Origin of the sequence: Streptomyces sp. M-16 (genome assembly GCF_052114405.1) — a bacterium.
Lineage (GTDB): Bacteria > Actinomycetota > Actinomycetes > Streptomycetales > Streptomycetaceae > Streptomyces.
Genome location: NZ_JBFRER010000062.1, coordinates 1 through 41,353, shown reverse-complemented (window position 1 = coordinate 41,353; position 41,353 = coordinate 1). Strand labels below are relative to the sequence as shown.

The 41,353-nt window shown below is 74.9% G+C and carries 36 protein-coding genes; 19 read left to right on the top strand and 17 right to left on the bottom strand.

Annotation, left to right across the window (positions count from 1 at the left end; genetic code table 11):
* Window positions 1–55: 55 nt before the first annotated feature.
* From AB4039_RS25685 to AB4039_RS25675, 3 genes are read right to left on the bottom strand one after another with little or no spacing between them, the layout of a single operon-like run.
* The gene (locus AB4039_RS25685; protein ID WP_442271929.1) at window positions 56–3,619 is read right to left on the bottom strand and encodes an nSTAND1 domain-containing NTPase; all 3,564 of its coding nucleotides are present in this window, start codon (window positions 3,617–3,619) and stop codon (window positions 56–58) included.
* Between the two features lie 11 nt (window positions 3,620–3,630).
* A complete protein-coding gene (locus tag AB4039_RS25680) occupies window positions 3,631–5,937 on the bottom strand; it encodes an ABC transporter permease (protein ID WP_442271928.1) in 2,307 nt (768 codons plus the stop codon).
* Entirely contained in the window at window positions 5,934–6,644 is a 711-nt protein-coding gene (locus AB4039_RS25675; RefSeq protein ID WP_266836696.1) for an ABC transporter ATP-binding protein, read from the bottom strand. The genes AB4039_RS25680 and AB4039_RS25675 overlap by 4 nt, the downstream gene beginning before the upstream one ends.
* A 268-nt stretch (window positions 6,645–6,912) precedes the next feature.
* Between AB4039_RS25675 and AB4039_RS25670 the strand changes: the two genes are divergently transcribed.
* Together AB4039_RS25670 and AB4039_RS25665 are read left to right on the top strand one after the other, a co-directional pair.
* Window positions 6,913–7,779 carry a sensor histidine kinase gene (locus AB4039_RS25670; protein WP_442271927.1) on the top strand — a complete coding sequence of 289 codons (867 nt, stop codon included), beginning with the start codon at window positions 6,913–6,915 and terminating at the stop codon, window positions 7,777–7,779.
* Window positions 7,776–8,486: a response regulator transcription factor gene (locus AB4039_RS25665; protein WP_266836693.1), complete on the top strand. Its 711-nt coding sequence runs from the start codon at window positions 7,776–7,778 to the stop codon at window positions 8,484–8,486. Before AB4039_RS25670 ends, AB4039_RS25665 begins: the two co-directional genes overlap by 4 nt.
* Window positions 8,487–8,492: 6 nt before the next feature.
* Here AB4039_RS25665 and AB4039_RS25660 read toward each other — a convergent pair whose 3' ends face one another.
* The 3 genes from AB4039_RS25660 to AB4039_RS25650 form a co-directional block, all read right to left on the bottom strand.
* A complete protein-coding gene (locus AB4039_RS25660) occupies window positions 8,493–10,019 on the bottom strand; it encodes a hypothetical protein (protein ID WP_266836691.1) in 1,527 nt (508 codons plus the stop codon).
* Window positions 10,016–10,960 carry a LysR family transcriptional regulator gene (locus AB4039_RS25655; protein WP_442271926.1) on the bottom strand — a complete coding sequence of 315 codons (945 nt, stop codon included), beginning with the start codon at window positions 10,958–10,960 and terminating at the stop codon, window positions 10,016–10,018. The genes AB4039_RS25660 and AB4039_RS25655 overlap by 4 nt, the downstream gene beginning before the upstream one ends.
* 85 nt (window positions 10,961–11,045) lie before the next feature.
* Window positions 11,046–11,798, bottom strand: coding sequence for a GntR family transcriptional regulator (locus AB4039_RS25650; RefSeq protein ID WP_266836689.1), 753 nt, complete (start codon window positions 11,796–11,798; stop codon window positions 11,046–11,048).
* A gap of 231 nt (window positions 11,799–12,029) precedes the next feature.
* Between AB4039_RS25650 and AB4039_RS25645 the strand changes: the two genes are divergently transcribed.
* Genes AB4039_RS25645 through AB4039_RS25625 form a run of 5 tightly spaced genes read left to right on the top strand, consistent with a single transcriptional unit; the run spans window position 12,030 to window position 16,816 of the window.
* Window positions 12,030–13,205: an extracellular solute-binding protein gene (locus AB4039_RS25645; protein ID WP_266836687.1), complete on the top strand. Its 1,176-nt coding sequence runs from the start codon at window positions 12,030–12,032 to the stop codon at window positions 13,203–13,205.
* Complete coding sequence (locus AB4039_RS25640; RefSeq protein ID WP_266836685.1) at window positions 13,205–14,113, top strand: ABC transporter permease subunit; 909 nt, start codon at window positions 13,205–13,207, stop codon at window positions 14,111–14,113. The genes AB4039_RS25645 and AB4039_RS25640 overlap by 1 nt, the downstream gene beginning before the upstream one ends.
* Window positions 14,101–15,015 carry an ABC transporter permease gene (locus AB4039_RS25635; protein WP_442271925.1) on the top strand — a complete coding sequence of 305 codons (915 nt, stop codon included), beginning with the start codon at window positions 14,101–14,103 and terminating at the stop codon, window positions 15,013–15,015. Before AB4039_RS25640 ends, AB4039_RS25635 begins: the two co-directional genes overlap by 13 nt.
* Window positions 15,016–15,020: 5 nt before the next feature.
* A complete protein-coding gene (locus AB4039_RS25630) occupies window positions 15,021–16,115 on the top strand; it encodes an ABC transporter ATP-binding protein (RefSeq protein WP_356212567.1) in 1,095 nt (364 codons plus the stop codon).
* On the top strand, window positions 16,112–16,816 hold the full coding sequence (locus AB4039_RS25625) for an HAD family hydrolase (protein WP_266836679.1): 705 nt from the start codon (window positions 16,112–16,114) through the stop codon (window positions 16,814–16,816). The genes AB4039_RS25630 and AB4039_RS25625 overlap by 4 nt, the downstream gene beginning before the upstream one ends.
* On the opposite strand, the gene AB4039_RS25620 is transcribed toward AB4039_RS25625, so the two are convergent.
* A complete protein-coding gene (locus tag AB4039_RS25620; RefSeq protein WP_266836677.1) occupies window positions 16,774–17,253 on the bottom strand; it encodes a hypothetical protein in 480 nt (159 codons plus the stop codon). The genes AB4039_RS25625 and AB4039_RS25620 overlap by 43 nt on opposite strands.
* Before the next feature lie 94 nt (window positions 17,254–17,347).
* Between AB4039_RS25620 and AB4039_RS25615 the strand changes: the two genes are divergently transcribed.
* Window positions 17,348–18,205, top strand: a complete 858-nt coding sequence (locus AB4039_RS25615) for a UTRA domain-containing protein (RefSeq protein ID WP_442271924.1) — start codon at window positions 17,348–17,350, stop codon at window positions 18,203–18,205.
* On the opposite strand, the gene AB4039_RS25610 is transcribed toward AB4039_RS25615, so the two are convergent.
* Window positions 18,153–18,887, bottom strand: coding sequence for a phosphonate degradation HD-domain oxygenase (locus AB4039_RS25610; protein ID WP_442271923.1), 735 nt, complete (start codon window positions 18,885–18,887; stop codon window positions 18,153–18,155). The two genes, AB4039_RS25615 and AB4039_RS25610, sit on opposite strands and share 53 nt — an antisense overlap.
* Window positions 18,884–19,987 (bottom strand): 2-trimethylaminoethylphosphonate dioxygenase, encoded by a 1,104-nt coding sequence (gene tmpA, locus AB4039_RS25605; protein ID WP_442271922.1) that lies wholly within the window; start codon window positions 19,985–19,987, stop codon window positions 18,884–18,886. Before tmpA ends, AB4039_RS25610 begins: the two co-directional genes overlap by 4 nt.
* Before the next feature lie 151 nt (window positions 19,988–20,138).
* On the opposite strand from tmpA, the gene AB4039_RS25600 reads away from it, so the two are divergent.
* Window positions 20,139–21,218: a DUF2330 domain-containing protein gene (locus tag AB4039_RS25600; RefSeq protein ID WP_442271921.1), complete on the top strand. Its 1,080-nt coding sequence runs from the start codon at window positions 20,139–20,141 to the stop codon at window positions 21,216–21,218.
* Between the two features lie 41 nt (window positions 21,219–21,259).
* Here the strand turns inward: AB4039_RS25600 and AB4039_RS25595 are convergent, their stop codons facing one another.
* The 3 genes from AB4039_RS25595 to AB4039_RS25585 are packed head-to-tail and all read right to left on the bottom strand — an operon-like array spanning window position 21,260 to window position 24,047.
* Window positions 21,260–22,309 (bottom strand): zinc-dependent alcohol dehydrogenase family protein, encoded by a 1,050-nt coding sequence (locus AB4039_RS25595; RefSeq protein ID WP_442271920.1) that lies wholly within the window; start codon window positions 22,307–22,309, stop codon window positions 21,260–21,262.
* A 50-nt stretch (window positions 22,310–22,359) separates the two neighbouring features.
* Entirely contained in the window at window positions 22,360–23,151 is a 792-nt protein-coding gene (locus AB4039_RS25590) for an alpha-L-glutamate ligase (protein ID WP_266836665.1), read from the bottom strand.
* Window positions 23,148–24,047, bottom strand: coding sequence for a hypothetical protein (locus AB4039_RS25585; protein ID WP_266836663.1), 900 nt, complete (start codon window positions 24,045–24,047; stop codon window positions 23,148–23,150). The genes AB4039_RS25590 and AB4039_RS25585 overlap by 4 nt, the downstream gene beginning before the upstream one ends.
* 232 nt (window positions 24,048–24,279) lie before the next feature.
* Between AB4039_RS25585 and AB4039_RS25580 the strand changes: the two genes are divergently transcribed.
* The 7 genes from AB4039_RS25580 to AB4039_RS25550 are packed head-to-tail and all read left to right on the top strand — an operon-like array spanning window position 24,280 to window position 30,883.
* Window positions 24,280–25,809, top strand: coding sequence for a sensor histidine kinase (locus AB4039_RS25580; protein WP_266836661.1), 1,530 nt, complete (start codon window positions 24,280–24,282; stop codon window positions 25,807–25,809).
* A complete protein-coding gene (locus tag AB4039_RS25575) occupies window positions 25,806–26,207 on the top strand; it encodes a roadblock/LC7 domain-containing protein (protein WP_266836659.1) in 402 nt (133 codons plus the stop codon). The genes AB4039_RS25580 and AB4039_RS25575 overlap by 4 nt, the downstream gene beginning before the upstream one ends.
* On the top strand, window positions 26,204–26,560 hold the full coding sequence (locus tag AB4039_RS25570) for a DUF742 domain-containing protein (protein ID WP_266836657.1): 357 nt from the start codon (window positions 26,204–26,206) through the stop codon (window positions 26,558–26,560). Before AB4039_RS25575 ends, AB4039_RS25570 begins: the two co-directional genes overlap by 4 nt.
* On the top strand, window positions 26,541–27,185 hold the full coding sequence (locus AB4039_RS25565; protein WP_266836655.1) for an ATP/GTP-binding protein: 645 nt from the start codon (window positions 26,541–26,543) through the stop codon (window positions 27,183–27,185). Before AB4039_RS25570 ends, AB4039_RS25565 begins: the two co-directional genes overlap by 20 nt.
* Complete coding sequence (locus AB4039_RS25560; protein WP_266836653.1) at window positions 27,182–28,411, top strand: cytochrome P450; 1,230 nt, start codon at window positions 27,182–27,184, stop codon at window positions 28,409–28,411. Before AB4039_RS25565 ends, AB4039_RS25560 begins: the two co-directional genes overlap by 4 nt.
* Entirely contained in the window at window positions 28,408–29,655 is a 1,248-nt protein-coding gene (locus AB4039_RS25555; protein ID WP_266836652.1) for a cytochrome P450 family protein, read from the top strand. Before AB4039_RS25560 ends, AB4039_RS25555 begins: the two co-directional genes overlap by 4 nt.
* Window positions 29,656–29,713: 58 nt before the next feature.
* The gene (locus AB4039_RS25550; protein ID WP_442271919.1) at window positions 29,714–30,883 is read left to right on the top strand and encodes an alpha/beta hydrolase family protein; all 1,170 of its coding nucleotides are present in this window, start codon (window positions 29,714–29,716) and stop codon (window positions 30,881–30,883) included.
* Window positions 30,884–31,020: 137 nt separating this feature from the next.
* Here AB4039_RS25550 and AB4039_RS25545 read toward each other — a convergent pair whose 3' ends face one another.
* The 3 genes from AB4039_RS25545 to AB4039_RS25535 all read right to left on the bottom strand — a co-directional run bounded on the left by AB4039_RS25545 (window position 31,021) and on the right by AB4039_RS25535 (window position 33,413).
* Window positions 31,021–31,746, bottom strand: coding sequence for a zf-HC2 domain-containing protein (locus AB4039_RS25545; protein ID WP_266836648.1), 726 nt, complete (start codon window positions 31,744–31,746; stop codon window positions 31,021–31,023).
* Window positions 31,743–32,345, bottom strand: coding sequence for a sigma-70 family RNA polymerase sigma factor (locus tag AB4039_RS25540; RefSeq protein ID WP_266836645.1), 603 nt, complete (start codon window positions 32,343–32,345; stop codon window positions 31,743–31,745). Before AB4039_RS25540 ends, AB4039_RS25545 begins: the two co-directional genes overlap by 4 nt.
* A gap of 84 nt (window positions 32,346–32,429) precedes the next feature.
* Complete coding sequence (locus AB4039_RS25535; RefSeq protein ID WP_442271918.1) at window positions 32,430–33,413, bottom strand: DUF1996 domain-containing protein; 984 nt, start codon at window positions 33,411–33,413, stop codon at window positions 32,430–32,432.
* Between the two features lie 240 nt (window positions 33,414–33,653).
* On the opposite strand from AB4039_RS25535, the gene AB4039_RS25530 reads away from it, so the two are divergent.
* The 3 genes from AB4039_RS25530 (at window position 33,654) to AB4039_RS25520 (ending at window position 39,577) form a co-directional block, all read left to right on the top strand.
* Entirely contained in the window at window positions 33,654–34,400 is a 747-nt protein-coding gene (locus AB4039_RS25530; RefSeq protein ID WP_442271917.1) for a DUF1838 family protein, read from the top strand.
* Between the two features lie 357 nt (window positions 34,401–34,757).
* The gene (locus tag AB4039_RS25525; RefSeq protein WP_442271916.1) at window positions 34,758–36,569 is read left to right on the top strand and encodes a S8 family serine peptidase; all 1,812 of its coding nucleotides are present in this window, start codon (window positions 34,758–34,760) and stop codon (window positions 36,567–36,569) included.
* A gap of 263 nt (window positions 36,570–36,832) precedes the next feature.
* Window positions 36,833–39,577, top strand: a complete 2,745-nt coding sequence (locus AB4039_RS25520) for an AAA family ATPase (RefSeq protein ID WP_442271915.1) — start codon at window positions 36,833–36,835, stop codon at window positions 39,575–39,577.
* Between the two features lie 49 nt (window positions 39,578–39,626).
* Here the strand turns inward: AB4039_RS25520 and AB4039_RS25515 are convergent, their stop codons facing one another.
* Window positions 39,627–40,499 (bottom strand): glycoside hydrolase family 19 protein, encoded by an 873-nt coding sequence (locus AB4039_RS25515; protein ID WP_442271930.1) that lies wholly within the window; start codon window positions 40,497–40,499, stop codon window positions 39,627–39,629.
* 238 nt (window positions 40,500–40,737) lie between these two features.
* Complete coding sequence (locus tag AB4039_RS25510) at window positions 40,738–41,148, bottom strand: rodlin (RefSeq protein ID WP_442271914.1); 411 nt, start codon at window positions 41,146–41,148, stop codon at window positions 40,738–40,740.
* Window positions 41,149–41,353: the final 205 nt, after the last annotated feature.

Sequence of the window (41,353 nt, the reverse complement as noted above, 5' to 3'; positions counted from 1 at the left end):
CCACTTCGACCACGGGCCCGCAGGCCCCCAGCCGGATCGCGCACCCTCCCACGGGTCAGGGCGGGGGCGGGAGGCGGTGGGCGCGGCGTTCCTCCGGGGTCGGGGGATGGAGCACGCGGGCCGCCGACAGGCGCAGCAGGGGGGCGGGGTCCGGGTCCGCCGGGGTCCACAGCCGGACGGTCCGGTCGCGGGAGGCCGTCGCGAGGCGGGTGCCGTCGGGGGACCAGCACAGGCCGTTGATCCAGTCGGCGTGCAGCCCCACCACGACGGCTGGGGCCGTCACCGATGCGGGGTCCCACAGCCGGACCGTGCGGTCCCGGGAAACGGAGGCCAGCCGGGTCCCGTCCGGGGACCAGGCGATCTCCTGGACCCGGTCCTCGTGACCCGTCAGGACGACGTGCCCCGCGGAGGACCCCGCCGGGTTCCACAGCCGCACCGTGCGGTCCCGGGAGCCGGTGGCCAGCCGGCGTCCGTCCGGGGACCAGGCGACCTTCCACACCTGGTCGGCGTGGCCCTCCAACGTCCCGACCCGCTCGCCGGTGTCCGGGTCCCAGAGGATCACCCTGCGGTCCGTCCCGCAGGTCGCCAGCCGGGTCCCGTCCGGCGACCAGTCGGCCCCGGTCACCCAGTCCCGGTGTCCGCGCAGCACCCGCAGCGCGGTCCCGCCCGCCGCGTCCCACACCCGTACGAGGCCGTCGCGCGCGGCCGTCGCCAGCCGGGTCCCGTCAGGGGACCAGCGGACCGCCGACACCTCGTCGCCGTGCCCGTCCAGTTCCAGCGCCGACGGGCCGCCGTCGCGCGGCCACAGCGCCACCGTGCCGTCCCGGCGGCCCACCGCGAGCCGGGTGCCGTCGGGCGACCAGGCCAGGTCCCCGCACTGCCCGAGGGACAGCACCTCGGGCGGTCCGAACTCCGGGGTCCGCCAGACCCGTACGGTCCCGTCCTCGGAGGCGCTGGCCAGCCGGCTGCCGTCCGGCGACCAGGCCGTCCGCCACACCGACTCGGCGTGCCCGCGCAGTACCGTCGGCGGCGCGCCCGTGTCCCACACGGCGAGGGTCCGGTCCCGCGAGGCCGTGGCCAGGCGCCGGCCGTCCGGGGCCCAGGAGAGCGCGTAGAGGGCGTCCCGGTGCCCGGTGAGCCAGAGCGCCGCGTCCTCGGGGCCCTCGCCCGGGCGCAGGTCCCAGACGCGGACGTTGCGGTGCTGGTCACCGGCGGCGAGCCGGGTTCCGTCGGGGGAGAAGGCCAGGCAGTTGATCCCGTCCATGCTCTCGAACGTGCGGACCGCCGCCCCCGTCGCCGCGTCCCGGAGCACCACCGTCCGGTCCGTCGACCCGGAGGCCAGGAGGGCGCCGTCCGGGGACCAGCACAACGCCGTGACCCGGTTCCGGTGCGCGGGCCCGGCCGGGACCGGGCCGCCGGGGCCCGCCGACGGCCACACCCGTACGACCCCGTCCTCACCGGCGGCCGCGAGCCGACTGCCGTCGGGGGACCAGGCCACGCTCCACACCGTGCCCGGCGGCGCCTGCAGGGTGCCGGCGGGGGTAAGCGCGGCCGGGTCCCACAGCCGGAGCACCCCGTCGCCGGCCGCCGACACCAGCCGGCGGCCGTCCGGGGAGAAGGCGAGCGCCCCGTGCCCGCCGCCGTCCCCACCGGACCGCCCGGGCCCGCCGCCGTCCCCGTCCGCCCCGTGCCGTACGGTCGCCGACCGGCGCCAGGACGCCGTCTCCCACGAGGTCAGCCGCGCGTCGCGGGTGGCGCACACCAGCAGGGCCCCGTCGGGCGACCAGACCACCGCACGGGGCCACCGGCCCGGCACGTCGAGCACCGCCGAAGGCTCCTCGGCCAGGGCTCCCGTCACGGTCTCCGCCCCGGCCTGCGCCCCGATGCCCGCCTCCCACACGCGCAGCCGTCCGTCACCCGAACAGGCCGCGAGCCGCCACCCGTCGGGCGACCAGGCCGCGCCCGTCACCGCCGCCCTGAAATCCCCGCGCACCGCGCGCAGCAGCGATCCGTCCAGCGCGGTCCGCAGCGCCTGGAGGGCGGCCCGGGTCGGCGCCCACTCGGTGACCGCCGCGCGGGCGATCCCGATCGCGGTCTCCGGCTCCCGGCTCTCCAGGACCCGGGCCGCCACCGCGTCCGCGGTGCCGGCCCGCGCCGCGCCGTCCGCACGGGCGCTGCGGTCGACGTACTCCACGACGAGCGCCGACACCTCCAGCCCGGACGGGGCGCCGGCCTGCCCGGCCAGCCAGGACCGTGCGTCCGCCAGCCGGGCCCCGGTCAGCAGGAACGCCTCGCCCCGCCCCGCGAACTCCCATTCCTGCGCCCAGCGTTCCCACGCGCCCCGCTGCCGCAGCCGCTCGACGTGGGCCTCGACGGCCGCGTGGAGCGGCGGCCACCGGCGCAGCAGTGCCTCGTGGGCCAGGTCGAGGACCCCCGCGTCGGAGGTCAGCAGCCGGCCCGCGACGAAGGCGTCGGCGATCTCCCCCTCGGCGGGCGTCAGTTCGGCGCGCGCGACCCGCCTGCGCACCGCCTCCCCGCCCCGTACGGTGACCAGCCGCAGCAGTGTCCCCACCACCGGATCGTCGCCGTGCGGACCGCCGGGGCCCAGCAGTTCCGCGCGGATCCGGTCGGCCTGCCCGACGAGCGCGCCCGCGACCCCGCCGACCTCCCGGTACAGGGCGTGGCCGATCACGGACCCGGGCCCGCCCGCGCGCCGGTACAGCTCCTGGAGGGTGTAGGCGAGCAACGGCAGCGCGTCGCCTCCCCCGCAGTCGTCGACGATCCGGGGGACCAGCCCCGCCTCGAACTCCACCCCGGCGGCGGCCCCCGGGCGGGCCACCACCTCGTGCAGCGCCTCCCGGGGCAGGGCGCCGATCACCATCGGATCCCGTACCAGGGGTGCCAGTCCGCCCTCCAGGAACCCGGTCAGGAAGTCCGAGCGCAACGTGCCCACCAGCCACAGCCGCGGATCCCGGTCCAGGACCTCCCGTACCGCCTCCGCGAAGGCCGCGCGCTCCCCGGCGCCCGACAGCGTCAGCAGTTCCTCCAGCTGGTCCACCACCAGCACCCTCGGCCGCCCGTCCCGTGGCCCGCCGTCCACGGCCGCGCGCAGCGCGCCGACCGGATCGGTGCCGGGGGTGATGGCCGGGTACGCGGTCCAGCGCGCGCGGCGCCCCGTCAGCGCGGGCAGCAGCCCGGCCCGGACCAGCGAGGACTTGCCGGAGCCGGAGGGCCCGACCACCGTCACGCACCGGTGCGCCCGCGCCGGGACCGCCGGGTGCAGCCGGGCGACCAGCTCGGCGGTCTCCCGCTCCCGGCCGAAGAAGACGGCCGCGTCCTCTTCCCCGAAGGCCTCCAGCCCGGGGTACGGGGGCTGTCCGGCCGTCCACCGGGCGGCCGGTGCGGCCGGCCGGCGTTCCAGCCAGCGCAGCCACAACTGCCCGCCGACCAGGGCCAGCAGGCCGATCCCGACGAGGGGTATCGACCACTGGCGCAGCAGCCGCAGCGGGAGCGGGACCGCCCCCTCCACGTTGGTCGCGTAGTTCGTCGCGATCCCCAACAGGGCCCCCACCAGCATCAGCAGTACGTCGAGCACCAGTGCGAGAGGTCGTCGTTGCATGGGTCGAGAACCTACTCGGTGTGCAGGACCGCCGCGATCGTCGCCCGTGCGGCCGAGCGTGCCGGAACCAGCGCGCCCAGCACGGCGATCACCACACCCGCCAGCAGCAGGACGGCCAGTTGCGGTGCGTGCCAGACGTCCTTCATCGCCTCCGGGAAGGACACCACCGCGACGTGGTCCACGACCAGCCGGTGCGCCACCATGCCCAGCGGGATCCCGAGCAGCCCGCCGGCCGCGCCCAGCCCGGCGACCGAGGTCACCGTCATCACCACCACCTGCCGGGGCGTCATCCCGATCGATTTGAGCATGCCGAGGTCCCGGCGGCGCTCACGGGTGTTCAGCAGCACGGTGTTGAAGACCCCGAGGGAGGCGACGAGGGTCAGCAACACCGTGAACACCGTGGAGAAGGTCACCACGGTCGTCGTGCCCGCGTTGGAGGTGTCCGGGACGGTGGCGCGCAGCCCCGGGTCGATCGCCTCGACGGCCTTCGCATGGGCCCGTGCGTCGGTCCCCGGGGCCAGCCGCACCGTGTACTCGGTGGCGCGCAGGTCCGGTGCGAGCTTCAGGAGGGTCGGCCAGGAGGCTTCCAGGGCCTGCGCGTTGCCCTCGACCAGCTCTCCCACGACGACCACCGGGGCCTGCCGGCCGTGCAGTTCCAGCGTGGTCCGGTCACCGATCGCCAGCCCGCGCTGCGTCAGGAACGCCGGACCGGCGACGACCTCGCCCTCCGCCTCCGGCGCCCGGCCCCGCACGATCCGGTACGGGTCCCGGGACGCGTCCCCGCGGTAGAAGTCGGCGAAGACCGTCTGTGCCTGCCCCGCCAGGTGCGCCTGGGAGAGCGCGCGGGCCCGTACCCCGGCCGTGCCGGGCAGCGCCCGCAGCCGGTCCTCGATCTGCGGGTCGGTGAGCGCCGGCGGGGTACGGCCGTTGCCCGGACCGCCCGCCGACACCTGGATCCGCGTGCCCCCGTCCCGGCCCGCGTCCGCGTAGGCCAGCATCGTGCCGGTCAGTCCGGTCGCCAGGGTCACCGTGGTGACGCCGAGCACGATCGCGGAGAGGGTCAGCAGGGTGCGCGCGGGCCGGGCGAAGGACTGCCCCAGCCCGAGGCTGACGGACCGCGGCAGCCGGCTGCCGCCGAGCAGCCGCTGCAAGCGCCGCCCGCGGCCGGTACGCGCAGCGCCGGCCGCGCTGATCGCCCGTGCGGCGGGCAGCCGGTGCGCCCGCAGGGCGGGGGCCAGGGCGGTCAGCAGGACGAGGGCGGGCATGCCCGCCAGACAGACGACGGACACCCACGTGCCGTACGCGCCGACGGAGGCCCGGCCGGTCTCGATGCCGGCGAACGCCACCTTCAGGATCGGCCCCGCCAGGGCGTTGCCGGCGAGGGTGCCGAGGACGCAGCCGACGACGGCCGGCAGGCAGACCATCGTCAGGTAGACGCCGACGACCTGGTTCGGGGTGAAGCCCACGGCCTTGAGCACGCCGATGTGCCGGTAGCCGGAGACGACGGCCCCGCTGACGACGTTCCCGACGATCAGGCAGGACACCAGGAGGCCGAGCACGCCGAAGAAGGTGATGAAGGGGAGGTAGGAGTCGGCCAGCGCCGAGAAGGCCGCCTTCAGGGTGAAGTAGTCCTGCGCGCCGGTCAGCGATCCGCCCGGGAGGTCCGCGGTGGCTTCGGCCAGGGCGGCGTCCAGCCGGCTCGCGCTCGACGCGTCGGTGAACCGGTACAGCATCTGCGCGGAGGTGGGGTGCATCGCGGCCATCTGTCCGGGCGTGACCCAGGCGCTCGCCGACTTGCTCATGCCGGCGGCGAAACCGACGACCGTCAGCTTCGGCCCCCCGGGGGAGTCGAGGGTGGTGCCGAGCAGTTCCGGGCCGGGGGAGCCCTGGGAGGGCCAGTTGACGACGATCTCCCCGGGCGCGTTGGCCCAGTGCCCTTCGAGGAGTTCGAGCCGGTCCACCGGGCCCGCCGGATCGGCCCGGCCCACGACGGAGAGCGTGCCGCCCGCCGTCCAGAGCCAGCCGTCGGGAACGTTGACGACGGCCTGCCCGAAGGGGCCCGCCGAGGCCTCCACCCCGGGTCGGTCCGCGGTCCGCGCGAGCTGCTCCGGCGAGACCCTGCCGGTGTCGAAGGACGCCACCACGTGCGCACCGCGCTGGCGGGCGTGCGCCTTCTCGAAGGGGCCCGACGCGGCGTCGAGCAGGGCGAGGGCGAGCAGCACGGTGGTGGTGGAGCACAGGACGACCAGCCCGATGACGAAGGTCTGCACCCGGCGGCGCCGGACGGCCGCGCGGGCCGCCCGCCACACGGCGTTCACGCGGTCACCGCCAGCGTGCTCTCGCGGGCCACGCGGCCGTCGGCGACCTCGACCAGGCGGCTCGCGCAGCGGGTGGCCAGGTGGGGGTCGTGGGTGACGATCAGCAGGGTCTGGCCGATCTGGTTGAGGTCGATCAGCAGGTCCATCACCTGTTCGCCGGAGCGGCTGTCGAGGGCGCCGGTCGGCTCGTCGGCGAGCAGCAGCGCGGGCCGGTTCATCAGGGCCCGGGCGACGGCGACCCGCTGGCGCTCGCCGCCGCTGAGGGTGGCGGGGTAGTGGTCGCGCCGGTCGGCGATCCCGAGCTCGTCGAGGAGTTCCAGGGCCCGGCGGCGGGCCTGACGGGCGGAGACGCCGGTCAACTGGGCGGCCAGCGCCACGTTGTCGAGGGCGGGCAGGTCGTCGATGAGGTTGAAGAACTGGAAGATCATGCCCACGCCGCGGCGGCGGAACAGGGCCAGACCGGTCTCCGACAGGGACCCCAGGTCCTGGCCGTGCACCTCGACGGTGCCCGCCGTCGGCCGGTCCAGGCCGGCCACCATGTTGAGCAGGGTCGACTTGCCGCAGCCCGAGGGCCCCATCACGGCGACCGCCTCCCCCTTGCGGATCTCCAGGGAGAGGCCGTCCAGGGCCTTCGCGTCGCCGTACTCCTTGTGCACGCGGTCCAGCCGGACGACGACCCCGGGGGCACTGTCATGATCTTTTGTCATGCCCCGAACTTAGAAGGCCCGCCCCGCACCGGGCGTCACCCACCGGATGTAACCCGTGGGGMGGGTCATCCCACAGATGTACGCGGGCGCGCCGCCGCCCCGCCCGGGTGCGGGGACGGCACCGGCCGACGGGTCGGCGCAGCGGCGTGACAGGGCCCGTGCCGACGGGAACTGGCGTCGGGTCAGGGGAGTTCGCGGTTAGAGTACGGGGCGGTCCGCGGGGGACGGGTCGGGTGTGCGGGGCGGATGAGGGTGTGGGGCGGGCGCGGTGGGCTGGCTGACGGGGGGCGCACTGGCGTCGGCGGGCGCGGCGGCCGTGGTGGCGCTCTGCCTGGGGGTCGCGCTGGCGCGGACCCGGCGCGAGCACCGGGCGGCCCGGGGGGAGCACGGCTGGCTGCTGGAGCGGGAGCGCGAGAGCGCCGCCCGCGGGGCGGTCGACGCGGAACGGGCCAGGATCGCCGCCGAACTCCACGACATCGTCAGTCACAACGTGAGCCTGATGATCGTGCAGGCCGGGGCGGCCCGCGAAGTGCTCGCGACCATGCCGCAGGAGGCCGCGGCCGCGATGAGCGCGGTGGAGAACGCCGGCCGGAACACCATGACCGAGCTGCGCCACCTCCTGGGCCTGCTCGCGCCCGCCCAGGACGGTGAGGACGAGCCCTACGGGGGCGTCGCCGAGCTGACCCCGCAGCCGAGCCTGAGCCGGCTGAGCCCGCTCATCGACAAGATCGCTTTCGCCGGGCTGCCGGTGGACGTACGGATCTCCGGCGAGCCGCGGCCCCTCCCGGCGGGGATCGACGTGACGGCGTACCGGATCATCCAGGAAGCGCTGACCAACGCGCTCAAACACGGGGACGGGGTGAAGGCCGAGGTGACGGTGCGGTACGCGGACAGTGCCTTGCGGGTTGAGGTGCTCAGCGGGGGCCCGAGCGTGCTGACCGCCGATGCGGGCGCGGACGACGGCGGGGCCCGCACGGGCGGGCGGCGCGGCGGCCGGCCGCAGGCCGAGGGGACCGGTCGGGGGCTCCTGGGCCTTCGGGAACGCGTCGCCGTCTACGGGGGCGACCTCGATGCCCGCCGCCGCCTCGGCGGCGGGTTCCGGGTCCGCGCGCGCCTTCCCCTGGACCGGCCGTGACGGCGGCCGCACCCGGGCCCCGGGTGCTGATCGCCGACGACCAGGAACTCGTGCGCACCGGCTTCCGGCTGATCCTGACGGCCCGGGGCGTCGAGGTGGCCGGGGTGGCCGCGGACGGGGTCGAGGCGGTGTCGATGGCGCGGAGCCTGCGCCCCGACGTGGTCCTGCTCGACATCCGGATGCCGCGCATGGACGGTCTGGAGGCCGCCCGCCGGATCATGGCCGAACTCCCCGGCTGTCGCGTCATCATGCTGACCACCTTCGACCTCGACCAGTACGTCTACGCCGCCCTCGCGGCCGGGGCCAGCGGGTTCCTGCTCAAGGACGTCACCCCCGAACACCTGGCGGCCGCCGTACGGCTGGTGGGGACCGGCGACGCCCTGCTCGCGCCGTCCATCACCCGCCGCCTGGTCGAGCGGTGCGCCCCGGCCCCCGGGGCGTCCGCGAACGCCGCGGCCGGGATCCCGGCGCCGCACCGGGACCTGGCCGCGCTGACCCCGCGCGAGCGGGAGGTGCTGACGCTGATGGGCCACGGGCGGTCCAACGCCGAGCTGGCGGGGGAGCTGACGCTCAGCGAGGCCACCGTGAAGACCCACGTGGCGCGGATCTTCGCCAAACTCGGCCTGCGGGACCGGGCCCAGGCCGTGGTCCTCGCCTACGAGACGGGGCTGGTCACCCCGGGATCGGCCGACGGCCCCCCGGGCTAGGCGGTCTCAGGGCATCGACTCCCGCATCACCGCGAGCGGGAGGGCCGGGTGGGCCGCCGCGGCCTCCACCACCTGCCGGTCCGGGTCGTCCAGCAAGCGGGGCAACTCCCCTGCGGGAAGCGCCGGATGGGCGGCGACGTGCCGACGGGCCTTGACGTCGGGCAGGCAGCCAAGCAGCGCGGGCCCCGTGGCGTTCGGATGCCGCGCCACGGCCCGCAGCACCCCCGGCACCGGCGGATCGTGGCGGACCAGCTCCTCCAGCAGGGCGCCCGGGGCGTCCGGGTTGGCGGCCACCTGCGCCAGGACGGGCACGCCGTGCCGCGCCGCCATCGCGCGCAGCCGGTCCTCGCCCAGGCCCGGGTGGGAGGCGACGGCCTTGACCACCTTCGCGTCCGGATCGGCGGCGAGGGCGTCGCGGACCGCGGGCGGCAGATCGCGCCGCCGCGCCACGAGCGCCCGTACGCCCACCTCGGCCGAGGCCGCCAGCTCGTCGACCTCGGCCGCCGTGGCGGCGGTGATCCGCGGCAGCGCCTCCCGGCCGGCCCGCGCCCGGCCGACCGGCCCGGCCAGGAGGTCGAGTGGCAGGCGGGGGTGGCGGATCAGGCGGGCCAGCACCTCCGGGTCCCGGACGCCGGCGAGTTCGCGGATCACCGCCTCACCCGTCCCGGGATTGCCGGCCAGGGCCCACAGGACCCCGGGCACCGGGTCGCGGGCGAGCTCGGCGTACACCGCGTCCGGCAGACCGGCCCGAGCGGCCACGGGCTCCCGCAGCAGCATCGAGGGGTCACCGGCGAACCGGGCCACGTCGCCGGCCGGGGTCGAGGGGTTCGCCAGGGCGGCCTGCCGCGTCTCCTGGACGGTGGACCGGTGGGAGCCGTCGCAGGCGGCGCCCCCGCGGAGGTAAGGGGCGTACCAGCGCAGCTCAGGGTCCGTCCCGCAGACGGCGCACTCGGCGGCCTCGGGCAGCCCCTCCCCGGTGAGCAGTGCGGAGAGCAGGGCCGGGGGCACCACCTCGTTGAGGGCGGTCATCAGGCGCACCTCGGCGTGCGGATGCGCGGCCAGCAGGGCCGCCGTGGCCGGGTCCGGGGTCCCGTGCGCCGCCAAGGAGGTCACCACGTCGAGCCGGTGGTCGGCGGCCAGCCGGGCGGCCACCTCCGGGGGCAGGCCGGGGCAGGCGGCCAGTTTCTCCCGCCGGCCGGGTTCCGGGTCCGTGACGAGGAGAGCTGGCCAGTGCGGCAGGCCCAGGCCCTCGTCGAGCAGGGCGAGGGCGGCGTCCGGCAGGGCCCGGGGATCGATGTCGTCGGCGCGCAGCAGCCCCCGGCGGACCGGGCCGACGGCCAGGACCCCCTCGTGGGCGGCCAGGGTCAGGGCCTGCTCACGGCTCAGGTCGGCGCGGTCGGCCAGTACGGACGCCACCCGGGCGCCCTCTTCGACGTCCTCCCCGACGGCGAAGGCGACCAGCCGGGCGACGAACGCGGGCGGCAGCGCCGGATTGGCGGCGAGCCCCTGTAGGACGTGTACGACGTGCCTCACGGACCCACCTCCACGCCCGGGCCGGAGGCACCCACCGGTGCGGAGCCCGCGGCCGCCGCTTCGCGCAGGGCGTCCCGCAGCGCGGCGGCGAGCGGGTCGAGGGGGGTGCGCCGCGGGGTCGCCACGCCGATGTGGCGGGCCGGGCGCGGTGAGGCGAGGGCCACCTTGGTCGATCCGGCGGCCGGGGCCAGCGCGATGCGGGGGATCAGGGAGACCCCGACGCCCGCCTCGACCAGGGTCTGGGCGAAGAAGTAGTCGGTGGTCGACGCGGCGATGCGGGGCTCGAACCCGGCGCGGTCCGCGTACCGGCGCAGGAAGGCCTCCGTCTTCAGGCAGCCGAGCACCCACCGGTCGCCGGCCAGTTCCGCGGGCTCCAGCACCTCCCGCTCCGCCAGCCGGTGGCCGGGCGGCAGGACCGCGTACAGCGGGTCCTCCATCAGGGGCAGCCAGGCCGGACCGGCCGGCCCGGCGCCGCCGGCCGGCAGGGGCCCGTCGAAGTGGTAGGCCAGCGAGAGGTCCGCCGCCCCGGACCGCACCATCGCCAGCGAGACCTCCGGTTCGGCCTCCACCACGGTCAGTTCGACCTCGGGACGCACGGCCACGAAGGCGTCGAGCGCCCGCGGCAGCAGGTGCCGGCCGCCGCTGGTGAAGGTGGCCACCGTCAGGCTGGCCCGGTCGGCGGTCAGCCGGTCGATCCGCGACCGGACGAGGTCCAGCTCGGCGGTGACCGTCTCGGCCGTCTCCACCAGCAGCCGGCCGGCCTCGGTGAGCGTCACTCCGCGCGTGCTGCGCCGCGCCACCGGGTGGCCGATGCCGCGCTCCAGGGCGGCGATGTGCTGGGAGACGGCCGAAGGGGTCAGCCGCAGCGCGGTCGCCGCGCGGTTGAAGCTCCCGTGCTCGGCCACGGCGCGCAGGATGCGCAGCCGGTGCACGTCGATCAAGGTTTTCCCTCATGCAGGTTCGGCAACGGACCGGTTTCGGTGGGGACACTACAGCGGCGGAGTCGACCGCATGATCGGGATTCCCTCAGCGTTCGCCGCCCCCCGGATGCCGCTCCAGTGGTGTGGCTACTGCCGAGTTGCTCACACTGAAGGTGACGCTGCCGGCCCGGTACCGGTCGTCGGACCATTCGATCGGGCGCCCCGTGCGGGTGGCCGAAGTGTGTCGCTGGCGCAGCAGCGGACCTCCCCGCCGGATCTCCAGCAGCCGGGCGTCCTCGCTGCCGGCCGGGAGCGCGTCGATGAGGTGTTCCCCGTAGTGGGCCACGATCCCGGAGTCCGCGGCGAGGCTGTCCATCACCGAGCGGCAGTCCTGCGGCAACGCCTCCACGGCCGCCGCGACCCAGTCGGCGTAGGCGGTCCGTTCCACCATCGTCGGCTCGCCGTCGAGCGTGCGCAGCCGCAGCACGGCCAGGATCTCCGTACCCGCGGGCAGGGCGAGCCGCTCCGCCTCCTCGGCGGTTGCGGGCCGCCGGGTGCGGGAGACGAAGCGGCTGCGCACCTCGTGGCCGACCCCCTCGGCCCATTGTGCGAAACTGTTCAACTCGCCGAAACTGTGCCGTCGTTCGTGACGCAGGACGATCCTGCGCGCCCCCTGGCTGGAGCCGATGAGCCCCTCGGCGGCGAGGGTGGCGACGGCCTGGCGGACGGTTCCGCGCGAGACCGACCAGCGGGTGGCGAGGTCGCTCTCCGAGGGCAGCCGGCCCCCCACCGGGTGGGCGCCGGACAGGATCGCCCGGCGCAGCTCGTCGGCGATCTCCAGATACCGGGCCGTTCCCATGCCGTTCCCCCTCGTTGCGGTGCTCTGCGACCTCACGGTCTTGATCATCATCGATGAGCATCCGGGCGGATCTGTCACGACTCCTTTCGGTCATTCTCGTCTCTTCGTCGAGCCGTGCTCCACGGTCCAGCCGCCGTTCACCGTCCGTACAGCGAGCACGGGCGAACTGGAGCCAACTTGTTCAGACAAGTGATCTGACAAGTGCAGCCCCCTTCGTCTCCGGGAGAGACCGTGCTCAGTTCCACCGCCCGTCGTGGCGCGGCCGTACTGCTCAGCGCCGCCGTCCTGACCACGCTCAGCGCGTGCGGCGCAGCGCCCGACCCGCAGCAGCCCGGCGGCGCCGCCTCCGGCGACGCCAAGGGCAAGACCCAGCCGGGCGCCGCGACCTCGGCGGCCGACCTCGGAGGCATGGAGGCACTCGTGGCCGCCGCCGAGAAGGAGGGTCAGCTCAACGTGATCGCCCTGCCGCCGGACTGGGCGAACTACGGCGAGATGGTCAAGGCCTTCCAGGCGAAGTACCCGAAGATCAAGGTCGGCAGCGAGAACCCGGACGCCACCAGCGCCGACGAGATCGCCGCGGTCAAGTCCCGCAAGGGCCAGAAGCGCGCCCCCGACGTCCTCGACCTCGGCATCGCCTTCGCCCGCAGCGGCGCCGCCGAGAACCTGTTCGCGTCCTACAAGGTCACCGCCTGGGACAAGATCCCCGGCTCCCAGAAGGACGCCGACGCCCGCTGGTACAACGACTACGGCGGCTACGTCTCCATCGGCTGCGACGCCGCGCGCATCCCCAACTGCCCGCAGACCTTCGCCGATCTCCTCAAGCCCGAGTACAAGGGCAAGGTCGCCCTCAACGGCAACCCGACCAAGTCCGGCTCCGCCTTCGGCGGCGTCTACGCGGCCGCCCTCGCCAACAAGGGCTCCTTCGCCGACATCCAGCCCGGCATCGACTTCTTCGGACAGCTGCGCAAGAGCGGCAACTTCATCCCCGTCGAGTCCACCCCGGCCACCGTCGAGAAGGGCGAGACCCCCATCTCGATCGACTGGGACTACCTGAACGCCGGCTACGCCGAGCAGTTCAAGGGCAAGGGCGTCGACTGGAAGGTCTCGGTCCCCTCCGACGGCGTCTACGCCCAGTACTACTCGCAGGCAGTCAACAAGGACGCCCCCAACCCGGCGGCCGCCCGCCTGTGGATGGAGTTCCTCTACAGCGCCGAGGGCCAGAACATCTGGCTCAAGGGCCACGCCCGCCCCGTGCTGCTCCCCGTGATGGCCGCCGACGGCACCGCCGACAAGGACGCCGTCACCAAGCTCCCGCAGGTCCAGGGCACCCCGTCCTTCCCGGCCTCCACCGAGCTCGACAAGGCCAAGGCCACCCTCGCCGAGAAGTGGGACAAGGCCCTCAGCTGATGTCCGCACCCACCTCCACCTCCCCCACGCAGGGGACCGCCGGCGGCACCGCCCTCAGCCGCCGGCGGCGCGGCCCGCGCACCTGGCTCGCCGCCCTCCCCCTCATCGCCTTCACCGGGCTCTGCTTCGGCCTGCCGCTCGGCGCCATCGCCTTCGGCGCCGTCACCCGCACCGACCCGGTCACCGGCGCCACCCGCGTCACCGGCGAGCACCTCGCCCGTTCCCTCCAGGGCCCCTACCTCGGCTCCCTCATCGGCAGCGTCCAGCTCTCCGCCCTGACCGCACTGCTCGGCGGCGTCCTCGGCGTCCTGATCGCCCAGGCCCTGGTCACCTCCCGCTCCACCGCCCTGCGCTCCGCGGCCCTGACCGCCTCGGGCGTCCTCGCCAACTTCGGCGGGGTGCCGCTCGCCTTCGCGTTCATCGCGACCGCCGGGATCTCCGGAGTCGTCACCCAGCTGGCGGACCTCACCGACCTCGGCTGGGACCTGTACTCCTTCACCGGCCTCGCCGTGGTCTACCTGTACTTCCTCACTCCCCTGATGGTCCTGGTGATCGTGCCCGCCCTGGACGGGCTCCGCCCGCAGTGGCGCGAGGCCGCCCAGAACAACGGGGCCACCGGACGGCAGTTCTGGCGCCACGTCGGCCTGCCCGTGCTGGCACCGTCCCTGCTCGGCGGGTTCGTCCTGCTCTTCGGCACCGCCTTCGCCGCGCACGCCACGGCCGCCGCCCTCGTCGGCGGCTCCGTACCGCTGGTCACGCTGAAGATCGCCGACGCCCTCTCCGGCAACGTGCTCACCGGCCAGGAGAACGTGGCGCTCGCCCTCGGCCTCGACATGATCCTGATCGCCGGCCTGGTCATGGCGGTCTACCTGCCCCTCCAGCGACGGAGCGCCCGATGGCTGCGATGACCCCGACCGCCCCCCGGACGGACCGTGCCGAAGCGGCCACCGGGGCCACCCCGGCGCGGGCCCGCCGCCCGCGTCCCCGCATCTGGCGCGGAGCCGTCCTCGCCCTCGCGGGCGCCTACTTCCTGCTCCCGCTCGCCGCCTCCTTCGTGTTCACCGTGCACGTGCCCGGCCAGGGCCTCACCTTCGAGGCCTACACCGAACTGCTGGGCGCCGAGGGCTTCATGCGGAGCCTGCTCCTCTCGCTCGGCCTGGCCGCCGCTACCATCACGCTGTCCCTGCTACTGGCGGTGCCGGCCCTGGTCGCCGTACGCATCGGCTCGCCGAGGCTGCGGCCCGTGGTGGAGGTGATGTGCATGCTGCCCCTGGTCGTACCGCCCATCGCCCTGGTCACCGGCATCACCACGGTGCTCCGCTGGGGACCCGAGCACCTCTCGCGGACCCCGCTCTACCAGACCTTCCTCGCCGTCCAGAACCCGGACTTCCCCGTCGTCCTGGTCCTCGCCTACACGGTGCTGGCACTGCCCTTCGTCTACCGCTCGCTCGACGCGGGACTGCGCGCCGTCGACGTCCCCACCCTGGTCGAGGCCGCCCGCAGCTGCGGCGCGAGCTGGCCGCACGTGGTCCTGCGCGTGCTGCTGCCCAACCTGCGGGCCTCACTCGCCGGAGCGGCCTTCCTCACCCTGGCCCTGGTCCTCGGCGAGTTCACCATCGCCTCGCTCCTCGGCTTCCAGCCCTTCGCCGTGTGGATCGTCTCCATCTCCGGTGCCCAGGCCCGGATGTCGGTGGCCGTCTCCATCCTCAGCCTCCTCATCACCTGGCTGCTGCTGCTCGTCCTCTCGCGGGCCGGCACGAACCCCTCCCCGGTCTCCGCCGCCCCCGCCACCTCCCGCAAGGAGTCCTGACCCCCATGTCCACGACCCTCACCGCGCCGCGGAAGCCGGCCGGCCCCGCCGCCCCGGCGGGTGCCCGCGTCGAATTCCGCGGCCTGCGCCGGGCGTTCGGCTCCACCGTCGCACTCGACGGCCTCGACCTCACCGTCGAACCCGGCGAACTCCTCGCCCTGCTCGGCCCCTCGGGCTGCGGCAAGACCACCGCGCTGCGCGTCCTCGCGGGCTTCGAGACGCCGGACGCCGGTGAGGTCCTCGTCGACGGCGAGGACATCACCCGGGTCCCGGCCAACCGCCGTGACGCCGGCATGGTCTTCCAGTCGTACAGTCTCTTCCCCAACCTCAGCGCCCGCGACAACGTGGCCTTCGGCCTGCGCGTGCGCAAGGTGCCCGCCGCGCAGCGCCGCGAGCGCGCCGCCGAACTCCTCGACCTGGTGGGCCTGCCCGACCACGGCGACCGCTACCCGCACCAGATGTCCGGCGGCCAGCAGCAGCGCGTCGCCCTCGCCCGCGCCCTCGCCCTGCGCCCCCGCGTGCTCCTCCTGGACGAGCCGCTCTCCGCCCTGGACGCCAAGGTACGGGCCAACCTGCGCGAGGAGATCCGCCGCCTGCAGCTCGACCTCGGCATCACCACCGTGTTCGTCACCCACGACCAGGAGGAGGCCCTGTCCATGGCCGACCGGGTCGCCGTGCTGAACGCGGGCCGGCTGGAGCAGTGCGCCGCCCCCGCCGAGCTGTACGAACGCCCCGCGACCCCCTTCGTCGCCGAGTTCGTCGGCACCATGAACCGGCTCCCCGGACGCCTCACCGACACCGGACTCGTGGAGGTCGCCGGCATCCGGCTGCCCGTCGACGGTCCCGTCCCGGCCACCGCGGACGTGGAGGTGCTGGTCCGCCCCGAGAACCTCACCGTGACCGCCGACCCGGAGGGCGGCGCCACCGTCGCGTCCGCCTCCTTCTTCGGCGCCGTCACCCGCCTCCACCTCGACCTCGCCGACGGCACCCGGGTCAAGGCCGACCTGCCGTCGCGCGACGCCGGGGACCTGGCCCCGGGCGCGCGGGCCGTCGTGGGGCCGGCCGAACGGCCCGTGCTCGTCGTGGCGAGGACCGCGTGAACACACCCGCCGCCGTGCTCTTCGACATGGACGGCACCCTCGTCGACACCGAGGTGCTGTGGTGGGAGGCGACCGAGGAGACCGCGGAGCGGCTCGGACACCGCCTCGGCCCCGCCGACGCCCCCGAGGTCGTCGGCCGCGCCGTCCGGGACACCGCCGCCCACCTCGTACGGGTGGCCGGGCGCGGGGAGCCGGCGGAGGTCGCCGCCGGACTCACCGAGGGCTTCTTCCGCCGGGTCGCCGCCGGGGCGCCCCTGCGCCCCGGCGCCCAGCGGCTGCTGACGGCGCTGGAGGCCGAGGGGATCCCCTTCGCACTCGTGAGCGCGTCGCCGCGGGTGGTCGTGGACGAGGTGGTCGGGGGCGCGCTCGCACACGTCCCGTTCGCCTTCACGATCTCCGCCGACGACACCCTACGGACCAAGCCGCACCCCGAGCCCTACCGTGCCGCCGCCGCCCGCCTGGGCCTCGCGCCCGCGAGCTGCGTGGCCGTGGAGGACTCCCCGGACGGCGCGGCCTCCGCCGAGGCCGCGGGCTGCGCGCTGCTGGTGGTCCCCTCGCTCCTGGACGTACCGCGCTCGGCGCTACGCACCTTCGCCGCCTCCCTGGAGGAGGTCACCCCGGAGCTCCTGCGCGGCATGACCGGCGCCGGGCCCACGGCTCAGGCCGACAGGACGAGCAGCTCCAGGATGCCCTCGGCGTAGGCCCCGGAGACCGACCCCGGCCCGGTCTCCAGTACGCCGACCAGCAGCGGCAGGCCGGTCCGTACGTGGGCCGCGACCTGCCCGTACAGGCCCGCCCCGTACGCCTCCCCGTCGTCCTCGGCGCTCAGCAGGGACAGCAGGGTCCACAGCAGCGCCTCGCGGGTCGTCAGCCGGGGCGGGCCGGCCGACCACACCGCCATCAGCACCGCGCAGGCGGCCGGCGCCGGGGGCCACAGCCGGGTCCCGGTGAACACGTGTCCCTGCAGCGCGTGGAACGCCGCCGGATGTCCCTCGGCCGCGTCCCACAGGGCGTCCTCCAGGTGTTCCGCCGAGCGGCCGCAGCCGCAGGTCACGGACGCCCAGTCCTGCCGTGCGAGCTCGGCCCGCACACCGTCCGGCACCAGCGGGCTGCTGCGCGGCTTGTCCTTCCCTCTCATGGGGCTCCTTTCACGAGGCCCCAGTATGGGAGGGAGCGGGGGCAGGGTCGAGCGGGGCCGCCGCCGCCACGGTCCGCATGGCAGTCTGGGGCCCGTGAACGAGGCACCGCAGGAAGCAGACGCACCCCGGGAACCGCAGGAACCGCACGCACCGCCGGCGGGGCGGGAACCGCGCCCGCCACGGGAATCGCCGGCGCCCCGCAGGGCCTCCGCCCGGACCCCCCTCCACCTGAAGGTCGCCGAGGACCTGCGCGGGGCCATCACCGCCGGCGCGTACGGATCCGGGGCCCGGCTCCCCGCCGAGGACGAACTCGCCCGCCGCTACGCCGTCTCCCGGGGCACCGTACGCCAGGCCCTCGCCGCACTGCGCACCGACGGCCTGATCACCTCCCGCCGCGGCACCCGCCGCGTGGTGCTCGGCGGGCCGGGGGAGGAGAACGCCGCCACCGAGCTGCGCAGCTTCACCCGCTGGGCGCGCTCGCTGGGGCAGGAGCCGGGCGGGCGGACCGTCGCCGTGGACCCGGGCACGGCGGAGGGGGAGGAGGCGGAGCAGCTGCGGATCGCCGCGGGCGACCCGGTGTACCGGGTACTGCGGCTGCGCACCCTGGCGGGGGAGCCGGTGATGGTGGAGCGGACGACCTACCCGTGGGCGGTCGGCGCCCTGGTGGCGGGGATGCCGCTGGACACCGTCTCGTACTCGGAGCAACTCGCCCGGCACGGGGTCCTCTTCACCGACGCCCACCACACCATCGACATCGCCCCCGCCGACGCCGCCGACGCACGGCTGCTGGGCTGCCGGGCCGGTGAGGCGCTGCTGCGGGAGCGGCGGCGGTCCACCGACCCGGCAGGCACCCCGGTCGAGTGGTCGCAGGACCGCTACCTGCCCGGGACGGTGGCCTTCACGGCGCACTCGACGGCGGCCAGTGCCCTGGGGCGTCGGCTGCGGCCGTGAGCCGGCCCCGGTCCCGGGCGAGGAGCAGCCCTGCCAGCAGCGGCCGGAAGTGCGCGAAGTCCGGGGTCACCCCCAGCGGGTCCTTGGCCCGTTCGTCCCAGCGGCGGACGGCGACCGCGTCGGCGGCCCCGGGGAGCACCTCGAAGGCGCGGGCCTGCCGCGGTGTCATCGGCCCGCCCTGGACGCGCAGGGTGTGCACCGAGGCCTCGGAGAGCAGGCCGAGGTATCCGGGCTCGGCCGTGCACAGGTACCGCTTGGCGGCCACGTGCAGCCGTACCGGCTCGGTGACCTGCGGCCCGAACCAGCGGGCCAGCCAGTCGGCCCCGGTGTGGCTGTGCCGGTCGTCCAGGCCCTCCTCCATCAGGTCGCGGCCGGTCACCGTCCCGTGGAAGTGGCCGATGTCGTGCAGCAGAGCGGCGGCCACCAGGTGGGCGGGGGCCCCTGCCGCCTCGGCGAGGGCGCCGGCCTGGAGCATGTGCTCGGCCTGGGTGACCTCCTCGCCGAGGTACTCGGCCGCACCTTCGCCCGCGAAGAGCGCGGCGAGCAGATCGAGCGGGTCGAGCGGATCGGGAGCGGCGCCGGGAGCAGTGAGGGGGTCGGTGCCGGCCGTGGTGCCGGGAGCGGCGACGGGAGCGGGGCCGGGGCCGGGACCCCCGTCCGGTGTGCGGGATCCGGCGTTCACGCGGCGGCTCCTTCGCGGCGCAGCACGGCCAGAGCGGATCCCAGCCCGTCGAGGTCGGCGTACGCCCCCTGGAGGTGCCGGCCGCCGCTCTCGGCGAAGGCCGTACGGGCGTGCAGCAGGCGGGTGTTGTCGAAGACGAGGCAGTCCCCGGGCGTGAGGCGGAAGTCCAGGCGCAGCTCCGGGCGGAGCAGCAGCTCGCCGAAGCGCCGGTAGGCGGCGTAGAACTCCTCCAGGACCGGGGCGCTCTCGTGGAGGGTGCCGAAGGAACGGTTGTTGAACCGGATCTCGCGGATCCGCCCGAGCGGATCCACGTCGATCAGGGGCCGCTGCGCGCGCAGTTCGGTGCGGGCGTCGGTGAAGACGAACTCCACCGGCACCCGGGTCAGCACGTCGAAGGCCCGCGGGGCCTCCTGCCGCAGCAGCGCGGCGGCGTGGAAGCCGTCCACCAGCCCGGAGTCCCCGCCGAGCGCCTCGTTGCGCAGGCAGTGCAGCAGCTGCACGGTCGGCACCGGGTCCCGGTACGGGTTGTCGGTGTGCGGGCCGATCGCCGCTCCGGTGAAGGCCAGGTTGTTCGGGTCGGCCTCGACCCGGACCTCGAAGAGCTCCCCGTAGTTCGTCCGGCGTACGAAACCGAAGGTCTCCGCGACGTCGAGCACCGTCCGGTCCCTGAGGGGCACGTCCCGCAGCAGGACGAAGCCGAGCCTCCGTACGCTCTCCAGCGCCCGGATCCGCACCGAGCGGTCGCCGATGTAGGCGTCCCACGAGGCCCCGGGCAGCCGTCCGGTGAGGTCGGCGGCGGCCCACAGCTCCTTGTCGGCCTCGGTCCGGCCGTCGCCGCGGGGGCCGTGCGGGCCGCCGGGGCAGTGGGCATCGAGCCAGGCGGCCGGGTAGCGCGAGCGGTGCCCGTCGGGCTCCCACACCACCTCCCACACCGGGCCGCCGGCGCCGGGCAGCTCGCGCGCGGAGCCGACGGCGGGGCGGGGCGGCAGGTCGGTGATCTGGAACAGCTTCTGACCGGTGCGCGGATCGCGGCAGTCGGCGCAGGGGCAGTTGTCGCGCAGCCAGGGTGCGGGCGAATCGCTGATCGCCGTCGAGGACATCGGGGCTCCCGTGGTCGAAAGTTGTATGTACAACTCTGGGTGTTCGGCATGCTGACAGCTCCCGGTGACCGGGGGATGGCGCCGAGGTGGCCGGAAGGACCGGAGGGGGCCGGAACCGGACCTCGGGCACTTTCGTCTGAGACCCGTGTGGATGAAGCGAAGAATCCCGGCCCTGCTGCTCGCCCTGCTCGCCGTCCTGGCGGGTTCCCTGATCAGCCCCGCCTACGCGTGCGGCTGCGGGGCGATGGTCCCCGACGAGGCGTCCCGGATCGGCGTCGACCGGGAGGCCTCGGTGGTGCGCTGGGACGGCCGCAGCGAAGAGATCGTGATGCGGTTCACCGTCGGCGGTGACGCCCGCCGCGCCGCCTGGATCATGCCGGTCCCCGGCCGGGCGACCGTGGGACTCGGCGACGCCGGGCTCTTCCCCGCGCTCACCGAACTCACCCGGCCCGTGCACCGCACCCGTACGTACTTCTGGCCGCGCGACACCGACTGGCCCTTCGCCGACGGCCGGGACCGCCTCGTCGGCGCCGCACCGCCCGGCGCCGCCCCCTCGGTCGGTGTGGTCGGCCGCGAGCGGCTCGGCGACTTCGACGTCGCCAGGCTCACCGCCACCGACCCGGACGCCCTGCGCACCTGGCTGGAGACCAACGGGTTCAAGCTGCCCGAACGGCTCGCGGCCGAACTGAAGCCGTACGTCGACCAGAAGTGGGAGTACGTGGCCGTCCGCCTCGCCCCCCGCGACCAGGGCCGGCCCCTGAGCGGTGAACTGGACCCGCTGCGGATCCGTTTCGACAGCACCCGCCTCGTCTACCCGATGCGCCTGTCCCGGCTGGCCCGGACCCCGCAGTCCCTCGGCCTGTTCGTACTGGCCGCCCACCGGATGGAGCCCGCCTCCGCGATCGGCGGGGCCACCCCGGAGGTGACCTTCGCCGGACGGATCACCCCGAAGGGCCCGCTGGCCGGACTCGCCGGCGACCAGCCGGTGTTCCTGACCGCGATCGACCAGAGGTTCCCGGACCCGGCCCGCATCGACGGGGACCACGAACTGCGCGCCACCGCCGAGGACACCCCCTACCAGCGGGCCGTCTACCGCTACGAGGTCCTCAGCGTGGGAGGCGTCCCGGTCTGGCCGCTCACCGTGGCGGCCGCCCTCCTGACGGTGGCCGCGGCCACGCCGCTCCTGATCCGCCACCGCCACCGCCACGCCCACCGGGCCGGCCCCGCCTGACGTCCCCGCCGCCGGGCCCGCTCCGCCCGCCGCCCCGGGACTCACTCCGGTGGCAGGATCACCGTCACCCCGGACCCGGGCGCCGAGCCCATCGCGGCGAGCGCGGCCGGGGCGCCGGACAGCGGGAGGGAACGCGTCACCAGCAGGTCCGGGCGCAGCGCGCCCGAGCGGACCAGTTCCAGCATCGGAGGGTAGGCGTGGGCGGCCATCCCGTGACTGCCCAGCACCTCCAGCTCCCAGCCGATGACCCGGTCCATCGGCAGCGCCGCCGGGCCGGACTCCGCGGGGAGCAGCCCGACCTGGACGTGCCGCCCGCGCCGGCGCAGTCCGGCCACCGACGCGGCGGCCGTGGCGGGGGAGCCCAGGGCGTCCAGCGAGAGGTGCGCGCCGCCGCCGGTGAGCTCCCGTACCGCCCCGGCCGCGCCCGTGGGCCCGGCGGCCCGGGGATCGAGGGCGTGGGCCGCGCCGAAGGAGAGGGCCAGTTCCCGTGCCGCGGGGGCCGTGTCGACGGCGACGACCCGCGCGCCCGCGGCCGCCGCGATCATCACGGCGGACAGACCGACGCCGCCGCAGCCGTGGACGGCGACCCACTCGCCCGCCGCCACCCGGCCCCGCGCGACCACCGCCCGGAAGGCGGTGGCGAACCGGCAGCCCAGGGCGGCGGCCGTGGCGTACGACAGCTCCCCGGGCAACGCCACCAGGTTCACGTCGGCGTGGTCCAGGGCCACGTACTCCGCGAAGGAACCCCAGTGCGTGAACCCGGGCTGCGTCTGACGGGCGCACACCTGGTGCTCGCCGGCCGCGCAGTCGGCGCAGGTGCCGCAGGCGCAGACGAAGGGGACGGTCACCCGGTCGCCGGGCCGCCAGGCGGACACCCCGGTGCCCACCGCCTCGACGACCCCGGCCAGTTCGTGCCCGGGGACGTGCGGCAGGGTGATGCCGGGGTCGTGGCCCATCCAGCCGTGCCAGTCGCTGCGGCACAGCCCCGTCGCCTCGACGCGCACCACGACCCCGCCCGGCGCCGGCGCCGGATCGGGCACCTCCCGGACCTCGGCCGGCTCCCCGTACCGTTCGAACACCACCGCGCGCATGGGACCGCCCCTCCGTAGACCGCCCCCACGCTACGCCCGCCGCCGGGGGATCAGCCCGCCGCCCGGCGCAGGGCCAGGGCCGCGAGGGCCTCGGGGGCGCCGGCCTGGCCCCGGATCCCGGGGAAGGCGTTGACGTCCACGATGAGCGGGGCGCCGCCCGCGGTGTCGATGACGTCCACGCCGTAGACGTCCAGGGAGAACACCTCGCCCACCCGGAGCGCCAGTTCGGCCCAGCCGTCGGGAAGGCGGTCCAGCCTCCGCGCCGGTTCCTTGCCCCCGGCGGCCAGTTCGGAACGCCGCAGGCCCGCGAAGACCCGGTCCCCGATCACCCACAGCTTGTGGTCCCAGCCGTCGTTGGGCGCGAACGCCTGCACCACGACCGGCTCCTCGCTCCAGTCGCCCACCAGCTCCGCCAGCCGCGAGGGACCGTCGAGGCGGGCGACCAGGTCGTGTTTGTGGCTGCGCCGGCTCTTGACCACCATCGGCCACGGCAGCCCCGCCGCGGTCTCCAGCCGCGCCGCCGCGGCGAAGGTGCGGGTGGGGGCGAAGGGCAGCCCGGCCCGCAGCGCGAGCTCGGCCATGCCGGTGCGGTCCTGGCAGGCCTCGGTGGCGGCGGCCGAGTTCAGCACGGGCGCCCCCCGCCGCTCCAGCTCCCGGGCCAGGGCCAGCGCGGAGGGGGTGCGCGCCTTCAGCAGGTAGACGTCGGCCCGCGCGCCGGCCGCCCCCGCGGGTCCGGCGGCCGGATCCAGCACGTCCACCGTGTGCCCGCCGGGGGCCAGCGCCGCGACGGTGGCCGCCAGCAGGGGGTGCCCGGCGTCCGGAGTGATCAGGCCGATCCTCACGCGCCGTCCCCCGCTCCCGCGGCCACCTGGAGCGGGATCGTCACGGGCAGCACGAACGGCGCGGCGGGCGGGCACTCGCGCCGGCCGCCCGAGCGGGCCAGCGCCAGGACGGCACGGGCCACCCGGGCCGCGGCGTCCGGTACCTGCCGGAAGCTCGGGAAGTCGTTCACGTCGACCACCACCGGCCCGTCGGGACCCAGCAGGACGTCGACCCCGTACAGGTCCAGCCCGTACACCTCGCCCACGCGGGCGGCGATCTTGGCGACCTCGGCCGGCAGCGGTACCTGCCGCTCGCGCACCGCGGCGTCCGGGTGCAGGGGGGAGCAGCGCTCGGTGGCGAAGAGTTCGCCGTCGACGCAGTACACCTTGATGTCGGTGCCCGCGTTCGGGACGTACGGCTGCGCGATGAGCATGGCCTCGCCCGCGAGTTCCGGGAGGAGCGCGGGGAGCCGGTCCGGCGAGGCCAGCAGGTGCACTCCCCGCCCGGAGCTGCCGTCGGCGGGCTTGACGACGAGCGGGTACGCGCTGTCGGGTATCTCCGCGAGGAGTTCGGGCCGGGCGACGGCGTAGGTCTGCGGCTGGGGCAGGCCCCGGGCGCTGCCGATGGCGGCGGCCAGCGCCTTGTCCCGTACGCCGCGGATCGCGCGGGCGTCGTTGACCGTGGTCATACCGGCGGCGGCCGCCGCTTCGAGCAGGGTGAGCCCCGGTCCGCCGGACACGGTCTTCAGCACCCACGCGTCGTGGGCGCCCGAGCGCGCGACCTCGTCCATGCGCAGCAGGGAGCCCCCCGGACGGACCACGTCCACCCGGTGTCCCCATGCGGTCAGTTGCCGGATCACCTCGTTCGGCATGCCGTCACGGCGGTAGTGCTCTTCCACCAGGAAGCAGAGCCTCATGACCTTCCCCATATTCCCCGGACGCCCCTCCGCCGATCCCGTCCGGCGAGCTGTGACGTCACAGGATGCCATGGCATAGCCCCGAAACCGCTCCAGATACAGCCTTAGTGGGCGCTACAGAGCGTGATATTCGACAAGAGCTTTCCTAAACGATCAGTAATCCTCTTATAGTTGTGCCTCGTTGCCACAGGAACCCTCTCTTCCATTTACGCCCGGTTTGAGGCTTTGACTAATGACGGCGTCGCCCTCCCCCCTTCGCCCCTCCGCGCTCGCGCTGCTCGTCACCGCGGCGGCCACAGGCACTTTCTCCATGGCGGCGGTGGCCGCGGCCCCGTCATCCATCCAGGTCCCCCTCGGATGGTTCGCGGCCTCCGGATCACTGCTCCTGGCCGTGGCCGCCTGCGCCGTCACCTGGTGGGCGCGCAGCGCCCGGCAGCTGCGCGGCCGGCTCTCCGAGGTCACCCGTGACATCACCGACCGCGACGCGCACATCGCCCGGCTCACCGCCGACGCGGCCCGCGAGACGGCGGCCCGCACCGCCGAGCGGAACCGGCTCGTCGCGGCGCACACCGCCGAGATGGACCACCTGACCACCGCCCACGCCGCCGAACTGGACCGGCTGACGGCCGCCCACACCGCCGAGCTCGACAGCATGACCGCCGACCACCGGGCCACCGGCGAACGGCTGGCCGAGGAACTGCGCCGGGCCCGGTCCGGGCGGGCCGCCGCCATGGCCGCCGCCGCCAACGCGGCCGGCCGCATGCAGGCGCTCGCCACCGGAATGCTGGCCGACCTGCGCGAGATGGAGCACAAGCACGCCGACGAGGAAGTCCTCGGCGACCTGCTGCACCTCGATCACCGCACCGCCCAGGCGGGCCGCCTCGCCGACTCCATCGCCGTCCTCACCGGAGCCCGCTCGGGCCGCCGCTGGGCCAGGCCGATCGTCATGGAATCGATCCTGCGCGGCGCGATGGGACGCATCGGCGGCTACCAGCGGGTCCGCCTGCACTCCACCTGCGAGGCGGCCGTCGCCGGACACGCCGCCGAAGGCGTCATGCACGCCCTCGCGGAACTCCTCGACAACGCGGCGAACTTCTCGCCGCCCACCGCCGAGGTCCACGTCTACGTGGAGGAGGTGCCCGCCGGGATCGTCATCACCGTCGAGGACAGCGGCCTCGTCATGAGCGAGGTCCAGCTGAGCCGCGCCGAACAGGCCGTCACCGCCGAGTCCCTGGACCTGGCCGGACTCTCCGGAACCCGCCTCGGCCTCGCCGTCGTCGGCCGCCTCGCCCACAAGCACGGGCTCACGGTCTCCTTCCGGCCCTCCGCGCGCGGCGGCACCGGCGCGCTGATGATGATCCCGCAGGACCTGATCAGCCGCACCCCGGCCGAACCCCTCCCCGCCCCGCCGCTGATCGGCGCCCCCGAGCCCGCCCCCCGGGCCGCCGCCGCGCCCGCGCAGGCGCCCGCCGCGGAGGCCGAGCCCGTCCACGACGGCGCGGACACCACCCACGACCCCGAATCCACCGGTACGACCCCGGTGCTCGGCGAGAGCGGACTGCCCCAGCGGCGGCGCGGCCGGACCCTGGCCGCCGCCCACCCCGAAGGACCCGACGCCGCCGGCGCGGTGGCCCGCACCCAGGCCACCCCCGGCAGCGCCTCCCAGTCCGCCGCCCGCTTCGGCAGCTTCCGCCAGGCCGTGCGCGGCACCTCGGCGCAGCAGCCCTCGACCCCCACGCACCCGGAAGGCAACACGCAATGACCGGCTCCACCACCGACGAGACGCTCAGCTGGCTCCTGGAGGGACTCCTGGAGCGCACCCCCGGCGCCCGGCACGCCCTCGTGCTCTCCCGCGACGGCCTCAAGCTGTGCCGCACCCCCGAGCTCTCCGTCGACCAGGCCGACCAGCTCGCGGCGATCGCCGCGGGCATCCAGAGCCTGTCCCACGGGGCGTCCATCGAGTTCGGTGACGGCAGCGGCGGGGTCCGTTCCGCCATGGCCGAGTTCTACGGCGGCATCCTCTTCATCGTCGAGGCCGGAGAGGGCGCGCACCTCGCCCTCGTCGCCGCCGACGACGCCGACGCGGGCCTCGTCGGCCACAACATGTCCGAACTGGTGGAGCAGCTGAGCGAGCATCTGATCGCCAGGCCCCGGGGATGAGCCGCGGCAGGCCGGGCCGGGACGACTCCCCGGACCGGCTCTACACCCTCACCGGCGGCCGCAGCAGCTCCGGTTCCGACGCGTTCGACCTGGTCACCCTGATCGTCGCCGAATGCGACCCGGTGCCCGGCATGCAGTCCGAGCACGCCGCGATCCTGCGGATGTCCCGCTTCCCGACGGCGGTCGTCGAGATCGCGGCCGAGCTGGGCCTGCCGGTGTCGATCGTCCGGATCCTCCTCGCCGACCTCCACGGCACCGGCCGCGTCAGCGCGCGGCACCCCCGCGCCTCGACGTACCGCCTTCCCGACCTCGACATCCTGGAGCAGGTGCTCGTTGGACTCCGCAACCTCTGACCCGGCCGAGCCCCGTCAGGCCCTCAGCAGCACCGCCGACAACGGTCTCAAGATCGTCATCGTGGGCGGTTTCGGCGTCGGCAAGACCACCATGGTCCGCTCCGTCAGCGAGATCCGCCCGCTGAACACCGAGGAGACGATGACGAAGGCCGGTGAGGCCGTCGACGACACCGAAGGCGTCAACGCCAAGACCGCCACCACGGTCGCCTTCGACTTCGGCCGCATCACCCTCGACGCGCACAACGTGCTCTACCTCTTCGGCGCCCCCGGCCAGGAGCGGTTCTGGTTCCTGTGGGACCGGCTGTTCTCCGGCACCCTCGGCGCGGTCGTCCTCGTCGACACCCGCCGGCTCGCGGACTCCTGGTACGCCATCGACCGCCTCGAACACCACGGCACGCCCTTCGTCGTGGCCTGCAACGACTTCGGCGGCCCCACCCACACCCCGGAGCAGGTCCGCGGCGCCCTCGACCTGCCGCCCGAGGTGCCGTTGCTGTTCTGCGACGCCCGCTCCCGCGAGTCCAGCAAGCACGTGCTGATCTCCCTCGTCGAACACCTCCGGCACCTCCAGCGCGCACGACACCCCCAGACGGCCCTCCAGCCCCCGATCCCGGAGCCCACCCCGTGACCACCCCCGAGCCCCAGCCCGTCTACCTCGGCGGCCCCCGCTTCCAGACCGAACCCACCGAGCTGTACCGGGAAATGCGCCGCGACCACGGCGCCGTCGCCCCGGTCGTCCTCGACGGCGACGTCCCGGCCTGGCTGGTCCTCGGGTACCGCGAACTCCACCAGGTCACCAGCGACCCCCAGCTCTTCTCGCGCGACTCCGACCTGTGGAACCAGTGGGACCGCATCCCCGCCGACTGGCCCCTGCTCCCGATGATCGGCCGCAAGCAGCCGTCCATCCTCTACACCGTCGGCGAACGCCACCGCGAACGCGCCGCCGTGATCTCCGACGCCCTGGAGGCCGTGGACCCCTTCGAGCTCAAGGGCCACGCCGAACGCTTCGCCGACGAGCTGATCGACCAGCTGTGCGGCAGGGGCGAGTGCGACATCGTCGGCGAGTACGCCATGCTCCTGCCGCTGCGCGTCCTCGCCCGCCTCTACGGCTTCTCCGACGCCCAGGGCCCCGGCCTCGTCACCGCCATGAACGACATGATCAACGGGCGGGAGGGCGCCCTGGACGGCCAGCGCCACCTCGGCGAGTCGATGTACGCACTGCTCGCCGCCAAGGCCGCCGAGCCCGGTCACGACGTCGCCTCCCGGATGCTGGCCAACACCGCCGGCTTCACCCTCGACGAGGTCGCCCAGGACCTGATGGTGATGATGGCCGCCGGCCACCAGCCCACCGCGGACTGGATCGGCAACTCGCTGCGCCTGATGCTCACCGACGACCGGTTCGCCGCCTCCCTGGCCGGCGGCCGCCACAGCGTCGGCGAAGCCATGAACGAAGTGCTCTGGGAGGACACCCCGACCCAGAACGTCGCCGGCCGCTGGACCACCCGCGACACCAAGCTCGGCGGACAGCGCATCGGCAGCGGCGACCTGGTCCTGCTGGGCCTGGCCGCCGCCAACGGCGACCCGAACGTCCGCACCGACGCGGGCGCCCTCACCGGCGGGAACAACGCCTTCTTCTCCTTCGGCCACGGCGAACACCGCTGCCCCTTCACGGCCCAGGAGGTCGCCGAGGTCATCGCGCGGACCGGCATCGAGGTCCTCCTCGACCGGCTCCCCGACGTCGACCTGGCCGGCCCCGCCGAGGAGCTCACCCGGCGTCCCTCGCCGTGGCTGCGCGGACTGACCGCGCTCCCCGTGACCTTCACTCCCACCCCCGCTCTTGGAGCCGCCCGATGACCTGCCCGATCGACCACACCGGCGCCGCCCCCCTCGTCCTCGACCCGTTCGTGGCCGACCTCGACGCCGAGAGCGCCGCCCTGCGCGCCGCGGGCCCGCTGGTTCCCGTCGTGCTGCCCGGCGGCGTCGGCGTGTACGCCGTCACGCACCACGCCGAGGCCAGGAGACTGCTCACCGACCCCAGAGTGGTCAAGGACATCAACGCGTGGGGGGCCTGGCAGCGCGGCGAGATCCCCCTGGACTGGCCGCTGATCGGCCTCGCCAACCCCGGCCGCTCCATGCTCACCGTCGACGGCGAGGAGCACCGCCGCCTGCGCACCCTGGTCGCCCAGGCCCTGACCGTGCGCCGGGTGGAGAAGCTGCGCGCCGGCATCGAGGCCCTGACCACGGAGATGCTCGACAAACTGGCCACCCTCCCGGCCGGCGAGAGCGTCGACCTGAAGGCGCACTTCGCGTACCCGCTCCCGATGAACGTCATCAGCGAGCTGATGGGCGTCGACGCCGCCGAACACCCCCGGCTCAAGGCGCTCTTCGAGAAGTTCTTCTCCACCCAGACCCTGCCCGAGGAAGTCCCCCAGATGATGGCGGACCTCGGCGCGCTCTTCTCCCGCATCGTGGAGTCCAAGCGCGAGACCCCGGGCGACGACCTCACCAGCGCCCTGATCGCGGCCTCCGAGGACGGCGACCACCTCAGCACCGAGGAGATCACCAACACCCTCCAGCTGATGGTCGCCGCGGGCCACGAGACCACGATCAGCCTGATCGTCAACGCCGTCGTCGCCCTGGAGACCCACCCCGAGCAGCGCGCACGCGTCCTCGCGGGGGAGGTCCCCTGGGAGAACGTCATCGAGGAGACCCTGCGCTGGTCCACCCCGACCTCGCACGTCCTCATCCGCTTCGCCACCGAGGACGTCGAGGTCGGCGACCGGATCCTGCCCGAAGGGGAGGGCCTGATCGTGTCCTTCGGCGCCCTGGGCCGCGACGAGGCCCAGCACGGCGAGAGCGCGGGGCGGTTCGACATCACCCGCACCCCCAACCGGCACATCTCCTTCGGCCACGGCCCGCACGTCTGCCCCGGCGCGGCCCTGTCCCGCCTGGAGGCCCTGGTGGCCCTGCCGGCCCTCTACGCCCGCTTCCCGGACCTGAGCCTGGCCGTCGGCCGTGCGGAGCTGCGCAACAAGCCGATCCTGACCCAGAACGACCTCCACGACCTGCCCGTGAGGCTCTCTGCGACCACGGTCTGACCCGGGATACCACCATCAGCTGACGCCGGGTGACCGGCCGCGGGCTAGATTCGGCGCCATGAACACCACACGCCGCCGCACCGCGGCCGCCGCGGCCCTGTTAGCCCTGCTGCTGCCCCTCCCGATCACCGCGGCCTCCGCCGCGCAGGCGGCACCGGCCGCTTCGGACGCGCAGCGCGCGCCGCTCGAACTGCCGCCCGCCACGGGCCGGTTCGCGGTCGGCCAGGAGGACCTCCACCTGGTCGACCACAGCCGGACCGATCCCTGGGCCCACTCCGGGCCCCGCGAGCTGATGGTCACCCTGCGCTATCCGGCGCAGCGCGGCACCGGGCGCGCACCCGCGCCGTACCTGAGCACCGAGGAAGCCCGGCTGATCCTCGCCGACAAGGACCTGGACAAGGTCATCGACCCGGCGGTCTTCGCCGCCACCCGGGCCCACGCCCGCACCGACGCCCGGCCCGTCCGGGGCCGCTACCCGCTCGTCGTCCTCTCGCCCGGCTTCACCGTCCCGCGCGCCACCCTCAGCTCCCTCRCCGAGGAGATCGCCTCCCGCGGCTACGTGGTGGCCGCCGTCGACCACGCCTACGAGAGCGCCGCCACCGCCTTCCCCGGCGGCCGCATCCTCACCTGCCTGGCCTGCGACCAGACCCAGGGCCCCGGCGGCCGCGAGGCCGTCACCGAGGTCCGCGCCCGCGACACCTCCTTCCTGCTCGACCGCCTGACCGGGCGTCATCCGGCCTGGAAGAACGCTGATCTGATCGATCCGTCCCGCATCGCCATGGCCGGCCACTCCATCGGCGGAGCCACGGCCCTGCCCGCGATGGCAGCCGACCCGCGGATCCGTGCGGGCATCGACATGGACGGCACCCTGCCCGAGCCCTACCCGGCGGCGGGCATCGGCGGCCGGCCCTTCATGCTGCTGGGCTCCGCCGCCAGCGTGCCCGGGGACGCCCCCGGCAGCTGGTCCGGCCCGTGGCCGCACTTCGACGGCTGGAAGCGCTGGATCACCCTCGACGGCACGGACCACTTCGGAGCGACCGACTTCCCGGCCCTGCGCGACCAGCTCGGCCTGCCCCACCCCGAGGCGCCCCTCGCCGGACCCCGCGCCGTCGAGCTGACCCGCCGCTACGTGACGGCCTTCCTGGACCTCCACCTCAAGGGACGGCCCGCCCCGGCCCTCGACGGGCCCTCCGCCGAAGCGCCCGAAGCCCGCTTCCACAACCCCTGAACGGCCCGCCGCACACAGGGGCGGTGACCGCACCGGCGGAATCGACCCGGTGACGCGGGACCGGGGTCCGGGAGCGGGCGATGCTCCCGGACCCCGTCACGTCCGGGCCCGAAGGCCCGGTCCCGGGCGCGCCCCGGCTACACCGGGACGGACACGAAGGTCCGGCCGGACTCGTTCTCCACCAGGACTTCCCTGACGTTCGCCGGGTCCACGGCCGCGGAGCCGTCCAGCGACGCCCCCTTGCCCTCACCGTGCTCGGCCGTGCCCACGACCCAGCCGCCCGCGGTGGAGCGCGTACCGTCCTTGGCGACCACCACCAGCCGGCACCGCTCGCCCGCCGGGATCCCGGTCACCGCCGCGTGCACCCGCACCCACTTCGCCGCGGGCGTCACCTGCACGTTCATCCGCGCACCGGTGCCCCGGTCCGTCGCGGAGGCCACCCTGGTCCCCGGTACGGGCGCCGAAGGCACCGCCGACGCGGTCGGGGACGGCGGCGGGGGCAGCGCCCCGACCTGCTCCCGGTCCCCGCCCAGCTGCGTTCCGGCCCAGAAGACGGCCGCGAGCGAAGCCGCCACGGCAAGACCCGCCAGCCCCACCCGGCGCCGCGCGGAGGCCGCCCGCTCCCCGCGCACCTGCCGCAGGGTCCGCTGGAGCAGCAGATCGCCGCCCTGCGGCGGACCTTCCAGGAACGCCTCCTCGGGCACCTCGCCCAGTACGCCCTCCATCTCGCGCAACGCGGCCAGCTCCTCACGGCACCGCACACAATCGCCGACGTGCTCCTCGACGCGCCGTACCTCGTCCTCGTCCAGGACACCGAGCACGTACGGGCCGAGCAGTTCCTCCTCGTGCCGCTGCCGGTTCACGCCACCACCTCCCGCAGTCCGCCGGGCTGCTGGGGCGGCCGGCCTGATCGTCTGTTCCCGGCGCCGTCCACGGTGCCGTCCGCGAACACCTCGCGCAGGGCCTTGAGCGCGTAGTGCGAGCGGGATTTGACCGTACCGGCGGGAATGCCGAGGCGGTCGGCGGTCTCGGCGACACTGCGCTCGCGGTAGTACAACTCCGTCAGCACGTCCCGGTGTTCCGGCGTCAGCCGGTCCAGCGCGCCGAGCACCGTCATCGTGTCCACCACCGCGTCCGCGTGGTCCCCCTCGACCGGGGGAGCGGCCGCCGCACCGGAGACCTCCGGCGGCCGGGCCGCCTTGGCGCGGTACCGGTCCGTGATGATGTTGCGGGCCACCGTGAGCAGCCAGCCGCGCACCGAGCCCTTCCCGTTGACCAGGACCTCGGAATGCCTCCAGGCCCGGATCAGCGTCTCCTGCACGACGTCCTCGGCGGCGGCCCGGTCCCCGGTCAGCCGGGTGGCGTACGCGAGCAGGGCGTTGCCGTGCTCCTCGTAGACCGACCTGATCAGTGCCTCGTCTGTCGAGCCCCGCCGAGTGCGGGGCCACAGTGGTCCGGCCATCTCACCCTCTCCGTCCGCCTGGTGTTACCTGGTGCGGTCGGAACACGCCCCGGGCACACGTCCGGTTCACGTGACGTACGTCACTCAGCTCCGGCAGTCCCGTCCCTCGTTGAGGCAGGCGACGACCGCGTCCATCTGCGCGTCCGTCATCACGTCGACGAACATCGCGTGGTCGGTCCGCGGGCTGTGCCGCTGCTCCGGGAAGGAGTCCAGCGCGATCGGCACGCCCGGGGCCACCGCGTAGGCCAGCGACAGGCGCAGCTCGGGCACTGGGAAGGTGCCCTGCGGGCACACGTCCCCCGGGGAGGGGAACAGCAGGTGGGAGCGGTGGTCGGGGGCGGTCGTGTCCAGCCCGTTCCAGCAGCTGGGGAAGACGAGCGTACGGGTGACCAGGGAGCCGGCCGGGCAGCGCGGGTAGTCGGGGGTGGACCGGTCGGGGAACCCCGAACAGCCCCAGCGGGCCCGGACGTCGGCGCGCGCCCCCGCCGTGTACGCGACGGCGTCGCCGGTCATCGCGCGCAGGAACCGGGGCATCGGAACCACCTTGCTCACCGGGCTGCCGCGGAACTCCACGCTCACGGAGGCCTCGGGCAGGATCTCGCCGGCGTTGCCGTGCCCGGCCGAGTGTTCGTGGGCCCCGCTCCCCGGCCGGTCCACCCGGCGCAGCACCGGCCAGTAGTAGGTGGAGCGGTCGCCGCCCGCGCAGCTCGTGGCCGCCCCGGCGAGCGAGGCGTCGGTCGACAGGGCGTCCGTGGAGAGGTTCCCCACGTAGGCGTGGGTGTGGTGGGCGCCCGCCCGCAGTCCCGGCGAGACCACGAGATTGTCCTCGTTCCAGTGACCCTCCTCGTTGCGCCCGCAGTCCACCGTCACCGAGCCGGGGGAGCCCCCGGCCCCGGCCGGGGCAGGCCCCCGCGGGCCGGGTGCGACCTCGCGTATGTCCACGGTGGCACCCGCCACGGAGGCCTGACGGGATCCGGCCGCCCGCGTGGCGCCCAGCACGGCGGCCGTCAGCCCGGTGCCCAGCACCAGGCAGACGAGCAGCGCCAGCAGTCGGTGTTCTTTGCCCATGGCGGTCACGGTTGCCGGTGCCCGGCACGGCCGTCAACCGGGCAACCGCACGAGGGCCGGCGCCGGGGGTTGTACGGGTCGTACGGCACCGCGGCCCCGGGCGCCGAACCCCTCCCCGGCGCGGGGCGGTCCGTACCCCGAGGCCGCTCCCCGTCCCGCGTCCCACGGGCACCGGTGGCCCGGTGAGTTGGCCCGTCCGGTCCTTGTCGGGCCGCACGCGGGCCGCGCAGAGTTCTCCGTATGACACCGGAAGAGCTCCTGCACTCCCTGGCCCGCACCCGCGTCTCCCTCGACGGCGAGGAGGTCACCTACTGGTGGTCCGGCGACGTCCATTCCTGGGCCCCCGGCGAGCCCTACCGCCGCCTCTTCGGCTTCGAGGGCGTCAACGTCGCCCGCCTCGAAACCGAGAACGCCGAGGACGGCGGGGCCGGCGGATACCGGATGCTCTCCCGGGAGGCGGCCTTCTACCTCGACCCGGGCACGCGCGAGATCCTCGAAACCTGGCAGGGCAAGACCGTCGTCCACGTCTGGAACGACCCGGCCAACCAGAGGTGGCGGCCCTTCCCCGTCCCCCGGACCGAACTCGGCGACCAGGTCTGCTTCAGCCTGGAGATCCCCCTCTCCTACCCCTCCCCGCTGCCCGTGGCCGACTACCCGCTGAACTCCGCCGACGACACCTACCGGGCCCTGGAACTCTTCCAGTTCTTCACCCCCGCCGCCGCCCTCGCGGGCGACGCCCCGAGCGTGCCCGCCACCATGTCCTGGACCCGCCAGTCGCCCTGGCTGCCCTGGATGGAGCAGGGGCAACGCCCGGGCGGCCTCACCTTCCACTGCCGCGGCGTGAAACTCGGCTCCTACGCCGAGGTGCCCGAGCGCACCCGCGCGTACATCGCGGCCCACCACCCCGAGTTCGCCCGCGCCCCCGAGAAGTGGACCGAGCCGAACGAGACCAGCTGGACCCACTTCCGCAGGCTCCACCCCAGGTGACCCGGGGCGCGGCGGGGGAGGGGGCGGGGCGGGGGAGGGGGGCCGACAGGGTCCGGACAAGGGTTTTCCCCGTATCGGGTTCACCTCCGCGTTGCCTACTGTCTGCCCACCGGCGATCTTCCGCATCCCGAACGGCCCCCGCACCAACCCCACATGGTGTGAAGCCCTACGCGGACGCGCGGATCGCGGGTACGCAGTTGTCCGGTCCCACCGTCGCGGCCGGACGACGCGGCGTGCGGCGGCGGCCGGAGCGGGCCTGACCAGCCCGCCCCCGGCGCCGCGGCCGCCGATCACCTCCCACACTGCACCGACCGGCCGCTCCGGCCTGCCCGGAATCGGCCCGCGAAGGGGAACACCGTGCACGCATCCAGACGTCGGCTCATATCCGTGGTGGCCATCTCCGTCACCCTGCTGGCGGGCTCCGCCACCGCCTCCGTGGCCGTGACCGGGGGGAACGACCCGGCCCGCACCCTCCCGGCCGCCGCGGCCCCCGCCGCGCCCGCCGCCGCCCCGGTCGAGAACCTGATCGTCGGATACAAGTCCACCGCCTCCGAGGCCAGCTCCAACACCGCCGCCGCCGACGACGCCGCGGCCAAGGGCAAGAAGGCCGGCAAGAAGGCGAAGTTCGACCGCCGCCTCGGCACCGGCGCCGCCCTCGTCAGCCTCGGCGGATCCGTCGCCCCCTCCGAAGCGGCCGACGTGATGGCCCAGTTCCGTGCCGACCCCGACGTCGCCTACGTCGAGCCGGACTCCCGCGCCTACGCGATGAGCACCCCCGACGACACCGAGTACGCCAAGCAGTGGGACCTCTTCGAGCCCACCGCCGGCATGAACGTGCCCGCCGCCTGGGACAAGACCACCGGCTCCGGCGTCACCGTCGCCGTGATCGACACCGGCTACGTCGCCCACTCCGACGTGGCGCCCAACATCGTCGCGGGCTACGACTTCATCAGCAGCTCGACGGCCGCCCGCGACGGCGACGGCCGCGACAACAACCCCGCCGACCAGGGTGACTGGAGCGCCGCGGGCGAGTGCGGCACCGGCTCCAAGGCCAGCGACTCCTCCTGGCACGGCACCCACGTCGCGGGCACCATCGCCGCGGCCGCCAACAACGCCAAGGGCGTCGCGGGCATCGCCTACAACGCCAAGATCCAGCCGGTCCGCGTGCTCGGCAAGTGCGGCGGCGCCACCTCGGACATCGTCGACGCCATCACCTGGGCGTCGGGCGGCTCCGTCGCCGGGGTCCCGGCGAACGCCACCCCCGCCAAGGTCATCAACATGAGCCTCGGCGGCTCCGGCGCCTGCACCGCCAGCTACCAGAACGCCATCAACGCGGCCGTCGCCCGCGGCACCACCGTCGTGGTCGCCGCCGGCAACAGCAACGCGGACGCGGCCGGGTTCTCCCCCTCCAGCTGCAACAACGTGATCAACGTCGCCGCCACCAACCGCACCGGCGACCGCTCCTTCTACTCCAACTTCGGCGCGATCATCGACGTCGCCGCCCCGGGCGGTGAGACCCGCCGTGCCACCGACACGCCCGGCACCGTCACCACCCCCGAGAACGGCATCCTCTCCTCCCTCAACGCCGGCACCACCACGCCGGGCGCCGAGATCTACAAGCCGTACCAGGGCACCAGCATGGCCGCCCCGCACGTCGCGGGCCTCGCCGCGCTGCTCGTCGCCGCCAAGCCGTCGCTGACCCCGGCCCAGGTCGAGGCGGCCATCAAGGCCAATGCCCGTCCGCTCGCCGGCACCTGCACCGGCGGCTGCGGCGCCGGCCTCGCGGACGCGGCCGCGACCGTGAACGCCGTGACGTCCACCCCCACCACCCCGACGTTCGAGAACACCGCGGACGTCGCCATCGGTGACAACACCACCGTGGAGAGCCCGATCACCGTCTCCGGAGTGAGCGGCAACGCCCCGGCCACCCTCAAGGTCGGCGTGAACATCGTGCACACCTACATCGGTGACCTCAAGGTCGACCTGGTCGCCCCCGACGGCTCCGTCTACACGCTCCACAACCGGGCCGGCGGCAGCACCGCCAACATCAGCCAGACCTACACCGTCAACGCCTCCTCCGAGGTCGCGAACGGCACCTGGAAGCTGCGGGTGAACGACAACGCCGGCGGCGACACCGGCAAGATCGACTCGTGGAGCCTCGGCTTCTGACCGGTCCAGGCCCACGACGGAGCCCCCCAACTCCGTTCTGACGGGCCGATGGTACGGACCAACACCCAGCACGCGGGCCCGCCGGTACCTCCCGTACCGGCGGGCCCGCCGTGCTGTGCGGTCCACCGACTGAATTCTGCGTCACAATCCGGGTCCGTCCGGCGGCTGACCTCGTATTGTCGCGTCTCACAGGAAAGGCACAGAACTGGGGCGCGAAAGGCTGGTGGCTGTGCGTGGCGGCGACGGGGCACGCTGACACCGGGGTGGGACACACCAACGTCGGACAGCGCGAACTCATCGAGGCGGTCCACCGTGCGCTGACCACGCACGGCAGGGCCGTGCTCACCGGACCCGCCGGAGCGGGCAAGACCGAGGTGGCGCGCGCCGTCGCGGCCGCCGCCGCGGGCCGCCGCGAAACCGTCCTGCGGCTCGCCCCCGAAGCCGCCGACCAGGAGATACCCGAGGCCGCCGCCGCCACCCTGCTCGCCTCGGTCCCCCGCAGCGCCCTCGAACGCCTCGCCGGACCCCAGCGCACCGCCATCGCCCTGCTCCGCCGCGAGGCCGACGCCCCCGGAGCGGGCCGCGACCACGTCGCGCTGCGCCTGGCCGTCGTCGAAGTCCTGCGCACCCYGTCCGTCCCGGGCCCGGTCCTGCTCGTCCTCGACAACGCCCAGTGGCTCGACGCCGAGAGCATCGACCTGCTCCGCTTCGTCCTGCGCCTGACCCCGCCCCGCGTACGGGTCCTCGTCGCCGAATGCGTCCAGGGCGGCACCCCCGTCGCCGAACCCCTCTGCGGCCCCGGCACCCCCGTCGTCCGCGTCCCCCCGCTCGGCGCCGACCAGGTCGCCGAGCTCCTGCTCCGCCACGGGCTGCCCGCCCGCCTCGCCGGCCGCGTCCACCAGGCCAGCGGGGGCAACCCGCGGCTCGCCCTCGCCCTCGGGCACTCCCTCGCCGAGGCCTGCGGCGGACCGGGCGGCGCCGCCCACCATGCCGACACCCCGCCCGTCTCCGGCCAGGCCCGTGAGGTCGCCCGCCGGCTCCTCGCCGAAGCCCCCGCCCGCGCGCGGCGGACCCTGCTCCTCGCCGCCCTCGCGGCCCGCCCCACCACCGCGCTGCTGCGCCGCGCAGGCCGCCCCGACGCCGAAGCGGAACTCGCGGAGGCCGAACGGGCCGCGCTGGTCACCGTAGGGGAGGACGGCGCCGTCACCTTCACCGCCGGCGCCCTGCCGACCGCCCTGGCCGCCGACGCCGGCTGGCCGGAGCGCGCGGCCGGACACGCCGCCCTCGCCGCTGCCGTCGACGACCCCGTCCAGGCCGTACGACACCGCGCGCTGGCCGTCGATACCCCCGACGCGGACCTCGCGGACCGGATCACCGACGCCGCCGCAGCGTGCCGGCGCCGGGGCCAGCGGGCCCTCGCCGCCGAACTCGGTCTGCTCGCCGCCGAACGCACCCCCCTCTCCCTGCCCCGCGAGGAACTCGCCCGGCTCGTCGCCGCCGCCGAGGACGCCGGCTGGGCCGGCCGCGCCGACCTCGCCCGCCGCGCCACCCGCGCCGTCCTCGCCCGCGACGCCTCGCCCGCCCAGCGGGTGCGCGCCCGGCTCGCCGTGATCGACGCCGCCGGGCAGGCCCTCGCCGACGTCGACGAGACCATCGCCCACGCCCTGGCCGACGCCGCGGGCGACCCCTCCCTGCAGGCCGCCGTCCAACTGCGCATCGCCTGGAAGCACAACATCGGCGACGGCGACCCCCTGCGCTCCCGCGACGCCGCCGCCGAGGCGGGCGCCCTCGCCAAGGCCGGCGGGGACCAGGCCGCCGAGGCCATGGCCCTGACCGTACGGGCCCGCATGGGCCGCATCCTCGGTGACCCCGACGCGGAGGACATCCTCGCCGAGGCCCTCTCCCTGCCCGCCCCCGAGGTCCCCCTCGGAATGCGCAACGCGCCCCAGTACCTGGCCGTCCGCCACGCCCTCTTCGACGACCGGCTCGCCGACGCCCGCCGCCAGCTCCTCGTCCTGCTGCCCGCGGTGCAGCGCACCGGATCCGCCGAGGACGTCTTCGAGGTGCTGCGCAGCCTCACCGAGGTGGAACTGCGGCGCGGCCGCTGCGTCGCCGGGGCCGCGCACGCCCGCCGCGCGCTGGAGCTGACCATCGAGGCGGGCCTGTCACCCGGACCGGCCTGGTACGTCGCCGCGACGGCCGAGGCCGCGGCCGGCAGCTTCGCCCGCGCCGCCGGATACGCCCGCCGGGGCATCCAGGCCTCCGAGGAGGAGCAGGACCAGGTCTTCCTGTCCCGGGCGCTGTACGCCCTCGGCACCGTCGAACTGGCCACCGGGGAGGCCGCGAAGGCCGTCGCCACGCTGCGCCGGGTCGCCGCGCTGGAGGAGGCCCAGCAGGTGGTGGACCCCTCGGTCCTGCGCTGGCACGGGGAGCTCGCCGAGGCCCTGGTCGCCGCCGACGATCCCGTCGGGGCCGGGGAACTGCTCGACCGGGTCACCCCCGTGGCCCGCTCCCTGGGGCGGACCACGGTGATCGCTGCCCTGGACCGGGCCCGGGCCCTGTGCCGTTCGGCACAGGGCGAACCGGAACAGGCGGTCGCCCTGCTGGAGCTGACCGCGCAGCGGTTCGGGGCCCTCGGGCTGCCCCTGGAACAGGGCCGTACGCTCCTCGCGCTGGCCCGGGTGGAACGCCGGCGCCGACGCCGGGCCCCCGCCCGTGCCGCCCTGTCGGCGGCGGCCGAGGTCTTCGCGGGGGCCGGGGCCAAGCCCTGGCTCGGTCTCGCCCGCGAGACCCCGCCCGAGACCGCCGCCCCGCACCCCGGGGTGGCGGCCCTGACCGAGGCGGAGGCCAGGCTGGCGCTGCTCGTCGGCGGGGGAGCCAGCAACCAGGAGGCCGCCGCGAAGCTCTTCCTGAGCGTGAAGACGGTGGAGGCCCGCCTCACCCGGATCTACCAGAAACTGGACGTCCGCTCCCGCGCCCAACTGGCCACCGCGCTGCGCGGGCACTGAGCGGGTCGCGCCCCGGGGCGCGACCCGCCCCGGGCCGGCGGGGTCCCCGTCAGCAGCCGAGGTTGTTGCCCGGGGTGACGCCCAGCAGCTGCGTGAAGCTCTGGTACTTGCTCACCCGGCTCTGCACCTGCGCCGGGTTGCCGCCGTTGCACTCCAGGGACCCGTTGATGGAGCGGATGGTCTCGCCGAAGCCCGCTCCGTTGACCATGGCGGCGTGGGCGGTCATCGTGCCGGGGCCGTTCTGGGTGTTCCAGTACCAGAGGGCCGTCTTCATGGCGACCGCCGGATCCTGCTCCACCAGGTAGGGGTTGGCGAGGAGGTTGATGCCCAGGGCGTCGCCCGCCGCCTTGTAGTTGAAGTTCCAGCTCAGCTGGATGGGGCCGCGCCCGTAGTAGGCGGCCTGGCCCGCGGGACAGCCGTAGGGCTGGGATGCGTCGCAGTAGTGCGGGTAGTTGGCGGTGTTCTGCTCCACTATGTACACCAGCCCGCCCGTTTCGTGGGAGACGTTGGCGAGGAAGGCGGCCGCCTCGCGCCGCTTGACCGTGTCATCACCGGTGTTGGCGAAGGCGGGGTACGCGGACAGGGCCGCGACCAGGCCGTTGTACGTGTAGAAGGGGTTCCGGTTCGGGAACATCTGGTTGAACTGGGCCTCGCTGACCACGAAACCGGAGGGGTTGCCGGTGCCGGGGTCCGGGTCCGTGCCCCCGCCGCCCCCGCAGGCGCCCTGGTCCGACCAGACGCCCCACTGGCCGGTGGTCCCGGGCGTCTCGCCCTGGGTCCACCACTTCGCCTGCCAGTTGTGGCCGTTGTACGAGGCGCTCGTGCCGCCCGTGTAGACGGCGGAGGAGGTCCAGGCCGAGGCGCAGGCGGGAGCCGCGGTGGCGGGGGAGGCGGGCAGGGCGACGGCGAGGCCGAGCGTCATGGCGGCGGCCGCGGCGAGGGAGAGGGTACGGCGGCGTAGGGCGCGTATCACGTAACTGCTCCTGAGGTGGGGGGAATCGTCGCGGGGGGTGGGGGCGACGGCTACCGCCACTGAAGCGAAGATGGTCTGGACCTGTCAAGGTCTAGACCAAAGGTTTCCGGGTTGGTCCACGGGACTCCGGAAACGCGGGAACGGCGTGACGACCGTGGCCGTCACGCCGTTCCGGATGCCTCTGGGGTCAGCTGCCGGCGGACAGGTTCCCGGACAGGACCGGGATGTTGTCCACGATGTGCGACAGCGACTCGTCACCCTTGGCCTGGGTGGAGTTCTCGGTGCACTGCTGGTTCTGCGGGTTGGACAGGACGTTGATGTCCTGGACGCCGATGTTGAGGGCGGCGAGGATCGACTGGGCGTTGACCTTCGCGGGCAGGCCGATGCAGAGCTTGTTCAGCGAACCCTGGACCGCGCTGAGCTGCGGGCTCATCGCACCCTTGGTCTCCTGGTTGCCGTAGATCTGCGAGGCGCCGTTACCGTTGACGGTGTTCACGCCGTTGTCGTTCCCGATCGCCATCGCCGGGGAGGCCGCGAGGGCGCCCGTGCCCAGTACGGAGGCGGTGACCGCGGCGGTGGCCATGAGCTTCTTGAGCATTGTGGATCCTTCTGTCGCATGAGCTGTCCCCGGCGGGACGTCCTGATCAACTGCCCCCGCGTCCAGGGGTTATCGCCGATCACCCATGCGGCCCAATGATTCGCGCCGTGGCCGGGTGGGCCGCCGGGGCCGCCCGGGCCCCAGGCGGTCCCCGGCGCCCACCGGCGCCCACCGGCGCCCACCGGCGCCCACCGGCGCCCACCGG

What these genes read in the sequence shown, in the direction of transcription:
- AB4039_RS25570 (WP_266836657.1), top strand. Translation starts at nt 26,204, where the DNA reads ATGAGCCGCGGCAGGCCGGGCCGGGACGACTCCCCGGACCGGCTCTAC.
- AB4039_RS25585 (WP_266836663.1), bottom strand. Translation starts at nt 24,047, where the DNA reads ATGAGGCTCTGCTTCCTGGTGGAAGAGCACTACCGCCGTGACGGCATG.
- AB4039_RS25620 (WP_266836677.1), bottom strand. Translation starts at nt 17,253, where the DNA reads ATGAGAGGGAAGGACAAGCCGCGCAGCAGCCCGCTGGTGCCGGACGGT.
- AB4039_RS25580 (WP_266836661.1), top strand. Translation starts at nt 24,280, where the DNA reads ATGACGGCGTCGCCCTCCCCCCTTCGCCCCTCCGCGCTCGCGCTGCTC.
- AB4039_RS25555 (WP_266836652.1), top strand. Translation starts at nt 28,408, where the DNA reads ATGACCTGCCCGATCGACCACACCGGCGCCGCCCCCCTCGTCCTCGAC.
- AB4039_RS25650 (WP_266836689.1), bottom strand. Translation starts at nt 11,798, where the DNA reads ATGGGAACGGCCCGGTATCTGGAGATCGCCGACGAGCTGCGCCGGGCG.
- AB4039_RS25635 (WP_442271925.1), top strand. Translation starts at nt 14,101, where the DNA reads ATGGCTGCGATGACCCCGACCGCCCCCCGGACGGACCGTGCCGAAGCG.
- AB4039_RS25540 (WP_266836645.1), bottom strand. Translation starts at nt 32,345, where the DNA reads ATGGCCGGACCACTGTGGCCCCGCACTCGGCGGGGCTCGACAGACGAG.
- AB4039_RS25530 (WP_442271917.1), top strand. Translation starts at nt 33,654, where the DNA reads ATGACACCGGAAGAGCTCCTGCACTCCCTGGCCCGCACCCGCGTCTCC.
- AB4039_RS25515 (WP_442271930.1), bottom strand. Translation starts at nt 40,499, where the DNA reads ATGACGCTCGGCCTCGCCGTCGCCCTGCCCGCCTCCCCCGCCACCGCG.
- AB4039_RS25600 (WP_442271921.1), top strand. Translation starts at nt 20,139, where the DNA reads ATGAAGCGAAGAATCCCGGCCCTGCTGCTCGCCCTGCTCGCCGTCCTG.
- AB4039_RS25575 (WP_266836659.1), top strand. Translation starts at nt 25,806, where the DNA reads ATGACCGGCTCCACCACCGACGAGACGCTCAGCTGGCTCCTGGAGGGA.
- AB4039_RS25630 (WP_356212567.1), top strand. Translation starts at nt 15,021, where the DNA reads ATGTCCACGACCCTCACCGCGCCGCGGAAGCCGGCCGGCCCCGCCGCC.
- AB4039_RS25675 (WP_266836696.1), bottom strand. Translation starts at nt 6,644, where the DNA reads ATGACAAAAGATCATGACAGTGCCCCCGGGGTCGTCGTCCGGCTGGAC.
- AB4039_RS25510 (WP_442271914.1), bottom strand. Translation starts at nt 41,148, where the DNA reads ATGCTCAAGAAGCTCATGGCCACCGCCGCGGTCACCGCCTCCGTACTG.
- tmpA (WP_442271922.1), bottom strand. Translation starts at nt 19,987, where the DNA reads ATGTCCTCGACGGCGATCAGCGATTCGCCCGCACCCTGGCTGCGCGAC.
- AB4039_RS25595 (WP_442271920.1), bottom strand. Translation starts at nt 22,309, where the DNA reads ATGCGCGCGGTGGTGTTCGAACGGTACGGGGAGCCGGCCGAGGTCCGG.
- AB4039_RS25685 (WP_442271929.1), bottom strand. Translation starts at nt 3,619, where the DNA reads ATGCAACGACGACCTCTCGCACTGGTGCTCGACGTACTGCTGATGCTG.
- AB4039_RS25640 (WP_266836685.1), top strand. Translation starts at nt 13,205, where the DNA reads ATGTCCGCACCCACCTCCACCTCCCCCACGCAGGGGACCGCCGGCGGC.
- AB4039_RS25535 (WP_442271918.1), bottom strand. Translation starts at nt 33,413, where the DNA reads ATGGGCAAAGAACACCGACTGCTGGCGCTGCTCGTCTGCCTGGTGCTG.